This is a genomic window from Stenotrophomonas sp. CASM101, assembly GCF_049384845.1.
GTDB lineage: Bacteria > Pseudomonadota > Gammaproteobacteria > Xanthomonadales > Xanthomonadaceae > Stenotrophomonas > Stenotrophomonas hibiscicola.
Genome location: NZ_JBMRFR010000014.1, coordinates 1 through 57,405 on the forward strand (window position 1 = coordinate 1; position 57,405 = coordinate 57,405).

The 57,405-nt window shown below is 67.7% G+C and carries 51 protein-coding genes and 1 tRNA gene (1 of these 52 only partly in view); 28 read left to right on the plus strand and 24 right to left on the minus strand.

From position 1 onward, the window contains the following. The coding region (locus VG543_RS16540) for a DUF418 domain-containing protein (protein ID WP_423179030.1) at positions 1 to 1,021 on the minus strand (1,021 nt) is incomplete at its 3' end. Between the two features lie 99 nt (positions 1,022 to 1,120). Beyond that, positions 1,121 to 1,603: an FKBP-type peptidyl-prolyl cis-trans isomerase gene (locus VG543_RS16545; RefSeq protein ID WP_111098588.1), complete on the minus strand. Its 483-nt coding sequence runs from the start codon at positions 1,601 to 1,603 to the stop codon at positions 1,121 to 1,123. Positions 1,604 to 1,714: 111 nt separating this feature from the next. Here VG543_RS16545 and VG543_RS16550 point away from each other — a divergent pair, with 111 nt between their 5' ends. Together VG543_RS16550 and VG543_RS16555 are read left to right on the plus strand one after the other, a co-directional pair. Continuing rightward, positions 1,715 to 2,254, plus strand: a complete 540-nt coding sequence (locus VG543_RS16550) for a C40 family peptidase (protein ID WP_031270212.1) — start codon at positions 1,715 to 1,717, stop codon at positions 2,252 to 2,254. A gap of 131 nt (positions 2,255 to 2,385) precedes the next feature. After that, positions 2,386 to 3,159 carry a C40 family peptidase gene (locus tag VG543_RS16555; RefSeq protein ID WP_005414115.1) on the plus strand — a complete coding sequence of 258 codons (774 nt, stop codon included), beginning with the start codon at positions 2,386 to 2,388 and terminating at the stop codon, positions 3,157 to 3,159. 224 nt (positions 3,160 to 3,383) lie between these two features. Here VG543_RS16555 and VG543_RS16560 read toward each other — a convergent pair whose 3' ends face one another. Beyond that, complete coding sequence (locus VG543_RS16560; protein ID WP_019660634.1) at positions 3,384 to 4,718, minus strand: dicarboxylate/amino acid:cation symporter; 1,335 nt, start codon at positions 4,716 to 4,718, stop codon at positions 3,384 to 3,386. A gap of 153 nt (positions 4,719 to 4,871) precedes the next feature. Between VG543_RS16560 and VG543_RS16565 the strand changes: the two genes are divergently transcribed. The 5 genes from VG543_RS16565 (at position 4,872) to VG543_RS16585 (ending at position 10,285) form a co-directional block, all read left to right on the plus strand. Then, the gene (locus VG543_RS16565; protein ID WP_423179031.1) at positions 4,872 to 6,578 is read left to right on the plus strand and encodes an alkaline phosphatase; all 1,707 of its coding nucleotides are present in this window, start codon (positions 4,872 to 4,874) and stop codon (positions 6,576 to 6,578) included. Further along, the gene (locus VG543_RS16570) at positions 6,575 to 7,120 is read left to right on the plus strand and encodes a WG repeat-containing protein (RefSeq protein ID WP_423179032.1); all 546 of its coding nucleotides are present in this window, start codon (positions 6,575 to 6,577) and stop codon (positions 7,118 to 7,120) included. Before VG543_RS16565 ends, VG543_RS16570 begins: the two co-directional genes overlap by 4 nt. A gap of 713 nt (positions 7,121 to 7,833) precedes the next feature. After that, positions 7,834 to 9,120 carry a tRNA lysidine(34) synthetase TilS gene (gene tilS, locus VG543_RS16575; protein WP_233653889.1) on the plus strand — a complete coding sequence of 429 codons (1,287 nt, stop codon included), beginning with the start codon at positions 7,834 to 7,836 and terminating at the stop codon, positions 9,118 to 9,120. Between the two features lie 36 nt (positions 9,121 to 9,156). Next, the gene (locus VG543_RS16580) at positions 9,157 to 9,417 is read left to right on the plus strand and encodes an exodeoxyribonuclease VII small subunit (RefSeq protein WP_005410522.1); all 261 of its coding nucleotides are present in this window, start codon (positions 9,157 to 9,159) and stop codon (positions 9,415 to 9,417) included. Next, positions 9,407 to 10,285 carry a polyprenyl synthetase family protein gene (locus tag VG543_RS16585; RefSeq protein WP_155029916.1) on the plus strand — a complete coding sequence of 293 codons (879 nt, stop codon included), beginning with the start codon at positions 9,407 to 9,409 and terminating at the stop codon, positions 10,283 to 10,285. The genes VG543_RS16580 and VG543_RS16585 overlap by 11 nt, the downstream gene beginning before the upstream one ends. A gap of 111 nt (positions 10,286 to 10,396) precedes the next feature. Here the strand turns inward: VG543_RS16585 and VG543_RS16590 are convergent, their stop codons facing one another. Next, positions 10,397 to 10,768 (minus strand): DUF4870 domain-containing protein, encoded by a 372-nt coding sequence (locus VG543_RS16590; protein ID WP_019662100.1) that lies wholly within the window; start codon positions 10,766 to 10,768, stop codon positions 10,397 to 10,399. An 87-nt stretch (positions 10,769 to 10,855) separates the two neighbouring features. Beyond that, a complete protein-coding gene (gene pmbA / locus VG543_RS16595; protein ID WP_019662101.1) occupies positions 10,856 to 12,223 on the minus strand; it encodes a metalloprotease PmbA in 1,368 nt (455 codons plus the stop codon). Between the two features lie 68 nt (positions 12,224 to 12,291). On the opposite strand from pmbA, the gene yjgA reads away from it, so the two are divergent. Further along, a complete protein-coding gene (gene yjgA / locus VG543_RS16600; RefSeq protein ID WP_019662102.1) occupies positions 12,292 to 12,882 on the plus strand; it encodes a ribosome biogenesis factor YjgA in 591 nt (196 codons plus the stop codon). Positions 12,883 to 12,923: 41 nt separating this feature from the next. Here yjgA and tldD read toward each other — a convergent pair whose 3' ends face one another. From tldD to VG543_RS16620, 4 genes are read right to left on the minus strand one after another with little or no spacing between them, the layout of a single operon-like run. Then, entirely contained in the window at positions 12,924 to 14,369 is a 1,446-nt protein-coding gene (gene tldD, locus VG543_RS16605) for a metalloprotease TldD (RefSeq protein ID WP_019662103.1), read from the minus strand. 60 nt (positions 14,370 to 14,429) lie between these two features. Continuing rightward, complete coding sequence (locus tag VG543_RS16610) at positions 14,430 to 18,284, minus strand: YhdP family protein (protein ID WP_423179033.1); 3,855 nt, start codon at positions 18,282 to 18,284, stop codon at positions 14,430 to 14,432. Between the two features lie 30 nt (positions 18,285 to 18,314). Beyond that, positions 18,315 to 19,802 (minus strand): ribonuclease G, encoded by a 1,488-nt coding sequence (gene rng, locus VG543_RS16615; RefSeq protein WP_019662105.1) that lies wholly within the window; start codon positions 19,800 to 19,802, stop codon positions 18,315 to 18,317. Further along, positions 19,795 to 20,403, minus strand: a complete 609-nt coding sequence (locus tag VG543_RS16620; protein ID WP_423179034.1) for a Maf family nucleotide pyrophosphatase — start codon at positions 20,401 to 20,403, stop codon at positions 19,795 to 19,797. Before VG543_RS16620 ends, rng begins: the two co-directional genes overlap by 8 nt. Positions 20,404 to 20,533: 130 nt before the next feature. Here VG543_RS16620 and VG543_RS16625 point away from each other — a divergent pair, with 130 nt between their 5' ends. The 4 genes from VG543_RS16625 to VG543_RS16640 all read left to right on the plus strand — a co-directional run bounded on the left by VG543_RS16625 (position 20,534) and on the right by VG543_RS16640 (position 26,709). Next, positions 20,534 to 21,271, plus strand: coding sequence for an SIMPL domain-containing protein (locus tag VG543_RS16625; protein WP_021204307.1), 738 nt, complete (start codon positions 20,534 to 20,536; stop codon positions 21,269 to 21,271). 216 nt (positions 21,272 to 21,487) lie between these two features. After that, complete coding sequence (locus VG543_RS16630) at positions 21,488 to 22,138, plus strand: energy transducer TonB (protein ID WP_019662108.1); 651 nt, start codon at positions 21,488 to 21,490, stop codon at positions 22,136 to 22,138. 191 nt (positions 22,139 to 22,329) lie between these two features. Then, positions 22,330 to 25,158, plus strand: coding sequence for a TonB-dependent receptor (locus VG543_RS16635; protein ID WP_019662109.1), 2,829 nt, complete (start codon positions 22,330 to 22,332; stop codon positions 25,156 to 25,158). Positions 25,159 to 25,287: 129 nt separating this feature from the next. Next, entirely contained in the window at positions 25,288 to 26,709 is a 1,422-nt protein-coding gene (locus VG543_RS16640) for a basic amino acid/polyamine antiporter (RefSeq protein WP_423179035.1), read from the plus strand. Positions 26,710 to 26,808: 99 nt separating this feature from the next. Here VG543_RS16640 and VG543_RS16645 read toward each other — a convergent pair. The 8 genes from VG543_RS16645 to VG543_RS16680 form a co-directional block, all read right to left on the minus strand. Further along, positions 26,809 to 26,885 (minus strand) — tRNA-Asn (locus tag VG543_RS16645). A gap of 22 nt (positions 26,886 to 26,907) precedes the next feature. Then, a complete protein-coding gene (rlmH, locus tag VG543_RS16650; protein WP_019662111.1) occupies positions 26,908 to 27,378 on the minus strand; it encodes a 23S rRNA (pseudouridine(1915)-N(3))-methyltransferase RlmH in 471 nt (156 codons plus the stop codon). 64 nt (positions 27,379 to 27,442) lie between these two features. Next, positions 27,443 to 27,853, minus strand: a complete 411-nt coding sequence (rsfS, locus tag VG543_RS16655) for a ribosome silencing factor (RefSeq protein WP_005410536.1) — start codon at positions 27,851 to 27,853, stop codon at positions 27,443 to 27,445. A gap of 58 nt (positions 27,854 to 27,911) precedes the next feature. After that, positions 27,912 to 28,577 carry a nicotinate-nucleotide adenylyltransferase gene (nadD, locus tag VG543_RS16660; RefSeq protein WP_019662112.1) on the minus strand — a complete coding sequence of 222 codons (666 nt, stop codon included), beginning with the start codon at positions 28,575 to 28,577 and terminating at the stop codon, positions 27,912 to 27,914. Positions 28,578 to 28,580: 3 nt separating this feature from the next. Further along, positions 28,581 to 29,618 (minus strand): DNA polymerase III subunit delta, encoded by a 1,038-nt coding sequence (gene holA / locus VG543_RS16665; RefSeq protein ID WP_019662113.1) that lies wholly within the window; start codon positions 29,616 to 29,618, stop codon positions 28,581 to 28,583. Between the two features lie 9 nt (positions 29,619 to 29,627). Next, on the minus strand, positions 29,628 to 30,212 hold the full coding sequence (gene lptE / locus VG543_RS16670; RefSeq protein WP_019662114.1) for an LPS assembly lipoprotein LptE: 585 nt from the start codon (positions 30,210 to 30,212) through the stop codon (positions 29,628 to 29,630). A 134-nt stretch (positions 30,213 to 30,346) separates the two neighbouring features. Then, complete coding sequence (gene leuS / locus VG543_RS16675) at positions 30,347 to 32,989, minus strand: leucine--tRNA ligase (RefSeq protein WP_026347280.1); 2,643 nt, start codon at positions 32,987 to 32,989, stop codon at positions 30,347 to 30,349. Positions 32,990 to 33,094: 105 nt separating this feature from the next. After that, entirely contained in the window at positions 33,095 to 33,697 is a 603-nt protein-coding gene (locus VG543_RS16680) for a DUF998 domain-containing protein (RefSeq protein WP_019662116.1), read from the minus strand. A 124-nt stretch (positions 33,698 to 33,821) separates the two neighbouring features. On the opposite strand from VG543_RS16680, the gene trxA reads away from it, so the two are divergent. From trxA to VG543_RS16700, 4 genes are all read left to right on the plus strand, one after another. Then, positions 33,822 to 34,679 carry a thioredoxin gene (trxA, locus tag VG543_RS16685; protein WP_019662117.1) on the plus strand — a complete coding sequence of 286 codons (858 nt, stop codon included), beginning with the start codon at positions 33,822 to 33,824 and terminating at the stop codon, positions 34,677 to 34,679. 107 nt (positions 34,680 to 34,786) lie between these two features. Next, positions 34,787 to 36,487, plus strand: a complete 1,701-nt coding sequence (locus VG543_RS16690; protein WP_423179036.1) for a FecR domain-containing protein — start codon at positions 34,787 to 34,789, stop codon at positions 36,485 to 36,487. After that, positions 36,484 to 38,109, plus strand: coding sequence for a CHASE2 domain-containing protein (locus VG543_RS16695; protein WP_019662119.1), 1,626 nt, complete (start codon positions 36,484 to 36,486; stop codon positions 38,107 to 38,109). The genes VG543_RS16690 and VG543_RS16695 overlap by 4 nt, the downstream gene beginning before the upstream one ends. 83 nt (positions 38,110 to 38,192) lie before the next feature. Next, positions 38,193 to 38,645, plus strand: a complete 453-nt coding sequence (locus VG543_RS16700; RefSeq protein ID WP_423179037.1) for a DUF4442 domain-containing protein — start codon at positions 38,193 to 38,195, stop codon at positions 38,643 to 38,645. A 7-nt stretch (positions 38,646 to 38,652) separates the two neighbouring features. Here VG543_RS16700 and VG543_RS16705 read toward each other — a convergent pair whose 3' ends face one another. Continuing rightward, positions 38,653 to 39,969 (minus strand): hypothetical protein, encoded by a 1,317-nt coding sequence (locus VG543_RS16705; RefSeq protein WP_233653883.1) that lies wholly within the window; start codon positions 39,967 to 39,969, stop codon positions 38,653 to 38,655. A 76-nt stretch (positions 39,970 to 40,045) separates the two neighbouring features. On the opposite strand from VG543_RS16705, the gene VG543_RS16710 reads away from it, so the two are divergent. The 9 genes from VG543_RS16710 to rnfB all read left to right on the plus strand — a co-directional run bounded on the left by VG543_RS16710 (position 40,046) and on the right by rnfB (position 49,144). Beyond that, positions 40,046 to 40,741: a DUF502 domain-containing protein gene (locus VG543_RS16710; RefSeq protein ID WP_005414135.1), complete on the plus strand. Its 696-nt coding sequence runs from the start codon at positions 40,046 to 40,048 to the stop codon at positions 40,739 to 40,741. After that, a complete protein-coding gene (locus VG543_RS16715; RefSeq protein WP_111104278.1) occupies positions 40,738 to 41,523 on the plus strand; it encodes a queuosine precursor transporter in 786 nt (261 codons plus the stop codon). Before VG543_RS16710 ends, VG543_RS16715 begins: the two co-directional genes overlap by 4 nt. Before the next feature lie 94 nt (positions 41,524 to 41,617). Then, a complete protein-coding gene (locus tag VG543_RS16720; RefSeq protein WP_423179038.1) occupies positions 41,618 to 43,558 on the plus strand; it encodes a DUF885 domain-containing protein in 1,941 nt (646 codons plus the stop codon). A 16-nt stretch (positions 43,559 to 43,574) separates the two neighbouring features. After that, positions 43,575 to 44,645, plus strand: a complete 1,071-nt coding sequence (locus VG543_RS16725; protein WP_155029922.1) for a serine hydrolase domain-containing protein — start codon at positions 43,575 to 43,577, stop codon at positions 44,643 to 44,645. Then, the gene (locus tag VG543_RS16730; protein WP_111099026.1) at positions 44,642 to 45,046 is read left to right on the plus strand and encodes a VOC family protein; all 405 of its coding nucleotides are present in this window, start codon (positions 44,642 to 44,644) and stop codon (positions 45,044 to 45,046) included. Before VG543_RS16725 ends, VG543_RS16730 begins: the two co-directional genes overlap by 4 nt. A 369-nt stretch (positions 45,047 to 45,415) precedes the next feature. Next, a complete protein-coding gene (locus tag VG543_RS16735) occupies positions 45,416 to 45,859 on the plus strand; it encodes a DUF2147 domain-containing protein (protein ID WP_262212106.1) in 444 nt (147 codons plus the stop codon). Positions 45,860 to 45,961: 102 nt separating this feature from the next. Beyond that, positions 45,962 to 48,037 (plus strand): methionine--tRNA ligase, encoded by a 2,076-nt coding sequence (gene metG / locus VG543_RS16740; RefSeq protein WP_423179039.1) that lies wholly within the window; start codon positions 45,962 to 45,964, stop codon positions 48,035 to 48,037. Positions 48,038 to 48,115: 78 nt separating this feature from the next. Further along, a complete protein-coding gene (locus VG543_RS16745; protein ID WP_005418147.1) occupies positions 48,116 to 48,706 on the plus strand; it encodes an HAD family hydrolase in 591 nt (196 codons plus the stop codon). 24 nt (positions 48,707 to 48,730) lie between these two features. Next, entirely contained in the window at positions 48,731 to 49,144 is a 414-nt protein-coding gene (gene rnfB, locus VG543_RS16750) for an Rnf electron transport complex subunit RnfB (RefSeq protein ID WP_134732212.1), read from the plus strand. 152 nt (positions 49,145 to 49,296) lie between these two features. Here the strand turns inward: rnfB and VG543_RS16755 are convergent, their stop codons facing one another. Beyond that, the gene (locus VG543_RS16755) at positions 49,297 to 49,644 is read right to left on the minus strand and encodes a RidA family protein (RefSeq protein WP_005410556.1); all 348 of its coding nucleotides are present in this window, start codon (positions 49,642 to 49,644) and stop codon (positions 49,297 to 49,299) included. A gap of 192 nt (positions 49,645 to 49,836) precedes the next feature. On the opposite strand from VG543_RS16755, the gene mprF reads away from it, so the two are divergent. Continuing rightward, positions 49,837 to 52,401, plus strand: coding sequence for a bifunctional lysylphosphatidylglycerol flippase/synthetase MprF (gene mprF / locus VG543_RS16760; protein WP_423179040.1), 2,565 nt, complete (start codon positions 49,837 to 49,839; stop codon positions 52,399 to 52,401). Positions 52,402 to 52,556: 155 nt separating this feature from the next. On the opposite strand, the gene VG543_RS16765 is transcribed toward mprF, so the two are convergent. From VG543_RS16765 to VG543_RS16780, 4 genes are all read right to left on the minus strand, one after another. Then, complete coding sequence (locus VG543_RS16765; RefSeq protein WP_423179041.1) at positions 52,557 to 53,903, minus strand: virulence factor family protein; 1,347 nt, start codon at positions 53,901 to 53,903, stop codon at positions 52,557 to 52,559. Positions 53,904 to 53,981: 78 nt separating this feature from the next. After that, a complete protein-coding gene (locus tag VG543_RS16770) occupies positions 53,982 to 54,599 on the minus strand; it encodes a DUF998 domain-containing protein (protein WP_423179043.1) in 618 nt (205 codons plus the stop codon). Further along, positions 54,596 to 54,769, minus strand: coding sequence for an oxidoreductase-like domain-containing protein (locus tag VG543_RS16775; RefSeq protein ID WP_423179044.1), 174 nt, complete (start codon positions 54,767 to 54,769; stop codon positions 54,596 to 54,598). The genes VG543_RS16770 and VG543_RS16775 overlap by 4 nt, the downstream gene beginning before the upstream one ends. Before the next feature lie 49 nt (positions 54,770 to 54,818). Further along, complete coding sequence (locus VG543_RS16780; RefSeq protein WP_021204685.1) at positions 54,819 to 55,421, minus strand: hypothetical protein; 603 nt, start codon at positions 55,419 to 55,421, stop codon at positions 54,819 to 54,821. Positions 55,422 to 55,649: 228 nt separating this feature from the next. Between VG543_RS16780 and VG543_RS16785 the strand changes: the two genes are divergently transcribed. Then, entirely contained in the window at positions 55,650 to 56,804 is a 1,155-nt protein-coding gene (locus VG543_RS16785; RefSeq protein ID WP_423179045.1) for a tetratricopeptide repeat protein, read from the plus strand. A 6-nt stretch (positions 56,805 to 56,810) separates the two neighbouring features. Here VG543_RS16785 and VG543_RS16790 read toward each other — a convergent pair whose 3' ends face one another. Continuing rightward, positions 56,811 to 57,146: a zinc ribbon domain-containing protein YjdM gene (locus VG543_RS16790; RefSeq protein WP_021204683.1), complete on the minus strand. Its 336-nt coding sequence runs from the start codon at positions 57,144 to 57,146 to the stop codon at positions 56,811 to 56,813. Between the two features lie 181 nt (positions 57,147 to 57,327). On the opposite strand from VG543_RS16790, the gene VG543_RS16795 reads away from it, so the two are divergent. Beyond that, positions 57,328 to 57,405, plus strand: partial view of an Hsp70 family protein gene (locus VG543_RS16795; RefSeq protein WP_019662134.1) — the start only. It continues 1,284 nt past the right edge of the window; the window shows 78 of its 1,362 coding nt (coding positions 1-78); the start codon lies at positions 57,328 to 57,330; its stop codon lies off the right edge, out of view.

Here is a 57,405-nt window from a genome sequence, read left to right on the forward strand (position 1 = left end):
GGGCCAGGTAGTGGGTCAATGCCATGCGCCCCACCGGCGCCAGCCATCCCAGCCGCGCGCGCCAACGCACGATCCACGCCAGGTAACCCAGGCACATCGGCAGCCCGCCGATCGTCACCAGTGCCATCGCTGCGGTCACCGGCAGGTCGTAGGCGCCCGGTGCCAGATACGGCTTCCAGGCAACGCCGAGCAGCGTGACCGCCAGGCCCAGCGGCAGCGCCACCCAACGCAACAGCACGTACAGCCGTGGGAAGCGCTCGGGTGATACCAGTGCACCGCTGCTGGCGAACCAGCTGCCGATCAGGAACATGCCCAGCACTTCCGGACCGGTAATCAGCAGCGCGCCCATCGACGATCCGAACTCGTGCAGGCGCTGCGCGGTGGCCTGCATCCAGCTGCCGTGCCCGTACACCAGGCGCTGCTGCGCGATGGCCTGCTGTGCTTCGGCAAGCATCTTCTGCATGTCTTCGGCCGAAGCCATCGACACCATCGCACCCACCAGCAACATCATCGCTACACCGCCGAGGTAGACGATCACGCCCATCCACGGCAGCCAGCTGCGCGGCGCCTCGCGGCAGGCCAGCAACGGCAACGAGACCAGTGCATACATCACCAGGATGTCGCCGGACCAGACCAGCAGTGCATGGCACAGGCCGATCAGCAGCAGGCCGGCGCTGCGGCGCAGGTAGAACGGGGTGAAGTCGCGCCCGGCCACCTCGGCGCGTTGCGCCATCACCGCAAAGCCGGCACCGAACAGCAGCGAGAACAGGGTGAAGAACTTGCCCTGCACGAACACATAGACGAAGGCGTCGGCCCAGTGATCGATGCCCCGCCAGTGCACGTCAATGCCGGTGAAGGCCAGGTCCAGCGGACCGCTGAAGGCCTCGATGTTCATCAGCAGGATGCCCAGCAGCGCGGCACCACGCAGCACGTCCAGCACGGCGATGCGTTCGCCGGAAGCCACCGGCTGCAGGGAAGGAGAGACAGCGTTCACGGGGCGTCCGTCAGGCAGGTCCGCCATTATGCCGCCGGCCCGCGCGCCATGGATGGCCGCGCCATGTTCCAGAAACGCGACGGCCCGCCGAAGCGGGCCGTCGCATCCATCACGATCGCGCTGCGATCAGTGCTGGTGACCACCGTCGCCGTGGACGTGGCCGTGGTCGAGCTCTTCCTTGCCGGCTTCGCGCACATCGACGATTTCCACGTCGAAGTGCAGGTCCTTGCCGGCCATCGGGTGGTTCAGGTCGACGTCCACGACGCTCATGCCGACCTTCTGCACGGTCACCGCACGCGGGCCGAAGTTGGTCTGCAGCACCACCTGCTGGCCCGGGGCCAGCTTGGTGTTGCCGAAGTGCTTCTTCGGCACGCGCTGGGACAGGCCCTCGCGGCGCTCGCCGTAGGCATCGGCCGCCTTGACGTCGACGCTGAAGGTCGCGCCGGCTTCCTTGTCCATCATGGCGTTTTCCAGGCCCGGGATGATGTTGCCATGGCCGATCAGGATCGCCAGCGGCTCGCCGCGGTCCTTGGACGATTCAATCGGCTCCTGGCCGACTTCGGAAACGGTGTAGTGGAAGCGGACAACGCGGTCTTTTTCGATCTTCATGCGCAACTCTGTCTGGATCTGCCGGAGGCAGGCGGGTTGGGGCGGGTTGTCGCCCGACGGGGACGCCGCCATCATGACGGCCATTCCAAGGTGGCGCATTATCCGGAGATCATGCACATCACGCCAGTTTCGTCCGGCCCGCGCCGGTTTCTCGCCCCGGCCCTGCTGCTGGCCCTGCCCGTGTTGATGACCGCCTGTGGCGGCGGCAAGGCCACCCGCCCGGCGCCGCCCCCGCCGACGGCGAACTGGCCGAAGACCGTGCCGGACAACCCCGAGGCCGCCAACTCGGTGCTGATGCGGGCCATCAGCCTGGTCGGCACGCCCTACCGCTATGGCGGCAACACCCCGGACTCGGGCTTCGACTGCAGCGGGCTGGTCGCCTATGTCTATCGCGAGATGCTGGACCTGCGGCTGCCGCGCACCTCGCGCGACCTGGCGGCGGTACAGGGCCCCAGGATCGATCCGCAACGCCTGGCCACCGGCGACCTGGTGTTTTTCGGCAGCCGCGGCAGCGTCACCCACGTGGGCATCTATGTAGGTGAAGGGCGTTTTGTGCACGCGCCGAGTACCGGCGGTACGGTTCGCCTGGACTCGCTCAGTGGCCCCTACTGGAAAGACCACTACACGGGCGCGAAACGTGTCCTTCGCTAAGCTGAACAGGCGGTATGTCTAAAACTGTGACATGCGTCACTATATAAATAACGATTTTATAACGGAATTTTTAACTTATCCGCGCTTTTACAGGGCATGATGCCCCATCGTTTTTTTCCTGTGACCGACGCGTGACGACTGACGACCTGAAAAGCGAAGGCCAGACTTCCGTATCTTCACGTAGTGCCCGCCCGCTGTTGCTTGGCCTGGCACTGTGCCTGACCAGCCTTCCGGCCTGGTCGCAGACTGCTCCAAACCGTTCCGATGTGACCCCGGCCCCGGTGGCCGAGAGCACCGCCCGACCGGCCGCCAAGGCCGAGGCTGCCGCTCCGCAGCGCAGCCGAGTCGATGCCGCCGCCAGTGCCACGCTGGCCGCCCTGCTGCCGCACCTGGCCGCCAACGACACCATTCCGCTGATGGATCGCTCGGCCGTGGTGGCCGGTGACCTCAGCCGCCTGCTCGCCAACTACGACACCAGCAGCGCCGCCAATGGCAGCGTCGTCGGCACCGCCGCCGACAACGGCAAGGTGCAGTCGCTGCTGCGCCGCGCGATGACCCTGCTGGGCACCCCGTACCGTTGGGGTGGCAGCAACCCGGACAGCGGTTTCGACTGCAGCGGCCTGGTCGGCTATGTGTTCCGTTCGGCGCTGGGCATCGAGTTGCCGCGCGTCTCGCGCGAGATGGCGCACGATGACAACGCCGAACTGATCAACGACCGCACCGCGCTGGCGGCGGGCGACCTGGTCTTCTTCGGCCGCAAGGGCCGCGTCGACCACGTCGGCATCTATGTCGGCGACGGCCGCTTCCTGCACGCCCCCAGCTCGGGCAAGGATGTGCGCGTGGACACCCTGCTCAGTGGCTACTGGGGCAACAAGTTCATGCAGGCCCGCCGGGTGGATCTCTGACCCCTGGCGCTACAGCGCCGCCTGATGCAAGAAGCCGCTGCCCTGCAGCGGCTTTTTTGTTGGGCCCGTACGTAATGGTGGGTGGCTGCCGACCTTGGTCGCCACCGGCTCCATCCATGCATGGTGTGGATCAAGCGGAGGCCGCCTTGGCCGACACCGCCTCGGCCATCCCCCAAACAAAAGGCCCGCCGGTCAGGGCGGGCCTTTCAATTCAGCACACCACCTCAGGCGCGTGGTGGTGTCGGGTCGGGATCATCCACGCCCACGTTGCTGGACGGGTTGTCGTACACCGCCTGGTCAAGCAGCCCGGTCTCCTTGGCCACGATCACCGGTACCAGCATCTGGCCCGTCACGTTCGTCATCGTGCGCATCATGTCCAGGATGCGATCAATGGCATACAGGTAGCCGATGGTCTCCAGCGGCAGGTTGGCCGCACTCAGCACCACCGTGGCCATGATCACCGCAGTACCCGGCACGCCGGCGGTACCGAAGCTGCCCAGCACCGAGGCGATCAGCACCACTACGTACTGCTCCGGAGTCAGCGGCACACCGCTGTACTGTGCGATGAACACCGCGCACAGCGCCGGGTAGATCGCGCCGCAGCCGTCCATCTTGATGCTGGCGCCCAGCGGCACCGCAAACGAACCGTAATCCTTGTTCACGCCCAGGTTGTGGGTGATCGAACGCAGTGCCACCGGCATCGCCGCGAAGCTGGAAGAGCTGACGAACGCAACCTGCATGCCCGGCGCCGCACCACGGAAGAACTTCAGCGGGTTCAGTCCGTGCGCCAGCAGCAGTGCGCTGTAGACCACCACGATGTGCAGGGCGCAGGCCACGTACAGCGCCAGCACGAAATGCCCCAGCGGCAGCAGCTTCTCGAACCCGTAGCTGCCGACCAGACCGGCGATCAGGCCAAAGGTGCCGATCGGGGTGACTTCCAGCACGAAGCGGGTCACCTGGATCATGATGTCGCTCATCTGGCCGACCAGCTTGCGCGCCTCGGTCACCTTCTCGCCGAGCTTGACGATGGCGAAGCCGACCAGGCCAGCGAAGAAGATGACCGGCAGGATCGAGCCACGGCCGGCGGCCAGCACGGTTTCGCCGGCCGCGTTGACCTTGGTGCCGATACCGGACAGCGCATAGAAGACATTGGCCGGTACCACGTCCAGCAGCACCTGCACCACGCTGGGCACTTCGCGCGGCACGTAATTGCTGGCCATCGTCAGCTGCAGGCCACCGGCGCCGGGCTGCAGCACGGTGCCCACGCCCAGGCCGACGCACACCGCCAAAGCAGCAGTGATCACGAACCACAGGAAGGTGCGGCCACTGAGCGCGGCAACCGACTTCTGGCCGTGCAGCGACGAGATCGCATTGATCACCGCGAAGAACACCAGCGGCACGGCGATCATCTTGATCAGGGTGACGTACAGCTCGCCAAGCGGGCCGAACCACGTTTCCGCGGCAGGGCCGAGCGCCCAGCCGGCCAGCGCGCCGAGCACGAAGCCACCGACCACGCGCTGCCAGAATGGAATCCGCAGCCAGGCAGAGACCAGCTTCATAGGCAATCCAGAGGGAAGGAAGGGATGCTGGCACGATAGCCCATCAACGGCTGGGGAACGACCGCCCGACCGGCAAATCAGTGTGTCATCGGCGTGCCTTGCGAGGGCGGGCATAATGAACGTCCCGTTACAGTTTGTGAGATCCCAGCGTCCATGCGCCGTTCCGTCTCCCTGTTGGCCGCCTGCGCCACCACCCTGCTGCTGGGCGCCTGCGCCAGCACCCCCCCCGCCTCTGCCCCGGCCGGCCTGAAGGTCGCCGTCGATCCCGTCGCCCACCCGGCCGGCGAAACCCCGCAGTGGTGGTACCGCAGCGGCGCTGCCCAGGCCGCCGCCAACGGCGCGATGTCCGGCAAGGCCAAGAACGTCATCCTGTTCCTCGGCGACGGCATGAGCCTGACCACCGTGGCCGCCTCGCGCATCTACGAGGGCCAGCGCAAGGGGGGCTCCGGTGAAGAGAACCTGCTGTCCTGGGAACGCTTCCCGGCCACGGCGTTCAGCAAGACCTACAACACCGATTCGCAGACCCCGGATTCGGCCGGCACCATGACCGCCATCACCACCGGTGTGAAGACCCACATGGGTGCGATCGGCGTCAGCGCCGGCAGCCGCACCGACTGTGCCGACAGCCTGTCGAAGGGCCTGCTGACCTGGCTTCAGCTGGCCGACAGCGCCGGCCTGGCCACCGGCGTGGTGTCCACCGCGCGCCTGACCCATGCCACCCCGGCCGCGACCTACGCGCACTCGCCCGAGCGCAACTGGGAAAACGATACCGACCTGACTGAAGCGGCGAAGGCGGCCGGCTGCAAGGACATCGCCCAGCAGCTGCTGTCGACTTCGCGCTACGGCCGCGGCCCGCTGGTCGCCCTCGGCGGCGGGCGCGGGGAATTCACCACCGTGGAAGAGCGCGACCCGGAGTACGACGACAAGGTCGGCCAGCGATTGGATGGGCGCAGCCTGGTGCAGGAATGGCAGCAGGCCCATCCGCACGGCGCCTACGTGTGGAACAGCAAGCAGCTGGCCGCCGCCGCCAACGCACCGGCGATCCTCGGCCTGTTTGAACCGGACCACATGCGCTACGAGTACGAGCGCCCGCAGGATCCGGGCGGTGAGCCGAGCCTGGCCGAACTGACCGCAGCGGCGATCAAGAATCTGTCGAGGCACCCGGAAGGCTACGTGCTGATGATCGAAGGCGCACGCATCGATCACGCCAACCACAGCGGCAACGCCTACCGTGCGCTGACCGAAACCGTGGCGCTGTCCGATGCGGTGCGCGTGGCCAGCGAGCTGACCTCGGCCGACGACACCCTGATCATCGTTACCGCCGACCACTCGCACACGCTGAACTTCGTCGGCTACCCGGCGCGCGGCAACCCGATCCTGGGCAAGGTGAAGGACAAGGGCGGCGAAGATGGCGCCGGCAAGCTGGACTACGCACTGGACGGCACCGGCCAGCCGTACACCACGCTGAGCTACGCCAATGGCCCGGGCCACACCGGCAGCAGCAACCAGCAGCCGGCCGGCCCGAAGCGCTATCCGCACAACCCGAGCAGCTTCGAACCGGCCAACGGCCGCCCGAACCTGCGCGAGGTCGACACCGAGCATCCGGACTACATGCAGGAAGCGCTGGTGCCGATGAAGTCCGAATCGCACGGTGGCGAGGACGTCGGCATCTGGGCACGCGGCCCGGGCAGCAAGGCGATCCGCGGCACGCTGGAACAGAACGCGATCTATCACATGATCGTGCAGGCCACCCCGGCCCTGCGCGAGCGCCTGTGCCAGGCCGGCACCTGCGATGACAAGGGCGTGCCGGTGCAGCTGCCGGCACCGACCGCGTTCGAGCGCAAGGCCGAGGCCAAGTGATCACACGGCAGGCCCGCCCTGATTCTGCCAGCGGCCGCTTCGCGCGGTCGCTGGCCCTGCTTGGCATGCTGGTCAGCGCCACTGCAGCGGCACAGGCACCGGCATGCAAGCTGCTGACCGACGAACACGGGTTGTGGCCGCTGCCCAACTGCGAGGTGATCGATCACCGGCCGAAGATCAGTGCCGACACGCTGAAGGCCCTGAATTACGACGACCACGGCCTGGCAGTGGTGTACGCCGACCAGGGTTTCCACTACGTCGACCGCAAGGGCCGCAGCCTGCCGGTGCTGACCTGGGACAACGGCCCGGAAACGCCGCAGGAAGGCCTGCTGCGCGCCCGCGTAGGCAACCGCGTGGGTTACTTCGACCTGACGTTCCGCCAGGTGGTACCCGGCACGTTCGATTTCGCATGGCCGTTCCAGGATGGCGTGGCCGAGGTCTGCAATGGTTGCCGTCGTGGTACGCCGGATGCCGATGGCCACACGCCGATGGAAGGCGGAGAGCGGTTCCGCATCGACCGCTCGGGTCGTCGGGTGAAGTAGGTTTTCGGCAGGGCTGCGCCCTGCACCTGCAGACGCAACGGCAACGGCAACGGCCGGAAGCAACAGCAACAGCGTGCATTCCGTGGGATGGCGGGGCACTGTGGGTGTGCGGGGACGGCGCGAGTACGTCCATGTAGCCTTGGTCGCCGCATCCATGCGGCTCACACCCCGCAAACCCACAGTGCCCAACCTTCGACAGTTTTCCGGCGGCTGTTGGTAGGTGTCGACCTTGGTCGACACATCTGTCAGATATCGAATGAGTCATCCACGCATGGCGTGGATCTACTGTGTCCACCAAGGTCGACACCTACCAAAGCGGTGCAAGACGCCGTTCCGACAGATCGCGGCAATCTGTCGAAGGCGGGGTGGGTCCGGTTGCGGGGGCGTGAGCCGCATGGGCCCGAGGCATGCCTCGGGCGGGTTGGGCAGGACGCCCAACCCCGGTCTTGCCGTGTGCGCAGGACTGCGCACACGTGCAAGCGGCGACCGAGCTTACATGGGTGAGGGCGCTTTGCTTGCGAAGCACTGCTTCGCAAGCGCCCGAACGCCCAGCCGCCAGCGGCTGGGCCGGGCCCCGGAGGGGGACTTGCAGCGGCCCCCGCAACCGGACCTACCCCGCCTCCCCTCAGGAAACCAGCTTCTGCTGTTGCTGTTGCTCTGGATCGTAGCGGGTGCAGGGCGCAGCCCTGCCGAGCAACCCTATACTTGCCGCCGTGACCGCCTTCCCTGCCCTCGTTCCGCTGGATGCGCCGCTGCTGGTGGGTTACAGCGGCGGTGTCGACTCGACCGTGCTGCTGCACTGGCTGTGGCGCTGCGCACAGGCCTCCGGCACGGCGCTGCGTGCGGTGCACGTACACCATGGCCTGCAGGCCGATGCGGACGCCTGGGTGCTGCATTGCCAGCAGCAATGCGCGGCACTGGGCATTGAACTGGCCGTGCATCACGTGCAGGTCGACAAGCGCGCGGGCCTCGGCCTTGAAGGCGCGGCGCGGCAGGCACGACGTGCAGCGTTCGCCGCCGAACTGCGCGACGGCGAAACACTGGCACTGGCGCAGCACCAGGACGATCAGGCCGAGACCTTCCTGCTGCGGGCCCTGCGCGGATCCGGCGTCGATGGCCTTGCCGCGATGTCCGCACACAGCCGCCTTGGCGAACAGCCTCTATGGCGGCCGCTGCTGGCGGTGCCACGCAGCGCACTGCTCGACTACGCGCGGCAGCACGCGCTGCGCTGGATCGAAGACCCCAGCAATGGCCACGACCACGCCGATCGCAACTTCCTGCGCCTGCAGGTGCTGCCGTTGCTGCGCCAGCGCTGGCCGCACGCGGCGTCGGCATTGGCCGGCAGCGCGACGCATTGCCGGCAGACCCGCGAACTGCTGGACGAGGAAGACGCCGAGCTGATCGCGCATCTGGAAGTGGCACCGCGCGTGCTGTCATTGGAACTTCTGCGCCAAGTGTCGCCGGGCCGCGCCGCACGCGTGCTGCGCGCCTGGGTGCTGGGCCATGCTGCAGCACCGTTGCCGGCCACGGTGCTGAAACAGGCGCTGGACGAACTGCTGCCGGCCGGCAACGATCGCCAGGCCCGTGTGCGCTGGCACGATCACGCGATCCAGCAATGGCGCGACCACGCCTACCTGCTGCCAGCCCGGCTACCTGCGCTCCCCCCCGCGTGGCAGGCCGAATGGGACGGACGCGCGCCATTGGCGCTGCCCGATGGCGGACAACTGCGCCTGCAGGGCGCCCCGGCCTTCGAACGCCCATTGCAGGTACGTGCGCGCGCGGGCGGTGAGCGCATCCTGCTACCCGGTCGCCAGCATTCGCACGCGCTGAAGGACTGCCTGCAACGTGAGCGTCTTGCCCCGTGGCGCCGCGCGCAGCTGCCGTTGATCTTCGATGGCCCGCAGTTGCTCGCCGCCGCCGACGTGGTCATCGCCGCGCCCCTGCAGGCCTGGTTGCAGGCGAACGGGGCACAGCTGCGTTGGCGTCCCGGCGGCTGGTGAATTGACCCCCGCGCGCAGCCCGTCCACACTTGCCGCATGGCCAAGAAGTCCCCCGAAAACGCCTCCCCGGTCGCCCAGTTCGAGCAGTCGCTTGAATCGCTGGAACAGCTGGTGGAGCAGATGGAAACCGGCGAGCTGAGCCTGGAAGCCTCGCTCAGTGCTTACGAACGTGGCGTCGGTCTGTATCGCCAGTGCCAGCAGGCGCTGGAACAGGCCGAACTGCGCGTGCGCCTGCTCAGCGATCCGGCGCAGCCGGAAGCATCCGAGCCGTTCGATCCGCCCAGCCATGACGGCTGAGGTTCTGTTCGCGCGCTGGCGCGACCGCATCGAGAGCCAGCTCGACGCCGCCCTGCCCTCGCCCGCCGAGGCCCCGCAACGCCTGCACCAGGCCATGCGCTACTCGGTGCTGGGTGGCGGCAAGCGCATGCGGCCGCTGCTGGTGTACGCCAGTGGCCACCTGTTCGGCGCGCAGCCGGAACAGCTGGACGCGGCGGCGATGTCCGTCGAGCTCATCCACGCCTATTCGCTGGTGCATGACGACCTGCCGGCGATGGACGACGATGCCCTGCGCCGCGGCAAGCCGACCACCCACATCGCCTTCGACGAAGCTACCGCCATCCTCGCCGGTGACGCCCTGCAGACCCGTGCCTTTGGCCTGCTGGCCGATGCGCCGCTGACGGCCACGCTGCGCGTGGCCTGCCTGCAGACCCTGGCCCACGCGTCCGGTGCCTCCGGCATGTGCGGCGGCCAGGCGCTGGACATCGATGCCACCGGCCAGCAACAGACCCTGGCGGCACTGACCCGCATGCATGCACTGAAGACCGGCGCACTGATCCGCGCGGCGGTGCGCATGGGTGCGCTGTGCGGCCAGGCCCACGAACCGCAGCTGGCCCAGCTCGACAGTTTCGCCGATGCACTCGGCCTGGCCTTCCAGGTCCGCGATGACATCCTGGATGTGGAAGCCAGTTCTGAACAATTGGGCAAGACCGCCGGCAAGGACCAGGCACAGGAAAAGAGCACCTTCCCGGCGCTGCTGGGCATGGACGGCGCCAAAGCACAGCTGCGCGAACTGGCAGCGCGCATGCAGGCAACCCTGGCCGGCCATGGCGAGGAAGCCGATCCGCTGCGCGCGCTGGCAACGCTGGCGGTGGAGCGCAATCACTGATTGCTGGCGGCGACGCTGCCGCACTGCGCTCACCGCGCTTGGCCCGGCACGAGCGCCAAACAACAACGCCCGGCAATGCCGGGCGTTGCATGTATCCGCGTGCGGACGAACTTACTTGATCAGGCGCAGCGCGAACGGGTAGCGGTACGCCTCGCCGTTGTTGGCCTTGACGGCGGCAATGATGCAGAACACCAGGCTGACCAGACCAACGATCGGCATCAGGATCGCGCCGATGACGACGATGGTCAGGATCATGCAGATGACCATGGCGATGGCCACGGTGATCTGGAAGTTCAGCGCTTCCTTGGCCTGGTCGGTCACAAAGGCCTTGCCCGCATCATCCTTGTTGATCAACCAGATGATCAGCGCGCCGATGAAGCCGGTGAAGATGCCCAGCAGGTGCGCAGCCAGCGCCATCGTGCGCTGGTCGGCCGGGGCCTCGGTGGTCGCCGGCGGCGGCGGGACGTTATCGAATTCGCTCACGACAAAACTCCTTTTCATTGGGTGGTCTTGACCCACCAGCACCAAGCTGGCTGCGTCAGGCGGGCATAGCTTACGCCATCGACGCCATCAATCATTACCGGCAATGGTCATCCGCCCCACCAGGATCGAGCCGGTGCGGATGTGCGAGCGCGGGTCAACATCACTGCCCACCGCTTCGATGCTGCTGAACATCTCGCGCAGGTTGCCGGCGATGGTGATGCCATCCACCGGATACTGGATCTCGCCATTCTCGACCCGGAAGCCACCGGCGCCCCGCGAATAGTCGCCGGTCACCCCGTTGACGCCCTGCCCCATCAGCTCGGTCACCAGCAGGCCATTGCCCATCTGCCGGGCGATGTCCTGCAGCGCGCCAGCATTGGCGGCCAACTGCAGGTTGTGCACGCCACCGGCATTGGCGGTGGTCTGCAGGCCCAGCTTGCGGGCCGAGTAGCTGCCCAGCACGTAGCGCTGCAGGACGCCGTCACGGACCAGCGCCGAAGCTCGGGTGGCCACGCCATCGCCATCGAAGGCGGCCGAACGCAGGCCACGGCGCAGGTGAGGCAGTTCCTCGATCTGCATCCAGCCGGGGAACAACTGCAGGCCGACGCTGTCCAGCAGGAAGCTGGCCTGGCGGTACAGGGCACCGCCGGACACCGCCGACAACAGGTGGCCGACCAGGCTGCGCGCCACTTCCGGGGCGAACAACACCGGCATGCTGCCGGTGGCCATCGAGCGAGGCTGCAGGCGGGCGACGGTGCGCTCGGCAGCACGACGACCGACCAGGCCCACCTCCTCCAGATCCTCGCGGGCCAGCGCACTGGTGTACCAGCCATCGCGCTGCATGCCATCGCCCTGGCCGGCAATCAGCGCACAGCCCACCGAATGATGGGTGCCGCGCTCACGGCCGATGAAACCATGCGAATTGGCATAGACCGACAGGCTCTGCATGCTTGACACCGAAGCGCCGTCGGAATTGCGGATCTGCGCATCGGCCTCGCGGCCTGCGTTCTCACAGGCCAGGGCCAGGTCCACCGCCTCGTCGGCCTGCAGCGCCCACGGGTGCCAGGCATCCAGATCCGGGAAGTCGGTGGCCATCAACGCGGCCTCGGCCAAGCCGGCAGCCGGGTCATCTTCGGTATGCCGGGCGATCGCACAGGCCTGTTCGACCGTGGCGGCAAGGCTGGCCTCGTTCAGGTCGCCAGTGCTGGCACTGCCCTTGCGTTGCCCGAAATAGACGGTGACGGCGATACCGCGGTCACGGGTGGACTGCACGGTCTCAACCTCGCCAAGGCGGACATTGACCTCCAGGCCACGATCCTCGCTGCAGCTGACCTCGGCCTGGCTGGCGCCCAGCGCGCGGGCACGGTCGAGCAGCTGCTGGGAGAGGTCGGCCAGCCGTTCCAGCCGGGCCGCGCTGTCGTCGCCGACGGCCACTTCAGGGGCGATCACGTTCAATGCTTTATCCTGTACGGGTTGGGCCCGGCATCACGCCGGGCGACTTTTTTTGAAATCAGGTATGGACGATGCGCGGACGCGACGAAGAAACCGGTGAATTCCACGACAAGAGCCGCAGCCAGAACCGGCGCGACGCGCTCGACGTCCTGGCCCTGGGCGAGAAGCTGGTGTCGTTGACCCCGGCCCAGCTGGCGCGCCTGCCGATCCCGGAAGACCTGCTGCCGCATATCGCCGAGTGCAAGCGCATCACCGCCCACATCGCCCACAAGCGCCAGCTGGCGTTCCTGGCCAAGCACATGCGGCGCGAAGAAGAGGCCACGCTGGATGCGATCCGCGACGCGCTGGACGCCAACAGCGAGACCGGCCGCCGCGAAGTGGCAATGATGCATCGCGTTGAGGACTGGCGCGACCGCCTGCTGGCCGAGGGTGACAAGGCACTGGCGGCCCTTCTCGACGATTATCCGCAGGCCGATCGCCAGCAGCTGCGCACGCTGGTGCGCAACGCGCAGGCCGAAAAGGCCAGGAACAAACCGCCGCGCGCCTACCGTGAGATTTTCCAGGTGCTGCGCGGCCTGATGCTGCCGGCCGCGCTGGGCCTGAAGACGGCGGGCGACGAAGACGCCGGCCACGTCGAGACCGACGAAGCCGACGAGGACTGAGTCCGCGCCGGTCGGGGCGGTGGCGCTGGCCATCGCCCGGCTCAGGCCTGGGTACCGCCGACGGTGATGCCCTCGATCAGCAGCGAGGGCTGGCCGACACCCACGGGCACGCTCTGCCCGTCCTTGCCGCAGACGCCCACGCCCTCGTCCAAGGCCAGGTCATTGCCGACCATGCGCACCTTCTGCATGGTTTCCGGACCGTTCCCGATCAGGGTCGCGCCCTTCACCGGCGTGGTGACGCGGCCATCCTCGATCAGGTAGGCCTCGGTCGCCGAGAACACGTACTTGCCGCTGGTGATGTCGACCTGGCCGCCGCCGAAGTTGACCGCGTACAGGCCCTTCTTCACCGAACGGATCATCTCCTGCGGGTCGTGCTGGCCGGCACGCATGTAGGTGTTGGTCATGCGCGGCATGGTCATGTGCGCGAATGATTCGCGGCGGCCATTGCCGGTAGGCGCCACGCCCATCAGGCGCGCATTGAGGCTGTCCTGCATGTAGCCGACCAGGATGCCGTCCTCGATCAGCGTGGTGCACTGGCTGGGATGGCCCTCGTCGTCGATGTTCAACGAACCGCGACGTCCGTCCAGCGTGCCGTCATCGACGATGGTCACGCCCGGGGCGGCAACGCGCTCACCGATGCGGCCCGCGTAGACGCTGGTGCCCTTGCGGTTGAAGTCGCCTTCCAACCCGTGGCCAACCGCTTCATGCAGCAGCACGCCCGGCCAGCCCGGACCGAGCACCACCGGCATCACCCCGGCCGGAGCCGGAACGGCGTCCAGGTTCACCAGCGCCTGGCGCAGCGCCTCGCGGGCGAAGGCCTCGGGGCGCCCGTCCGCAAACAGTTCTTCATACCCGTAGCGGCCACCGCCGCCTGCATAGCCGGACTCGCGGCGACCGTGGTGCTCGACGATCACCTGTACGTTCAGGCGCACCAGCGGCCGCACATCAGCACCCAGCACACCGTCGCTGCGTGCGATCAGCACCGTGTCGACGCCGCCGGACAGGCTCACCATCACCTGCTTCACGCGCGGGTCGGCGGCACGCAGGTAGCCATCCAGGCGCTTGAGCACCTCGACCTTGGCCTCGTTGCCGATACCATCGATCGGGTCCAGCGCCGGGTACAGCGCGCGCGCGTTGCCACGCAGTAGCGATCGCCCGGATTGGGCACCGCCTTCGCGTGAGATCGCACGTGCCGACTGCGCCGCCGCCAGCAGCGCGTCGGCGTGGATGTCATCGGAATAGGCGAAGCCGGTCTTTTCGCCGGAAATTGCCCGCACGCCCACGCCCTGTTCGATGGAATGGGCGCCATCCTTGACGATGCCGTCTTCCACGCTCCAGCTCTCGCGGCGGGCATGCTGGAAGTAAAGATCACCGAAGTCCACACCGGGGCCAAGCAACTGGCCGAAGGTGCGCTCCAGGCCAGCGGTATCCAGGCCGCCGGGGCGCAGCAGGCGGTCTTGGGCAAGCGTCAGGGCGATGTCAGTCATGGTTCTCGATCTGGGGATGCGGGGGCGCTCAGGCAAGCCCCGTGAACAGGAAGGCCGCGCTCACCGCGGGCGCGGCAGGCCGGTGACGGTCGGTGGAATGGCCGGCGCCGGTGCCGGCGCGGGTGGTGGAGCCTTGTCGCGGCTGCGTTCGATCACTTCCACCTTGGGCTCCTTCCATGGACCGGTCACCTTGTAGGTACGGGCGCCAATCTCGCCCAACGGCTTGGACAATACCGCATTGGTGGCCGCGCCCAACGCCGCTCCCACCGGGCCACCGGCCACTGCCCCCACCACGGTCAGCAGATTGCCGGCACGCGGGTTGACGTCGATGGTCTGGTCGAACTGCTGGTTGCGCAGGTCGGCCTGGCCGCGGATGGTGATGTTGGCTGCAGGGCCTTCGATCAGCACCTTGTCGGTGCGCGCCATGCCCTGGCCGAACTGCATGCTGCCGTCGATCTGGTTGAACGCGAAGCCCTTGGAGAAGAAGTCGCGGAAGTCGAACATCAGGCGCCGCGGCAGCTGGGTCACGCTGAGCAGGCCCAGCACGCGGCCAGCACCCGGCTCCAGCTCCAGCAGCTGGCCGTTGCGTGCGTGCAGGTCCAGGCGGCCCTGCAGGTTGCCCAGCTGGAAGTCCGACGGCCCCCCGCTCCAGGTGGCCTGCAGCTGGGCCTGGCCGGAGCCACCACGCAGCTGGCCGCCGTAGTCCAGGTTCTGCATCAGTCCGCCCAGATCCTCGCTGCGCACCTGGGCGGTCAGCTCGGTGCGGGCTCCGCCGGCACGGCCCAGCCAGCGACCGCTGATGTCGATCTCCTGGTCCGGCGCGCGGAAGCGCAGCTCGTCCACGTTCAGGCCATTGGCCAACGGTCGTGTGCGCAGCACCGCCTGGCCCAGCACCACCTTGCCGAACTTGAGGTCGGCGATGTCCAGCGCGAACGGCGGCAGCTTGGCCGGGTCCATATCGTTGGCGCCGGCCTGGACCCGGGCCGGTGCGGCCGGTGCATCCGGAGCTGCCGGTAGCGATTGCCAGTGCACACGGTCGAGCTGGCCGCTGATGGTGCCGCCGTCAGCATTGGGGACAGTCAGGCGCCCGGCCAGCGACGGGCCCGCCAGGCGCACGTCCAGCGCCTGCGCGCCGGGATGCAGCTGCAACCGGGTCTGCTCGAAAACGCCACCGATCAGCTTCAATTGACCGACCTGCACGTCCACCGCACGCAGCGGCATCGTGTTGTCATCGCTGCCGCCCCGCGCCAGGCCGATCCACTCCAATGCGTCCAAGGTCGGGCTGCGGCCGTTGACGGTCAATCCGCTGGGAGGCGGCTCGCGATCGACATGGTCGCTGCCCAGCGTCACCTGCACGCCGGTCTGGTTGTTGTGGCTGCGCGCGGCCAGCGCCAGGCGCTGGCCGAACGCCACATCGATGCGGCCGGCACCCATCGGCAGCTGTGCGGCCACGGTGGTCGCCAGCGGCTCGGCAGCCGGTTTGTCCAGCGGCGCCGGCAGATCCAGCCGGGTGCCGACCAGATCGGAGCTCAAGCGCAGCTCGCTGGGCGGCGCAGGAGCACCTGGCGCCACCTTGGGCAGGTTGACCGCGATGGTCCACGGCGAGGTCCCGGTGATGTAGGGCTTGAGCCAGGCCATCTCCGGTGCGCGGTCGATCAGCACGCCGGCGTCAAGCGTGGCCGACAGCTTCGATTCGAAGGCCAGTCTGCTGTCGTGCACGTAGCCACCAGCACGCAGGCTCAGGCGGCCGTCCTGGCCGAGGTGGCGCACCGACAGTTCCTCGGCATCGAAACCGCCATTGCTGTAGCGCGCCTGCCCGTGCATGTTGTCGAAGGCGAGCTGGAAACGCTTGTCGACCAGCTTCACGCCGGCCAAGTCAACCGTCCCCTGCAGATGGCCACCGCCTTCATCGTGGTGCAGCGGTTGCAGCAGATCGAAGGTCACATGCGCCGGGCCCGCTGCGGTGAGGTTGTCCAGGGTATCGCCATAGTCCTTGTGCAGCGGGCTCTGCCGCAGCATGGCCAGCAGTCTGCCGGCCTCGCTCTGTGCATCGGCGCGCACGTACAGCGGCTGCTGCCCGAAATCCTGGATGCCCGCCTCGAACTTCTGCACCGCCACGCCGGCCAGGTCGCCGCGCCCATGCATGTCGAAGCCGGGGCCGATGAAGGCGATATCGGCATCGACCTGGCTCATCAGCGGCCAATCATGCTGGAAGCGGATGTCGCCATTGGTGATGTGGCCGGTGGCCTCGAAGCGGCCATCGTTGTTGTCGAACGGCCAGTCGTCCAGGTCACCGGTGACCAGGCCGACGCCGCCACGTACCTGGCCGCCGGCCAGTGCCATGTCCAGCCAGTCGGTGGCGCCCTTGCTCATCTTGGAGTGGATCCAGAAGCGCTTGGCCGCCGTCATCGGCACGTCGTCCAGCTTGGCGGCCAGCTGCAGCCACGGCCGCGTACCGTCGCCCTGGAACCACACACCGCCGCGCACGTCGGCCGCATAGTCGGTACCTTCCACACGCATCGCCGGCGTCCCGATCCGCCAACCACCGCCCTCGTCGCGCCAGCCCACGATCTGCCCGGCCAGCTGCAGGTCGTGGCGCACGCCGAAGCCGGTGGGCCAATCGAACTGCAGCTGCCGTTGCGGCTGCAGCTGCAGGCTGAAGCCGTTGGCATCGCCTTCGAAACGCCCGCCAAGGCCGCGCAGCCCCGGTGAATTGCCGACGCTTGCAAAGCCCAGCGACTGCAGTTCACCCTGCGCCCACAATGGGCCATCGCGTTCGCCGGCCAGCTGCAACGCGCGCACGTCCAGCTGCGGCCTGGACAGGAACAGCCAGCGACGCAGGCCCGGCTCAAGGCGATCGCTCAGAGCCAGCGCACGCAGCACGATGCCGGCCTGCACTTCACCGGAACGCACCCGCAGCTGTTTGCCGACCTGCAGCTGCAGGCCATCGAGGCGCTGCTCGCCGTCTTCATTCTTCAGCCGCAGCCGCGGTACCTGCAGCGCCCAGCCCTCGGCCTGGCGCTGCCAGCGCAGGCGGGCCTGCAGTCGCTGCAGCTGCAGCTGCGGCGCCGCCATGCCGGGTATCGGTGCGCCATCGATGCGCACGTCGCGCAGGTCCGAATCCGTGGTCACCGCCACCGGCACGAAATCGCGCAGGGTCAACCACAGGTTGAGTTCGCCCTTGCCCTCGCGCAGGCGCACACCGCCGGCCGCCAACAGCGGAGACCAGGCATGGAAATCGACCGGATCGGCGCCCAGCCAGGCCTCGCCGTTGCCACGCGTGCGGTCCACATCCAGCACCGCAGTCAATGGCAGCGCTTCGGCCTGGGCCCAGGCGCGCACGCCCACGCGCAGGCGATCGCCATTGACCCGCAGGCGCAGGTCGATGCGCGGCAGCGTGGTGTCGATGCCCAACGTCGGCGAGTGCACGCCCAGGCGCCCCCCGATCACCTGCAGCTCGCCCAGCCGGCGCAACGCATCCAGCGGATCTCCACCGTCGGCGGACTGTGGCAGCCCACGCACCGACCAGCGACCGCTTGCATCCTGCTGCAGATCCAGCGCCAGCCCACGCAGGCGCAACTCGGTCAGCGAACGGCCAGGCAACAGGCCGCTGTACATCGATACCAGCACCTCGGCCTCGCCAATGGCCAGGCCGCGGCCCGCGCCGATATGCAGGCCTTTGAGCTGCAGCAACGGGCCACGACGGGTCCAGGCCGTCTGCAGCTGGTCGAAACGCACCGGCTGGCCGGCACGTTCGCTCAGCCAGGCCGCAATCCTGTCGGGGTGGCGCTCGGCCAGCGGCAGCAGCTGGCTGAGGGTGCCCACCAGCAGTGCCAGCCCGACCAGGCCCACCGCGCAGGCGGCAATGAGATGACGGCGGATCCTTCGCAGTCGCAGGCGCGGCGGCGCGCTCATCGGCCACCGCCGGCCTGCAGCCGGCGAGGATCAGAGCAGAACGACATCGAACTGCTCCTGCAGGTATTGCTCGTCCGCCTGGAAGCGGATGCTCTTGCCGAGGAATTCCTCCAGCTCGGCCACCGCCGCCGATTCCTCGTCGGTGATGCGCGCGACCACCTTGGTCGAGGCGATCACCAGCAGGCGCGCGGCGTCGAACTGGCGCACCGCGCGGGTGATCTCGCGGAAGATCTCGTAGGTCACCGTCTCGGTGGTCTTGATGCTGCCGCGGCCGCTGCACTGCGGGCAGGTTTCCGACAGCTGGCGCTCCAGGCTTTCCACCGTGCGCTTGCGGGTCATCTCCACCAGGCCCAGCGGCGAGAAGTCATAGACTGTTGTCTTGGCATGGTCGCGCGCAAGCGCCTTTTCCAGCGTGCGCAGCACCTGGCGGCGGTGCTCGGCATCATCCATGTCGATGAAGTCGATGATGATGATGCCGCCCAGGTTGCGCAGCCGCAGCTGCCGCGCCACCGCCTGCGCAGCCTCCAGGTTGGTGCGGAACACCGTTTCTTCCAGGTTGCGCTGGCCGAGGAACGAACCGGTATTGACGTCGATGGTGGTCATCGCCTCGGTCTGGTCGATCACCAGGTAGCCACCGGATTTCAACGGCACCTGCTTGTCCAGCGCGCGGCCGATCTCGTCCTCCACCCCGAACATGTCGAAGATCGGGCGATCGCCGGAATACAGCTCCAGCTTCTCGGCCAGCACCGGCATGTACTTGGCGACGAAGGCCTGCAGCTGGCCGAAGGTCTCCTTCGAGTCCACCTTCACCTTGTCCACATCCTTGCGGATCAGGTCGCGCACCGAACGCAGCGGCAGGCTCAGGTCTTCATAGATGATGCTGCACGAGGGCGCTTCGCGGCCACGGCGCTCGACCACGTTCCACACGCGCGACAGGTAGGCGATGTCCTCGGCGATGGCCTCGGCCGGCTGGCCTTCGGCGTTGGTGCGCACGATGTAGCCGTAGCCGCCGTGCTGCGCCGACAGCTCGGTCACCAGCGCCTTCAGGCGGGCGCGCTCGGCTTCGTCCTCGATGCGCGCCGACACGCCCACCACCTTGGACTGCGGCAGCAGCACCATGTAGCGCGAGGGAATGCTGATCTGCGTGGTCAGGCGCGCGCCCTTGGTGCCGATCGGGTCCTTCACCACCTGCACGACGATGTCCTGGCCGTCACGCAGCAGCTCGACAATCGGCACGCTGGCCGGCGGCGGCAGGGTGGTGTTCTCGGTATCGGCACTGGCCACCGGCGCCGGCCGCACCACGTCATTGGCGTGCAGGAACGCGGCGCGCTCCAGCCCGACTTCGACGAAGGCGGCCTGCATGCCGGGCATGACCCGCTGCACCTTGCCCTTGTAGATGTTGCCGACCACACCCCGGCGCCAGCCACGCTCGATGTGCAGTTCCTGCAGCATGCCATTTTCGATCACCGCGACCCGGGTCTCGCGCGGGGTCACGTTGACCAGGATTTCCTCAGACATCTGCAGCCTCCCTGGCGGCATCGGCGGTGGGGGCCGGCACGCCGCAGCGCGCCAGCAAACGATCGGTGTGCAGCAACGGCAGCCCCATGACGCCGGAGTAGCTGCCGGACAGGTGCTCGATCCAGCGCTCGGCCCCGCCCTGGATGGCGTAGGCACCGGCTTTGTCCAGCGGTTCGCCGGTGGCGACATAGGCGGCGATGTCGGCAGCGTCGATCAGGGCGAAGGTCACTTCGGAAATGACCAGTTCGCTGTCCAGCCCGTCCGCGCCGACCACCACTACGGCCGTCATCACCTGGTGGGTACGCCCGGCAAGACGCGCCAGCATCCCCCGGGCATCGGCAGCGTCGGCGGGCTTTCCAAACACCTCGCCATGCAGCACCACCTCGGTGTCCGAACCAAGCACCCGCGCCTGCGGGTCATTGGCCAGCACCCGGGCCAGGCCGGCGCGCGCCTTGTCGGCGGCGACCCGGCAGACGTACTGTTCGGCGCTTTCAGCGGGCGCACGCTGCTCGACGACCTCCAGATCCAATGCCTGGAAGGGGCGTCCGAGTCGGGCCAGCAGCTGGTTGCGTCGGGGGGAGCGGGAAGCTAGGTAGAGCATCGGCACAGCATAACCTGAGGCCGCCACCTGAATCGTCGGCAACCCGTTCCGGAACGCGTTCAACCCCGAACGGACTCACAACGCGTTCATCGCTACGACACCACCCTCAACGGCACAACAAGGAGATCCCATGCGCCTGACTGCCACCCCGCTGCTGCTCGCCCTGTCCCTCGCCCTTGGAACCTCGATGACCGCCCATGCCGCTCCGTCCTCGCCATCGATCGCCGCACCGGCCGAGGGCACGCTGCTGAACATCTCGGCCAATGCCGAGGCCACCCGCGTGCCTGACGTGGCCACGCTGTCGGCCGGCGTGGTGAGCCAGGCTGCCGATGGCAACAGCGCCATGCGCCAGAACGCCCAGCAGATGGACAAGGTGCTGGCCGCGATCAAGGCCGCCGGCATCGCCGAGCGCGACGTGCAGACCAGCGGCGTCAGCCTCAACCCGCAGTACCGCTACGCCGACAACGAAGCGCCGAAGATCACCGGTTACCAGGCCAGCAACACGGTCAGCCTCAAGGTGCGCGACATCGCCAAGCTCGGCAAGGTGCTGGACGCGCTGGCCGCGCAGGGCGCCAACCAGATCAACGGCCCGAGCTTCGAGATCGACCAGCCGGAACCAGTGTATGACGAAGCCCGCCTGGCTGCGCTGAAGAAGGCCCAGGCCCGCGCCCAGACCTATGCCAAGTCACTGGGCCTGCAGGTGCGCCGCATCGTCAGCATCTCCGAGAACAGCAATGGCGGTTTCCGCCCGATGCCGATGATGCGCACCATGGCGGCCGGTGCGGCGATGGACAAGGCCACCCCGGTCGCGCCGGGTGAATCCACCGTCTCGGTCAACCTGGACGTGGTGTTCGAACTGGGTCGCTGAGCCGTTGGTCATTGCCGACAGAGGCGGGTTCCCCAGGGGACCCGCCTTTTTTCGTGCATTCCGACGGCAGTGGCTGAAGGCCAGCCCAACACGGGTGCCCCTGCCTCTATGCAGTGGCCGCCCGGGCGCGCTACTGATGCACTGCCAGCCGCGTGCGGCAACCCCGCCACGGGCCCTGGTGCGTTGAGGACTTCGTCACTGGCATGGAGGTGGACCATGGTTCGTACGTATCCCGTTGCATCCCTGCACTTCGACCCCGCCCGCGTTGCCGCCTGGAGCGCGGCGATCGCCCTGCACCTGCTGGCCTTCCTGTTGTTGCTCATCCCTGCGACCTACCAGGCCGTGCAGGCCCCGCGTGAAAAGACCACGGTCAGGCTGATCGAGAAGATCCCGCCAACGCCGCCGCCCCCGGTGCTGGAACAGCCCAGGGAGGTCGCCCGGGTCGTACCGAAGCCACAGACGCAGCCGGCCGCGCCGCCGCTTCCAGCTCCTACCGCAACCGTGGAAGAAGCCCAGGGCATCGCGCTGCCGGCCGCCGAACCGGCCCCGCCCCAGCTTGCACCGAGCATCGATACCTCCGCACCACTGGCCGGTGCCCAGCTGCAGTACCGCAGCGCCCCGCCGCCGGCCTATCCGCTGGCGGCATTGCGCAACCGCGAACAGGGCACTGTGCTGTTGCGGGTAGAGGTGGACACCCGCGGGCAGCCGACGGGGGTCAGCATCGAGCGCAGCAGCGGTTCGCGCAGCCTGGACCAGGCCGCGCGCCTGCAGGTGCTCCGGCACTGGCGCTTCGAGCCGGCCCAGCGTGATGGCGTGGCGGTACCGGCCATCGGCATGGTGCCGGTGCAGTTCTCGCTGCCGGAGTGAAGTGATCGCCGGCCCGGCCACCTGCCGGGCCGGCGCTTCCCTGCACGTGCCAACGGACGGAACCGGATCAACCGTTACCGATTAAGCAAAAATTCACGACTTCGTCACCTACCGGAAACCTAGATTGATCCGTCCCGGAATCTTCCGGAGACAGCCCTCAACGCTACGGTTTTCCAGTTAGGAGAGAAGCTGTGAAACACCTGATCCAACGGCCCGCCAGCCGCCGCCGCAGCACTCTGGCATCGTCCATCACCCATATCCTTACCGGCAGCACCCTGTTGCTGGTTGGCGCCGCGGCTTCCACCTCGGCCTTCGCGCAGGACAAGGCCACCAACCTGGACCGCATCACGGTCACCGGTTCGAACATTCCGCGCACCAACACTGAAACGCCGTCGCCGGTGCAGGTAGTAACCCGCCAGGAAATCGACCGCACCGGCAAGACCACGGTTGCCGAATACCTGCAGACCCTGACCGCTGATGGCTCCGGCTCCATCCCCAAGACCTTCGGCAACGGCTTTGCCGGTGGTGGCGCCGGCATTTCGCTGCGCGGCCTGGGCGCGGGCTCGACCCTGGTCCTGTTGAACGGCCGCCGCATGGCCACCTACGGCCTGGCCGACGACGGCCAGAAGGTCTTCACCGACCTGAGCACCATTCCGCTCGATGCCGTCGAGCGCGTGGAAGTGCTCAAGGACGGCGCCTCGGCAATCTATGGCTCCGATGCCATCGCCGGCGTGGTAAACATCATCCTGCGCAGCGACTTCCAGGGCGCCATCCTGCGTGGCTCCTATGGCCTGTCCGGTGACAGCGATGGCGACGCGAAGAAGGCGACCCTGACCGCCGGCACCGGCGACCTGGCCACTGACGGCTGGAATGCCTTCTTCAGCCTGGACGTCGGCAAGACCGACGCGATCAAGATCAGCGATCGCAAGAACCGCAAGTGGATCGGCACCGGCGACATCCGTCCTTGGGGCTATGGCAACAATGCCCAGTTCCTCGGCGGCGCCTACCTCAATGGCCGCACCAGCGGAGGCGTCGGTCCGAATGGCTCGGTGTATGACGACCGCAATGTCACAGCGACCAATCCGGCAAGGCTCGTGCCACTGCCCGGCTGCCAAGGCCTGACCACCATCCCGGGCCAGACCGACGCGTCAGTGGCGGCCCAGGGCTGCCTGTGGGATCCGGCGCAGCAGTTCCGTGATCTCACGCCTGAAGAGAAGTACGTCAACGTGTTCGGCCGCGCCAGCTTCGCCTTCGGCGAAGGCGGCGAGGTCTACACCGAGATCGGCTACTCGAAGAAGGAAACGATCTTCAGCAACACACCGTCCGGCGTCTCCGGCAGCTGGGGCTATCCCCTTGGCCCGCGCAATGCCAGCAGCGGCCCGGGCGCCGTGGTGCTGTCGCCGACCCATCCCGACAATCCGATCCAGGGCCAGGCCTCGCGCCTGCGCTACTCGGCCTGGGATGTCGGCCCGCGCGTGACCAACAACACCAATGAGTTCAACCGCTTCCTGGTCGGCGTCAAGGGCAACTGGGGTGACTGGAGCTACGACACCGCCTACCTGCACTCCGGTACCGATCTGGTGAACAAGCGCACCGGGTTCCTGCGCTACAGCGCTGTACAGTGCGCGCTGGGCAACCCGAACTGTGCCGGAGGCGTGTGGCGTATTGGCGACAATGCCAACCTCAACTCGCAGGCGCTGTACGACTACATCTCGCCGACCATCAGCGCACGCGCCAAGTCCAGCCTGGACATGTTCGACTTCACCGTGTCGCGCAGCCTGATGGACCTGAAAGGTGGTCCGCTGGGCCTGGCAATCGGTACCGAGTGGCGCAAGACCAGCAACAGCCTGACCCCGCAGACTTACACCGACCAGGGTGACATCATCGGCCTGGGCTATTCGGCCTATGACGGTACGCAGAATGTCTACGCCGGCTACGTCGAACTGTCGGCACCGGTGCTGGAGCAACTGGAACTTTCCGGCGCGCTGCGTTACGACAAGTACGAGAGCGGCGAAGGCAAGGCCACGCCGAAGCTGGGCATCAAGTGGACCCCAGCCGACTGGATCGCTCTGCGTGCCAGCTACGCCGAAGGCTTCCGCGCCCCCAACCCGGCCGAGAACGGCGATGGTGGCCTGGCCGCCTTCTCCAACGCCCGCGATCCGGTGCGCTGCGCCGTCAGCCCGCCGGCCGATGTCGGCACCAACTGCAGCTCGCGCCCGGTCGCGATCATCACCCGCCCCAACAAGGACCTGAAGCCGGAAGAGTCCAAGAGCTACTCGGTGGGCATCGTGCTGCAGCCGACCTCCACCACTTCGATGACCGTGGATGCCTGGCAGATCAAGCGCACCAACGAAATCGCCCAAGGCTCCACGGCCGATGCCATCGCCGCCGGCAACGTGCTGCGTGACATCGACCTCATCAACGGCATCGCTGGCACCGGCAGCATCCTGGCGGTCAACACCGCGTACATCAATGCGGCATCCACGCGCGTGCGCGGTATCGATACCGATATCCGCCAGACCTTCGATATCGGCCCGGGCCAGCTGGAAATGGACCTGCAGTGGAGCCATGTGCTGAAGTACGAGCGCACCGACTCCGACGAGACCTTCGACTATGCAGGCACCCACGGCAACTGCGACGTGACCAACTGCATCGGTACGCCAAAGGATCGGATCAACTTCGGTACCACCTGGCGTCAGGGGCCGTGGAGCGTGAGCGGCGTCGCCAACTACATCTCCAAGATGGACAACAAGGATTTCCGTGGTCCGGAGGGTTCGTACCAGTTCTCCTACGCCGACGGTACCGACGTCACCAAGATCTCCTCGTTCACCACCTTCGATCTGTCCGGCCGCTGGAACATCACCGAAGCCTTCGAACTGAACGCCTCGGTGCAGAACGTGTTCGATCGCATTGCGCCGCTCGATCCGACCACCTACGGTGGCGTGAACTACAACCCGCTGCACTTCAGCGGCGCCATCGGTCGCTACTTCACCGTCGGCGCCAAGTACACCTTCAAGTAATACCGTTCAACGCATCAACTTCGGAGGCCCGGGCAGCAGCCCGGGCCTTCGTCGTTGCACGCCTTGCATGCACGTTCACAGGCACGTGGCTACCGTGTGCAAGCGGCACTACCGCCGCAGGGGATCACCATGGCCACGACATCGCAACGCCTGGGCCTGCCCGCGTTGACTGCACTGGTAGTTGGCTCGATGGTAGGCGCCGGCATCTTCTCATTGCCGCAGAACGTGGCGCGCAGCGCCGGGCCGGCCGCCGCGCTGATCGGCTGGGCGGTCAGTGGCGCCGGCATGCTGATGCTGGCCTTCGTGTTCCAGGCCCTGGCCAACCGCCGGCCGGATCTTGATACCGGCATCTACGCATACGCGCGTGAGGGCTTCGGCAACTACATCGGGTTCTCTGCGGCCTGGGGCTACTGGGTCGCCTCGGTGCTTGGCAATGCCAGCTTCTTCGTGCTGATCTTCAGCGGCCTCGGCCATTTCCTGCCAGTGTTCGGCGAAGGCAACACGCCTGCCGCCGTGGCGGCGTCGTCAGTGCTGCTGTGGACCGTGCACCTGCTGGTGCTGCGTGGCCTGCGTACGGCGGCCATTGTCAATGGCCTGGTGACGGTGGCCAAGCTGCTGCCGATCACGCTGTTCCTGATCCTGGCAGCAGGTGCGTTCCGCATGGAGGTGTTCCGTGCCGATTTCCTTGGCACGCCCGCGCTCGGCGATCTCGGCCAGCAGCTGCGCGGCATGATGCTGGTGACCGTGTGGGTATTCATCGGCATCGAGGGCGCCAGCATCTATTCACGGCGTGCGGCGCGCCGCGCCGACGTTGGCCGCGCCACGGTGATCGGTTTCCTGGGGGTCTGGCTGCTGCTGGTGCTGGTCAGCCTGCTGTCGATGGGCGTGCTGTCGCAGGCCGAACTGGCCGGGCTGCCCAATCCGTCGATGGCCTATGTCCTGCGCGCCATCGTCGGCGAATGGGGCGCGACGGTAATCATCATCGGTTCGATCATCTCCGTCCTCGGTGCATTGCTGGCCTGGGTGCTGCTGTGCGCCGAAGTGCTCTATGCCGCCGCGGGCGACGGCACCATGCCCGCCTTCCTCGGCCGCGAGAACGCGCGTGGTGTGCCGGCCAATGCACTGTGGTTGAGCAATGGCCTGATCCAGTTGTTCCTGCTGCTGGTGCTGGTAAGTTCGGGCAGCTACACCGGGCTGGTGCTGCTCGCTGCGTCAATGAGCCTGGTGCCCTACTTCCTGTCCACGGCATTCGGCGTGCAGCTGGCCTGGCGCGGGCAGGCCTACGCCGATGAGCCCAGTGTGCGCTGGCGTGATTTCGCGGTTGCGCTGCTGGCCAGTGCGTACGCGCTGTGGCTGGTGTATGCCGGCGGCCTCGACAACCTGCTGTTGTCGGTGTTGCTGTACGTGCCCGGCGTGGTGCTGTTCGCACTGGCCCGGCGCCAGCGCGGCGAGCTGGTATTCACGCGTTGGGAATGGGTGCTGTTCGGCGCGATCCTGGCGGTGGTGATCGCCACGCTGGTCGCGTTCTGGAAGGGCCTGATTACGCTGTAGCGCCGAGCCCATGCCCGGCTTCGAGGATGCAGCCGAGCATGGCCTCGGTTCTACAACACGAAAAAAAAACCTGCATCTTGCGATGCAGGTTTCTCAAGGTGGCGCCCGAAGTTGGACTCGAACCAACGACCCCCTGATTAACAGTCAAGTGCTCTAACCGGCTGAGCTATTCGGGCAGACGACTAGTATAACCATTCTTCACGCGCGATGGTAGGGGTGATTGGCGATCATTGCGGCAGCCCGATACAGCTGCTCGGCCACCACCAGCCGCACCAGCATGTGCGGCAGCGTCAATGGTCCAATCGACCACTTCTCATCGGCCAACGCGGATACTTCCGGCGAATGCCCTTCCGGGCCACCGATCAGGAACGCCAGGTCCCTGCCCTGCCCGCGCCAATGCTCCAGGCGTTGTGCCAGCTGTTCGGAGCTGAGCTGGCGGCCCGGCACATCCAGCGCCACCACATAAGCGTTCTTCGGCAGCGCAGCGATTACCCGCCTGCCTTCATCCTCCGTGGCGCGGCGCGGATCGCGGCCCTTGCCGCGCAGGCCAGGCTCGATTTCGACCAGCTCGAACGGCAGCCAGTGCGACAGCCGCTTCTGGTACTCGGCGAAGCCCTGCGCGACCCAGCTGGGGGCGCGTTCACCGGTGGCGATCAGGCGGGCTTTCATCAGCGGTCCTCCAAAACGTCGACGGCGCCATCGGCGCCGTCGAAGGGATGCATCATCGTGTGGCTCAGGCCACTTCGTCGTCGCTGGACGGCGGCTGGTCGCCGACGGTCCACAGGCGCTCGAGGGCGTAGAACTCACGCACGCGCGGCAGCATCACGTGGACGATCACGTCGCCCAGGTCGACCAGCACCCACTCGGCCTCGCGCTCGCCTTCCACGCCCAGTGGCATCACGTCCAGGTTCTTGGCGAAGCGCACGACTTCATCGGCAATCGACTTGACGTGGCGGGTCGAGGTGCCCGAAACGACGATCATGTAATCGGCAACGCTGGACCGGCCGCGCACGTCGATCTCGACCAGGTCCTTGGCCTTCAGGTCTTCGGTGGCTTGGCGGACGCTGGCCAGCAGTTCCGGCACGGACGGCGGCGGGCTGGGAAGATCGACCTTGATGGTCTGGGGCTGGGTCTGGTTGCTCAAAGTGGATCGACTCGATAAACGTGGGGGCAATTATACGGGGATGGCGCGGCCGCGCCATTCACGCCGTGGCCGGGCGGTACAGCCCGTGTGCAGCGACATAGTCGGCCACGGCCGGTGGCAGCAGTGCGCGCCAGGGGCCGCCAGCGGCAATCTGCGAGCGCACGGCGCTGGCTGATTCCTCGCGCAGCGGGTGGTGCAGGCGCAGGACGCGCCCGGCCGGGCTGGCGAACAGGGCCTGCTCATTGTCGGCCCAGCGCCCTTGCAGGGCACGCCCCAGCTCGCCATCGATCGACGCCTGCAACGGACTGCCCGGCCGTTCGGCCACCACGAAGTGGGCCAGGTCGAACAGGGCCTCCCATTCGTGCCAGCCGGACAGGCCCAGCAGGCTGTCGGCGCCCACCAGCCAGGCCAGCGGCCGGCTCGGGCCCAGCTCGCCACGCAGCTCGCGCAGGGTGTCGACGGTGTACGACGGACGACCGGGGCAGCGGGCGGCACGATCCAGTTCGCGGCGGTCCAACAACAGCCCCGGCTCGTCGCCGATGGCCAGCGACAACATCGTGCAGCGCTGCTCAGCGGTGGCACCGGGCACCGCGCGGTGCGGCGGATCGGCGGCCGGCAGCAGGCGCACGGCGACCTGCAGTTCATCACGGGCCGCACGCGCGATCGCCAGGTGCCCCAGGTGCACCGGATCGAAGGTGCCCCCGTAATAGATCCGCAGGCTCATTGCTCAGGCCCGCGCCAACAGGCGCACGGCACGCGGTTCGGCCACCACCACCAGCAGGCGCTCCAGCGCCAGCCAGGCATCACCCTCGGCGCGGCCCTTGGCGATGCGGTCAACCAGCCCGGCTTCGGCCACGAAGCGTTCCCAACGCTTGCTTTCCGGATGCCGCTGCAGCGCGCGCTTGTACGGGGCCTGCCGCGATTCCCAGATACCGCGCGATTTCATTTCAGCCGCCAGGTTGCCGCCACGGGCCTGCACCCGGGCCAGGCCAGCGCCCGCCAGCAGCTCGCGGATCACCATCGGCATCAGCGCAGCCACCGCCTCGCCCTCGCCGCGCAGTCCGGCCAGCATGCGCAGCACCGCCGGCGGTTGGCCGGAAAAGGCCGCTTCCACCAGCCGGAACACGTCATAGCGGGCGGCATCGGCCACCAGCGACTCCATGCGCTCCACGTCCAGCGGCTGGCCATCGGCCAGCAACGCCAGCTTGTCGATTTCCTGGGCAGCAGCCAGCAGATTGCCTTCCACCCGCTCGGCCAGGCGCTGCACGGCGGCAGGATCGGCACGCAGTCCCTTGCCACGCAGGCGGCGCTCGATCCAGTCCGGCAATTCATGCGGCTTGACCGCCCAGGCCACCGACAGCACGCCGATGCGGTTGATCGCTTCGGCCCACTTGCCCTGGTGGGCCTTGCTCCATTCACTTGCGGTGATCATCAGCACCACGTCCGGCGCCGGGTTGGCACAGAACTGGCTGATCACTTCGGCCCCGTCCTTGCCAGGCTTGCCGCTGGGCAGGCGCACCTCAACCAGGCGGCGGGCACTGAACAGGCTGGGCGCGTTGAAGCTGGCGTCGAGCTGGTTCCAGTCGAAATCACGGCCATCGGCGTCGAACACTTCACGTTCGCCGATGCCGGCAGCGCGTGCGCGTGCGCGGATGGCGTCAGCTGCCTCCAGCACACGCAGGGTTTCCGGGCCGGCAATCAGGTAGACCGGCGCCAGCGCGGTATCAGCGCCCTGGCTGGCCAGCTGCTCCGGACGCAGTTCCATGGCCGCGGCTCAGTGCTTGGCTGCGGGGACCGGCTCGGCCGGTACCGCGCCTTCAATCGGCTTGGCTTTCGGCGCCGACAGGCTGCCGCCCTTCTCGAGCTCGGCACGCACCACGCTGTCGATGCGGCGGATGATCGAGGCGGACATTTCCCGGCGCAGCTCGTTGGCCAGGATCTCGCGTTCGGTGGTGGTACCGGTGGCGTCGGTCGGTGGCGACACGTAGTCACGCGAGAGCTCGATCACCTGCTGCGGCACCAGTTCGCTGCCATCCTCGCGACGGAAGATGAAGATCACCGCATAGCGCAGGCTGTACTCTTGGGCGCGGCCCTGCGAGTCGATGGCGATCGGCAGGTCGCCCCAGCGCTCGGACAGCACCTGCAACTGGGTACTGGGTTCGTTGCTGTCCTCATCAGCCAGCCTGGCACCGGAAGCCAGCAGGCTGCGGTTGAGCAGCTTGACCAGTTCACTGTACGGGGCGGTGGATACCACCTTCACCGGGGCGGTGTCGGTGGGCAGCATCAGCTTGTTGCGCAGATGGAAGCCGCAGCCGGCAAGGCCGAGGACAAGAACGAGGGCAAGCAGGATTCGGGTCATGGAGACAGTCTGGCGGAGCCGGGCGATCACGGCAACACACAGCCTGCCCGAAGCCGCGTGAATGCAGGGCCATCAGACGCCTGGCCCTGCACCGGAATGGCACCGGCCACCTCGCGGGCGCCGGTGCGGATACATCAGGCGGCGACGATGTTCACGATCTTGCCCGGCACGATGATGATCTTGCGCACCGTCAGGCCTTCCAGGAACTTGGCCGCGTTGGGCTCGGCCAGCGCCAGTGCCTCCACCTGCTCGCGCGCGGCGTCGGCCGCCACGTCGATGGTGCCACGCAGCTTGCCGTTGACCTGCACCGCCAGGGTCAGCGCGTCGCGCACCAGCGCACTGGCATCGGCCTGCGGGAACGGTTGGTCTTCCAGCAGCGTCTCCGCGTGACCCAGCACCTGCCACAGGGCGTGGCTGGCATGCGGGGTGATCGGGTTCAGCAGCAGCACGATGGCCTGCAGCGCTTCCTGGCGCACCGCACGGCCCTGCTCACTGCCGTCCTCGAACTTGGCCAGTGCGTTCATCAACTCCATCACCGCAGCGATCGCGGTGTTGAAGCTGTGGCGGCGGCCGTAGTCGTCACCGACCTTGCCGATGGTTTCGTGGGTCTTGCGGCGCAGCGCCTTCTGGTTGGCGTCCAGTGCTGCAACATCCAGCGCCGGGGCGGCGCCGTCGGCGGCATGCTTCTGCACCTGGGCCCAGAGGCGGCGCAGGAAGCGGGCCATCCCGTCCACGCCGGCCTCGTTCCACTCCAGCGACTGCTCCGGCGGCGCGGCGAACATCGAGAACAGGCGCACGGTGTCGGCGCCGTACTTGCCGACCATCGCCTGCGGGTCCACGCCGTTGTTCTTCGACTTGGACATCTTCTCGGTTCCACCGACCACCACCGGCTGGCCGTCGGCGATCAGGGTGGCGCCGGTGATGCGGCCGCGCTCGTCGCGCTGCACTTCCACATCGGCCGGGTTGATCCAGTCCTTCGAGCCGTCCGGGTTCGGGCGGTAGTAGGTCTCAGCAATCACCATGCCCTGGCACAGCAGGTTGCGCGCCGGTTCGTTGCTGTCCACCATCCGCGCGTCGCGCAGCAGCTTGTGGTAGAAGCGGAAATACATCAGGTGCAGGATCGCGTGCTCGATGCCACCGATGTACTGGTCCACCGGCAGCCAGTAGTTGCCGCGCTTGTCGACGGCGTCACGGGCACCCGGCGAGGTGTAACGGGCGTAGTACCAGCTCGACTCCATGAAGGTGTCGAAGGTATCGGTCTCGCGCTCGGCCGCACCGCCGCAGTCCGGGCAGGTGGTCTTGCGCCATTCCGGGTCGGTCTTGATCGGCGAACCGGTACCCGAGAACGCCACGTCCTCCGGCAGCACCACCGGCAGTTGTTCTTCCGGCACCGGCACCGCGCCGCACTTGGCGCAGTAGATCACCGGAATCGGGCAGCCCCAGTAGCGCTGGCGGCTCACGCCCCAGTCGCGCAGGCGGTAGTTGACGCGGCGCTGGCCCTGGGCCTTGCGCTCGAAGCGTTCGGCCAGCGCTTCGAACGCGCCCTGGAAGTCCAGGCCGTCGAATTCGGCCGAGTTGACCAGCTCGAAGGCACGGCTCTTGTCGCTGTACCAGTCCTGCCAACGGCTGCCGTCCCAGGTGCGCTCTTCGTCGGTGCGCGGATCCTTCAGCGCGATGACCTGCTTGATCGGCAGCCCGTACTTGTTGGCCACTTCATTGTCGCGCTGGTCATGGCCCGGCACCGCCATCACCGCGCCGGTGCCGTAGCCCATCAGCACGAAGTTGGCGACCCACACCGGGACCGGCTCGCCGGTCACCGGGTGCAGCGCGCGCAGGCCGGTATCCATGCCGCGCTTTTCCTGGGTTTCCAGCTCGGCTTCGGACACCCCCCCCTGCTTCAGGTCGACCAGCAGCGCGGCCAGTTCCGGATTGTTCTTCGCCGCGTGCAGCGCCAGCGGGTGTTCGGCGGCAATCGACACGAAGGTCACGCCCATCACCGTGTCCGGGCGGGTGGTGAACACACGCAGCGGGTCCAGCGCGCTGCCGTCGACATCGCGCACGTCGAACTGGATTTCCAGGCCTTCGGAACGGCCGATCCAGTTACGCTGCATGGTCTTGACCGATTCCGGCCAGCCGTCCAGCTCGTCCAGGCCATCCAGCAGCTCCTGGGCATAGTCGGTGATGCGCAGGAACCACTGCGGGATCTCGCGCTTCTCGACCAGGGCACCGGAGCGCCAGCCGCGGCCGTCGATGACCTGCTCGTTGGCCAGCACGGTCTGGTCGACCGGGTCCCAGTTCACCACCGCATTGCGGCGATAGGCCAGGCCCTTGCGCATCAGGCGGGTGAACATGCGCTGCTCGTGGACGTAATAGTCCGGGCGGCAGGTGGCGAACTCGCGCGACCAGTCGATGGCGTAGCCCAGCGACTTCAGCTGGCTGCGCATGTGGTCGATGTTCTTGTAGGTCCACGCCGCCGGCGCGGTCTTGTTCTTGATCGCGGCGTTTTCCGCCGGCAGGCCGAACGCGTCCCAGCCCATCGGCTGCAGCACGTTGTGGCCGGTCATGCGCTTGTAGCGGCTGATCACGTCGCCAATCGTGTAATTGCGCACGTGGCCCATGTGCAGCGCACCGGACGGGTACGGAAGCATCGACAGGCAGTAGTACTTCGGCTTGTCCGAAGTCTCGTCGACCTCGAAGGCACGGGTAGCGTCCCAGTATTGCTGGGCGGCGGATTCAACCTGCTGCGGGTCGTAGGCGTTGGTTTCAGCGCTGGTCATGGAACACGCGGATGCGGCGGCAAAGCGGTACAGCGTACCGCAGTGCGGCAAACGTCTCCAATCCTGCCCGCCGGAGGCAGGCGCCGCGACGCCCCGGGAGGCGTCTCAGCGTGGGCGCGACAGCGGCAGGGCCGCCCCCAGCCAGACTGCCCAGCACGCAAACGCCAGCCGTTGTGCCAGCGGCGCCGGCAGTACGCCCTGCAGGGCAAACGCGGCCAGCGCGGCCAGCATGCCGCAGCCCAGCGCCAGTACGCCCAGCGCGCGGCCATGCACCTGGCGCAGACCGGATACGGCCAGCAGCAGGGTTCCGGCGACAAAACCCAGCACCCAGATCATCCAGGCGCTGGCATGCAGTTGGCTGGCCGGCCCGTGCAGGTCATCCACATCCAGCGGCAGCAACCCCATCGCGGCGAAGGCCAACCCGGCCAGCAGCAGCATCTGGCTGCCCACCCGTGGCGCCCAGCCGGCGGTTGCCGGCAGCCCGCGGCGCAGGCACTCGGCCACGATCGCCGCCAGCAGGCCCGGCAGCACGAAGCCCAGCAGATTGAAGGCCAGCGCATGCGGCACCCCCTGCGCGCCCAGCAGTGCCACCGGATGACGGGCTTGTGCGTAGCCGTCCAGGCCGGCGCCGAAACCGATCACCGCCAGTACAAACAGCAGCGCGGCGACCAGGCCAGGCAGGCGCAGCAACGGTGACAGGGACGACATGCAGACTCCGGAAAGTACGGCGAGAGGAAGACTGCATTGTCAGGCATTTACCACAACCCGGGTTGAGACCGGCATCGATCGTCACCATAGAATCGGACTCCAGACGCCAAACGATGCCTCCCCCATGACCGAGACGACCTACGTATTCGACGCCACCACTGCGACCTTCGAGGCCGAAGTCCTGCAGAAGTCGCTGCAGACGCCGGTGCTGGTCGACTTCTGGGCCACCTGGTGCGGGCCGTGCAAGACCCTGGGCCCAATGCTGGAAAAACTGGCCGCCGAGTACAACGGCGCCTTCGAACTGGCCAAGGTCGATGTCGACAAGGAACAGCAGATCGCAGCGGCCTTCCAGATCCGCTCGGTGCCGACCGTGTTCCTGGTCAAGGGCGGCCAGCTGGTGGATGGCTTCCCGGGCGCGATTCCGGAAGGCCAGCTGCGTGAGTTCCTGGCCCAGCACGGCATCGTGCCGGCCGATGTCGGCGACGCCGCGCCCGAAGATGACGCCCCGCTGGACCCGCAGGCGCAGGTCGATGTGCTGCGTGCCCAGATCGCCGCCGAGCCGGACAAGGACGAACTGAAGCTCGACCTGGCCCTGGCCCTGCTGCAGATCGGTGGCGTGGACGAAGCCGGCACCCTGATCGACGGCCTGCCCGCCAATCTGGCCACCGACGACCGCGCCGTGCGTGCCCGCGCCCGCCTGGCCTTCGCCGCCGCGCTGAAGGATGCCCCGGCCGCTGAAGTGCTGGACGCCCGCATCGCCGCCGATGGCAAGGACCTCAAGGCCCGCCATCTGCGCGGCGTGCAACTGTTGCTCGGGGGCCATGACGAAGCTGCGTTGGCCCAGTTCCTGGAAATGCTGCGGATCGACCGCACGTTCGAGGAAGGGCTGCCGCGCAAGGCCCTGATCGACGCCTTCAATGTGATCTCCGACGAGGACCTGGTCGGCCAGTACCGTCGCCGGATGGCCTCGCTGCTGTTCTGAACGGGAGCCGTCCTCGTTCAGAATCCCTGCACTGAACGCGGGCAATAATGCACTGGATGGCGGCCGTGCGGCCGCCACGATCCGTTCGGGGGGATGAGGTCGGGGCCATGGGGTCTTGCAGCTGCGCCCCCGCATTGCCGGGATTGCAAACTGTGACCTTCGTCCGCTCGCTGTCGTTCGCCATGCGCTTCCAGGGCGCGCTGCTCTGCGCTCTTCTCTTCCTGCCGGCCATTGCCGCGGCCCAGGACTGGAACTACCGGGTCCGTCCCGGCGATACCCTGTGGGACCTGGGTTGCCTGTATCTCAAGCCCTCGGTACGCTGGCAGCAGCTGCAACAGCACAACCGCATCGACAACCCCTACCAGCTGCCGCCGGGGCAGCTGCTGCGCTTCCCGATCAGCTGGCTGCGCATCGAACCAGCCCCCGCCCGCGTGCTGTCGGTAAGGGGCAAGGTCGAACTGTCCGGCGCCGATGGCAGCGCCACGCGCGCGCTACTGGCCGGGGAACAGCTTCGCATCGGTGACACGGTTCAGACCGAGGGCGACTCCAGCGTCACGCTTGAATTCGCCGACGCTTCCCGCCTGCAGCTGCGCGAGCATTCCCGGCTGCGCCTGGACCAGCTCAGCCGTTACGGCCACACCGGCATGGTCGATACCCGCGTGCGCCTCCAGCAGGGCCGCGCCAGCAACCGGGTGACGCCTGCCCGTGGCCCCGCCTCGCGCTACATCATTGATGCACCTACGGCGACCAGCAGCGTACGCGGTACCGTATTCCGGGTCAGCGCCGGTGACGCCGGCCACGTGGCTGCCACCGAAGTGCTGCAGGGCAAGGTGCAGGTCGGCAACATCCACGGCAAGCGCCTGGTCCAGCCTGGACAGGCCAGCCTCAGCAGCAGCGCCGATACGGCGCCGGATGCTGTCTCCGCCCTTCTTCCAGCACCGCAGCTGCGCAGCGACGGCATGCGCCTGGCGCCCTTGCCGGCCCTCCTCGCCTGGGACCCCGTCGACGGCGCCGCCCGCTACCGCGTTGAAGTGGTGCTGTCGGCAACGCCGGAAATCCTGCTGTTTGCCGCCACCACCACCGATACCCGGCTGGCGATCGGCGACCTGCCCCCCGGCCAGTTGCGCATCCTGTTGCGCGCCGTGGATGCGCAGGGTGTGGAAGGCCTCGACGCCAGCGCCGATTTCGAACTCGGCGACCAGCCCCCGCCGCCACTGACGGTGGCCCCGCTGCACGGGCAGACCATCAACAGCGACCGACCGCGCTTCCGTTGGAGCCAGGCGCCCGGTGCGCGCAGCAGCGTGCTGCAGATTGCCGCCGAGCCGAACTTCGAGCAACCGCTGCAGGAACAAAGCACCCCGGGCACCGACCTGCGCCTGGCGCAGCCGCTGCCGCCCGGCCAGTACTTCTGGCGGGTGGCCTCGCGCGATGGCAACGGCCACCAGGGCCGCTATGGCCAGGCCCTGCCCTTGCAACTGAGCAATGAACCGGTCGACCCGGCCCTGCAGCCGCCTGAGGCCACGCGTGGCGAACTGACCCTCCGCTGGCAGGCCGGCAGCGAAGGCCAGCGGTACCGGGTGCAGGTGGACCGTCGAGGCGACTTCCGGGCCCCCCTGGTCGACCGGACCGTAAGCGAGCCGCAGGTCAGCTTCAAGCAGCCGTGGAGCGGCACCCTGCATGTGCGCGTGCAGTACATCGACGACGACGGGCATGCGGGCGAGTACTCGCCGGCCCAGCAGATCAAGCTGCCTTGCCGTCTGTGCTACGGCGCTGGTGGCGGCGCCCTGCTGCTGTTGCTGTTGTTATGAGGCGCTCGCCGCTGCCGTGGTCGAAGCGGATTCTGCTGGCACTGCTGGCCGGCGTGCTGACGGTGATCGCCAGCCACGGCCAGTGGCTGTGGCGCCAGGACGAAGCCGCCTATGACGCCATGGTTGGGAATTGGGAGTACCGCCCCGACCCCAGCGTGCTGATCGTGGCCATCGACGAGGGCAGCCTGCAGCGCATCGGCCAATGGCCCTGGCCCCGTTCGGTCCATGCGCGCCTGCTGGACCGGCTGACCGACGCCGGCGCCGAGCGCATCGCACTGGACCTGATGCTGTCTGAGCCGGATCGACGCGACAGCCAGCAGGACGATGAACTGGCCACAGCGATCCGCCGCAGTGGCCGGGTGGTGCTGCCAGTGCTGGCGGCGCCGGCCGCCGGCGACCGCATGGCCGAGGAAATGCTGCCGATTCCGCAGATCGCGAGCAGTGCTGCGGCAATCGGCCATACCGATGTGGAAGTGGACGGCGATGGCGTCGCGCGCGGTGTGTATCTGCATGCGGGCATCGGCAAGGCCCATTGGCCGGCATTGGGCCTGGCGCTGGCCGACCTGCCGCCGGGCACGGTGCACGGCCTGCCCGATCCCGATCCGCAGATCGGTTCGCCCTATCAGTGGCGACGCGACGACTACGTGCGCGTGCGCTATGCGGGGCCGCCCGAGCGCCTGCCGCAGGTGTCCTATGCCGACGTACTTGATGGTCACGTGGACACGGCGATGCTGCATGGCCGCCGCATCGTGGTGGGCATGACGGCCAGCGGCATCGCACCGCGGCTGTTGACCCCGACCACCCGCGAGTACTGGATGAGCGGCAGCGAATACCAGGCCAACATCGCGTCGATGCTGCTGCAGCACAAGCAGATCGATCTGCTGCCACGCCTCTGGCAGCACGCCATCAGCGGCGTGCTGGCCGCGTTGTGCGTGCTCCTGCTCGGCCTGCGCCTGCCATGGCTTGCCGCACTGTGCTCGCTGCCGCTTCCACCGCTGCTGAGCTGGTTGCTGTTGCGTGCCGGTGACCTGTGGTGGGCACCGGCAAGCGCAATGCTGGGCATCCTGCTGGTGTTGCTGTCCTGGGCGATCTGGCGGATCTCGGCCTGGCACCGCCAGGCCAACCGTGATGCGCTGACCGGCCTCGGCAATCGCCTGCGTTTCGAGCAGTCACTGCAGCAGGAATGCGATGCCGCGCGCCGCAGTGGCAGGTCCTTGAGCCTGGCACTGATCGACGTCGACCATTTCAAGCGCCACAACGACCGCCACGGGCATCAGGTCGGCGACCGCGTGCTGCGCGATGTTGCACGGCTGATCGGTGCGCATGCACGGCGCCCACGCGACATGGCCGCGCGCTACGGTGGCGATGAGTTCGCACTGGTGCTTCCGGATACCCCGGCCGAAGGCGCACGCCAGGTCGTCGAGGACCTGATCGCCTGCGTGCGTGTACTGCCGGCCCCCGGTGATGGCAGCGACGGTGCCGTCACCCTCACCATCGGCGTGTTCACCCGCGTGCCTGACGGCACGCTGCAACCGCATCATTTCGTCGAAGGCGCCGACGCCGCGTTGTACCAGGCTAAGGCCAACGGCCGCGACGGGTATGTGATCGACGACAAGGCGTGACCCTCGCCGCCGCCGGGGTGCAACATACGCATGCGAATGGCTAGACTGGGCGCCTCGCCCTGCGTCCCCGCACCCGCACCCGCATGAACGCCCACCTGTTCCGCTTCGGTATCAATCTCTGGCCACCGTTCCTGTTCACCGGCATCCATGTCACCCGCATCACGCCGGACTACCGGCAGATAGATGTCGAGCTGCGCCTGCGGCCATGGAACCGCAACTACGTCGGCACGCACTTTGGCGGCAGCCTGTTCGCGATGACCGATCCATTCTGGATGCTGGGCCTGCTGCACATCCTCGGGCGCGACTACTACGTGTGGGACCGAGCAGGCGCCATCGACTTCCTCAAGCCCGGCCGCGGCACCGTACGCACGTCATTCTGCATCGACGACGCGCTGCTGGATGAACTGCGCACGGAAGCAGCCAGTGGTGAGAAGGTGCTGCGCTGGTTCAGCAACGACGTGGTCGATGAGAGCGGCGAAGTGGTCGCCCAGGTGCGCAAGCAGGTCTACCTGCGGTTGAAGCCACACGCACGCTGAGCGCGCCTCAATCGCGCGCCAACGCAGCCGAAGCTGGCTCCGCCTGCAGCGGTACCGTCAGCCACGGGTTCTCATCAGCGCTGCGCGCTGGAGAACGACGCGGCACCAGCAGATGGCGGCCATCGACGGACAGCCGCGGCGACCGCACCGGCGACCGGAACTCCGCAGGCAACCGCTGCAGCGCCTCAGCCGGGTCTTGCGCCTGCTGCCGCAACCAGCGCTGGGCGCCAAGCAGGCGCAGCATCGCCGCCGCGTCCTGGGACCGTGACGAATACGCAGGATAGACGGGCGCGGCAATCTCGGTCAGCACGCACCCCATCACATTGGACAGGCAACCGAAATCCCGCTGCGGCGGCGCTTGTAACGGCAGCGGCCGATCGGCCTCCAGCGCGGCCGTGGCGGCTGCGCCACAGGCCCAGCCAAGATTGCCGGCCACGCGCGCCAACGTGCTGCGCCGGTCAAGCACCAGGACGCCACCAAATTCCCGGGCCGAGGACTCGATCGCCGCCCGGCTCATCGCGTACTCGCCCTGCATAGCACGGCACAGGCTCTGTTCCTCGGCCCGCAACGGCTGCATGGCCTGTTCGCACTCGGCCGGCAGGGGGTGGTCGGCAGGCAGTTCAACCAGCATGTCGGCCAGCAGCTGGGCATTGGCCTGCACCAGGCTGGCACCGATGATGCTCTCGACCAGATAACTGCTGCCGGGCACCAGCCGCCGGCCCAGCTGCAGGCCACGGCAGGCACCACGCAGGGCACCGTCAATGTCACCCTGCACATAGGCCAGCGCGCGTGCACTGGTGGCGTCCATCACTACGCCATAGGCCGGCAACGGGACCAGAATGCCCTCGCCCTTCGGCGGGAACGGCGACGCGAAGTAGTCGGCGTCGGCCAGTTGATCCAGCCGCGCATGCAACTGCTGGTGCCCGGCGTGGGCCTCCACGAAGCGTTGCGGGTCCGCGCGGACCTGGGCGAGACAGCCGCTGGCGGCCGGCCCGCAACTGGCCCCGGGCCGCGAGTGCAGCTCGGCATGGTTGGCTACCAGGTGTGTCCGGCCGCTGCTTCCGCCATGTGCATCGGCTTCCCAGCGCCGTACATCCTCGGCCAGCGCCTGCTCGCGCTGCTGGGCATCCAGATCGTCGAACGGCAGCGTCCACAACAGTGCATATCCATTGCGGCCGCTCACCGGCAGGCGTGCTTCCAGTCGCTGCTGCGCCTGCAGGCGCGATTCGGGCACCGGCCACATGCGCGAGGCGCACCACACCACGATGGCCAGCACCAGCAGGCCTGCCAGGGTCCAGCCCAGTCCGCGCAGAATCTTCAACACAGCTTCCCTTCCATGTGCCGTTGCCGCAGTCGATTCCCCAGCGTAATCGACCGGCCGTGACCGCTACAATGCGCGCATGTCGCTCGAAGCCCCCGCCCTGGTCCCCCGCCCCTCCCTGCAGCGCCTGTTCCTGACCGGCCTGCTGACCCTGCTGCCGATCTGGCTGACCTGGGTCGTGGTCAAGTTCGTGTTCGTGCTGCTGTCGGGTATTTCCAGCCCGCTGGTGGTGCCGCTGTCCGAACAGATCGCAACCAGCTTCCCGCACTATCTGGGCTGGGTCCGCGCCGAGTGGATCCAGGACACCATCGCCCTGCTGGCCACCCTGCTGGTGATCCTAGCGGTGGGCGTGGCCAGCCGCCGCGTGCTCGGCCAGCGCCTGCTGCGCTGGGTCGGCGCGGTCATCAAGCGTATTCCGTTGGCCAGCATCATCTACGACAGCGCCAAGAAGCTGCTGGACATGCTGCAGACCGAACCGGGCAGCACCCAGCGCGTGGTGCTGATCGACTTCCCGCATCGCGACATGAAATCGGTCGGCCTGGTAACCCGCGTGATCAAGGAACACGGCACCGACCGTGAGCTGGCCGCGGTGTATGTACCGACCACGCCGAACCCGACCTCGGGCTATCTGGAAATCGTGCCGGTGGAACTGCTGACCCCGACCGACTGGACCGTCGATCAGGCAATGAGCTTCATCATCTCCGGCGGTGCCGTGGCACCGTCCAGCGTGCCGTTCACCCGCGCCGGCGAACGCACTGGCGAACGCACCGAATGACACCGGCGCCGATCGAGCGCCCGCTGCAGGACCGCGCGGTCCTGCTGTTCATCGTGCTGGCCGCGTTCTTCTGCGGCAACGCGGTGCTGGCCGAGCTGATCGGGGTGAAGATCTTCGCGCTGGAAGACACCCTGGGCATCGATCCGCTGAACTGGAACCTGTTTGGCCAGACCGGCTCGCTCAGCTTCACCGCCGGTACCCTGCTGTGGCCGGTGGTGTTCATCATGACCGACACGATCAACGAGTTTTTCGGCAAGCGCGGCGTGCGCTTCATCTCGTGGTTGGCCGTGGTGCTGATCGCCTATGGCTTCCTGTTCGCCTTCGCAGCGATCTCGCTGGCTCCGGCCAGCTGGTGGGTCACCTCGATGGCCGGCCACGGCGTGCCGGACTACCAGGCGGCATTCGCCGCGGTGTTCGGCCAGGGCATGTGGACCATCGCCGGTTCGCTGGTGGCCTTCCTGCTCGGCCAGCTGATCGACGTGGCCGTGTTCCATCGCATCCGCCAGGCCACCGGCGAGCGCCACGTGTGGCTGCGTGCGACCGGATCCACCGCGATCTCCCAGGTGGTGGACAGCTTCGTGGTGATCTGGATCGCCTTCGTGCTCGGTCCGCAGCACTGGCCGACGTCGCTGTTCCTGGCCGTCAGCAGCGTCAACTACATCTACAAGATGGGCTTTGCGATCGCATTGATCCCGTTGCTGTACCTGATGCGGCGCGCGATCACCCGCTACCTGGGCGCCGACAGGGCCGCCGCCCTGCGCGCCGCGGCTGCGGCTGACTGAAGCCCCAGCGGCAAAAAGCTGACTGCGCCTTCACGCTGGCCGTACGCGGCCGGATCGTGCAAGCTCCACGGTCTGTGTTCCACGGAAGCTCCTGATGCCGCATCCCACCCGCGCCCTGGCCGCCGCCATTGCCGCGTTGTTCCTGTTCAGTGCCGTGCCGTCGGCTGAAGCAGCGAAGAAAAAGGCCAGCCGCCCTGCCGCTGCGCAGACCCGCCAGGCTGCCAAGCCCAAGGCCAGGCCCGCCCGCGCCACCGCGCCGGCGCGTGGCAGCTCGGCGCGCCGCGCCGCGCCCCGCCCGGTCGCCCCGGCCCGTGCCGTGCCCAAGCAGGTGCAGCTGGAACGGCTGTACGACGAGTACTGGGATGCCTCGATGCGGTTGAACCCGCTGCAGGCCACGTTCCAGGGCGAACCGCGCTACAACGACCAGCTGCCCAACATCCTGTCCGCCGCCTGGCGCCAGCAGTCGCACGACTTCACCACGCAATGGCTGGGCAAGGTCGAGAAGCTCGGCAGTGACGGCCTGCAGGGCCAGGACCTGCTCAGCTACGAGATCTTCGTGCGCGACGCGCGCGCATCGCTGGCCGCCGAGCGTTACCCGAGCTGGATGATGCCGATCAGCCAGTACTACAACATCGGCAGCATCATGGCGATCCTCGGCTCCGGTGCGGGCGCGCAGCCATTCAACACCGTGCAGGACTACGACACCTGGTCACGCCGTTCGCTGGGCATTCCCGAGCTGTTCGACCAGGCCATCGACAACATGCGCCAGGGCATGAAGGCCGGCGTGGTGCAACCACGCGACCTGATGGAAAAAGTGCTGCCGCAGCTGGATGCGGTGATCAAGCCGACCGCCGAGGAGAGCATCTTCTGGTCGCCGATCCGCACCATGCCGAACACCATCCCGGCTGAGGACAAGGCGCGCATCAGCGCCGAATACAAGCGCATGATCGAGCTGCGCATCATGCCGGCCTACCGCGCCCTGCGCGGCTTCATCGCCACCGAATACCTGCCGGCCACACGCACCAGCAGCGGCCTGGGCGCATTGCCCGATGGCCAGGCCTGGTACGCCAACCTGATCGTGCAGACCACCGCCAGCGACCAGACCGCCGCACAACTGCATGCGCTGGGCGAACAGCGCGTGCAGGAACTGCAGGCGCAGATCGCCACCGTGATGAAGGATGCCAAGCTGCGCGGCTCTCCCACCAAGCTGCTGCGCAGCATGCGCAACGACCGCCAGTTCCAGTACGGCGACGCCAACACGCTGATCAACCGCTACCGCCAGGTGCAGCAGCAGGTCAGCGCACGCCTGCCGCAGGTGCTGGATACCTTGCCGAAGGCACCGCTGGAGGTCCGTGCGGTGGAGCCGGAGCGCGCGCTCACCGCCGCGGCAGCGGCCTATCAGCCGTCCGCAGCCGGACAACCGGCCGTGTTGTACGTGAACACCCGCGACCTGCCCAGCCGCAAGCGCTGGAACGTGCCGGTGCAGTACCTGCATGAAGCGATTCCCGGCCACCACGTGCAGCTGGGCCTGCAGCAGGAACTGGCCAAGCTGCCACGCTTCCGCCGCCTCGGTGGCGATCTCGCCTTCGTCGAAGGCTGGGGCCTGTATGCCGAAACGCTGGGTGAGAACCTGGGCATCTACACCGATCCCTACGACCGCATCGGCTACCTGTATTCGCGCCTGCTGCGCGCCGCCCGCGTAGTGGCCGACACCGGCGTGAACGCACAGGGCTGGAGCAAGCAGCAGGCCGTCACCTACCTGCAGAAGACCGTGGACATGAGCAGCGACGACGCCAACGCCGAAGTCGAGCGGATCATGGCCCAGCCCGGCCAGGCGCTGTCCAACGTGGCCGGCCTGACCACCATCGTCGCCCTGCGCGACAAGGCCAAGAGCCGCCAGGGCGCCGCCTTCGACCTGCGCCGCTTCCACGCCGAACTGCTGAAGGACGGATCGATGCCGCTGGACGTGCTGGACCGCAAGATGGAACGCTGGATGGCGCAGCCCGCCAGCGCCACACCTGCCCCTTCACCCTGACCCCTCCGGAGCCGCCATGCGCCCTGCCGTCGCCCTGTTCGCCGTCGTGCTGGGCCTGCTGCCAGTGGCGGGCTCCGCCGCGCCGGTGCTGACCCCACCGGATGCGGGCATCGACGGCCTGATGCAGGCCTACGATGGCCGGGTGCCCGGCGCCGCCGTGCTGGTGCTGCATGACGGGCAGCCGGTGTTCCGCCGTGGCTACGGCCTGGCAGTGGTGGAGGACGGTACTGCGGTCACTGCCGCCAGCAACTTCCGGCTGGCCTCGGTCAGCAAGCAGTTCACCGCTGCGGCGGTGCTGCTGCTGGTGGAGGATGGACGGCTGGGGTTGAATCAGCCTGCACGACAGTGGCTGCCCGAACTGCCGCCGGCTGCAGCGGCCATCACGATCCGCCAACTGCTCTCGCACACCAGCGGCCTGCTCGATTACGAAGACCTGATGGACCCGGCTGACACGCGGCAGGTGCATGACGCCGACGTGCTGACCCTGCTGTCGCGCGAGGACCGCCTGAATTTCGCACCCGGCACGCAGTACCGCTACAGCAACAGCGGCTACGCGCTGCTGGCCCTGATCGTCGGCCGCGCGTCGGGCCAGGATTTCGCCGCCTTCCTGCAGCAGCGCATCTTCCGCCCACTGGGCATGGCGCATACCGTGGCCCACCAGGACGGCGTGGACACGGTCGCCGCGCGCGCCTATGGCTACAGCCGGATCGACGGCCGCTGGCAGCGCACCGACCAGAGCACCACCAGCGCCGTGCTCGGCGATGGCGGCATCTATTCCTCGCTGGACGATCTCGCCCGCTGGGACGCCGCGCTGTATGACGACCGGCTGCTGTCGAAGGCTTCTCGCCGCGCGATGTTCAGCCCGGCCACGGCCACATCGGAACCGGACGTGCCGCATTACGGTTTCGGCTGGCGCCTGAACGGCCCGGTGCAATGGCACAGCGGCGAGAGCATCGGCTTCCGCAACGTGATCGTGCGCCACCCGGAAAAGCACCTGACCGTGATCGTGCTGACCAACCGCAACGATCCCGAACCGTACCCGCTGGCGCAGAAGATCGCCCAGCGCTGGCTGGACACTCTGCAATGAACACCGGTTCCGACGCCCTGCTGGGCATCCACCACGCCGCACTGATCTGCAGCGACTACGCACGCTCGAAGGACTTCTACGTGCGCATCCTCGGCCTGCGCGTGCTGGCCGAGAACCACCGCGCTGCGCGCGATTCCTGGAAACTGGACCTGGCCCTGCCCGACGGCGGCCAGCTGGAGCTGTTCTCCTTCCCCTCACCACCACCGCGCCCCAGCCGCCCCGAAGCCCAGGGCCTGCGCCACCTCGCGTTCCGGGTGGCTGCACTGGAACCCTTCATCCAGCGCCTGGCCGCGCATGGCGTCGCCTGCGAACCGATCCGCGTGGACGAATACACCGGCCGCCGCTTCACCTTCTTCGCCGATCCGGATGGCCTGCCGCTGGAGCTGTACGAAGTCGGTTGAGCGTTTTTCAATCGTGATTCATCCATGCATGGCATGGATCTACGTGTCGACCAAGGTCGACACCCACCAAGAGCAGGCCGTTCCATTCCGGCAGATCGCAGGACTCTGTCGAAGGCGGGGTGGGTCCGGTTGCGGGGGCGTGAGCCGCATGGATGCGGCGACCGAGCTTACAGGGACGTACTTGCAGCGCCCCCCGCAACCGGACCCACCCCGCCATCCACGGAATGGCCGCTTTTGCCGTTGCCGTTGCTGTTGCCTCTGCGGGTGCAGGGCGCAGCCCTGCAAAGCCCCCCTTCCCCATACCCCGCCGAATGGGTATACAGTCGACCCATGCCGGCACCGTGCCGGAATGAACCCTGGGAGGGGACCATGCGCAACACCTTCAAGACCCTGCTGCTGGCATTGCCGCTGTGCCTGGCCGCGCTCTCGGCGCAGGCCGCCGATGGCGCCGCCGGCCGCTGGAAGACCATCGACGACAAGACCGGCAAGGTGAAGTCGATCGTCGAGATCACCCAGGCCCCCAACGGCACGCTGACCGGCAAGGTGGTCGACATCCTGCACTCGGACAAGGGCCCGAACCCGGTCTGTGACGGCTGTGAAGGCGCCAACAGGAACAAGCCGGTGAAGGGCATGACCATCCTCTGGAACCTGAAGGCCGACGGCGCCAACAAGTGGTCCGGCGGCACCATCCTCGATCCGGCCAATGGCAAGACCTACAAGTCGAAGATGGAATTGCAGCCCGGCGGCACCCGGCTGGACGTGTCCGGCTGCATCGCCTTCATCTGCCGCGCGCAGACCTGGCAGCGCGAATAAGCGCCTTGGCCCCCGCTTAAGCCCCGTGACCCGGCCCCGGCCGGGTCACCTCGTTGCGGGCATGCGATACTCTGCGGTTCCCCTCGGCTTCACCCCGCGACCATGACCCGTACCGCGCTCGTCACCACCGCCCTGCCCTACGCCAACGGCCCGCTGCACCTGGGCCACCTGGTCGGCTACATCCAGGCCGACATCTGGGTGCGTGCGCGGCGAATGAGCGGCGGCAGGGCCTGGTTCGTGTGCGCCGACGACACCCACGGCACGCCGATCATGCTGGCCGCGGAAAAGGCCGGGGTCACCCCGGAAACCTTCATTGCCAACATCCAGGCCAGTCACGAACGTGACTTCGCCGCCTTCGGCGTGGCCTTCGACCACTACGACTCCACCAACTCGGCGGCCAACAAGGCGCTGACCGAGCAGTTCTACCTGAAGCTGGAGGCAGCCGGCCACATCAGCCGCCGTTCGGTGGCGCAGTTCTACGACCCGGCCAAGGGCATGTTCCTGCCCGATCGCTACGTCAAGGGCATCTGCCCGAACTGCGGCAGCCCCGACCAGTACGGCGACAACTGCGAAGTGTGCGGCGCCACCTATGCGCCGACCGACCTGAAGGAGCCGCGTTCGGTCATCTCCGGTGCCACGCCGGAAATGCGCGATTCGGAACACTTCTTCTTCGAGGTAAGCCACTTCGATGCGTTCCTGCGCGAATGGCTGGCCGGCGACGTCGCCCTGCCGGGGGTGAAGGCCAAGCTGGGCGAGTGGCTCAATGCCGAGGGTGGCCTGCGCGCGTGGGACATCTCGCGCGATGCGCCGTACTTCGGCTTCCAGATTCCCGGCCAGCCGGGCAAGTACTTCTACGTCTGGCTGGACGCGCCGATCGGCTACCTGTCCAGCTTCCAGACCCTGTGCGGCAGGATCGGCGAGGACTTCGACGCGCACCTGCGCGCCGGCACCGCCACCGAGCTGCACCATTTCATCGGTAAGGACATCGTCAATTTCCACGGCCTGTTCTGGCCGGCCGTGCTGCATGGCACCGGCCATCGTGCGCCGACGCGCCTGCACGTGAACGGCTACCTGACCGTGGACGGCGCCAAGATGAGCAAGTCGCGCGGCACCTTCGTGATGGCCCGTACCTTCCTCGACGCGGGCCTGGAACCGGAGGCACTGCGCTACTACTACGCCGCCAAGTCCAGCGGTGGCGTCGACGATCTCGACCTGAACCTGGGTGACTTCATCGCCCGCGTCAACGCCGACCTGGTGGGCAAGTTCGTCAACCTGGCCAGCCGCTGCGCCGGCTTCATCAGCAAGCGCTTCGACGGCCAGCTGGCCGCGCAGCTGCCTGATGCCGCGCAGTACCAGCGCTTCGTCGACGGCCTGGCGCCGATCCGTGAAGCCTACGAGCGCAACGACCCGGCTGCGGCGATCCGCCTGACCATGGCCCTGGCCGACGAAGCCAACCGCTACATCGACGACGTCAAGCCATGGGTCATCGCCAAGCAGGAAGGCGCCGACGCGCAGCTGCAGGCCGTGTGCAGCCAGGGCCTGAACCTGTTCCACGTGCTCGTCACCGCACTGAAGCCGGTGCTGCCGGCCACCGCCGCGCAGGCCGAGGCCTTCCTGGCCGCGCCGGTGAACGACTGGACCGAGCTGGCGCAGCCGCTGCTGGATCACCGCATCGCCGACTACACCCCGCTGTTCACCCGTATCGACCCGAAGAAGATTGACGCCATGATCGACGCCTCCAAGGACACCCTGCAGCCGGCCGCTGCCGCCGCCCCCGCCGCCAGGACCGAAGCGGTCAAGCCGGCCGCCCCGGCCAAGGACGAAGCAAAGAGCGCCGATGCTCCGGCCTACATCGGCATCGACGATTTCGCCAAGCTCGACCTGCGCATCGGCAAGGTGCTGGTGTGCGAGTTCGTGGAAGGCTCGGACAAGCTGCTGCGCTTCGAACTGGACGCAGGTGAACTGGGCAAGCGCCAGATCTTCTCCGGCATTCGTGGCAGCTACGGCGAGCCGGAGCAGCTGGTGGGCCGCAACGTGGTGTTCATCGCCAACCTGGCCCCGCGCAAGATGCGCTTCGGCCTGAGCGAAGGCATGATCCTGTCGGCCGGTTTCGACGGTGGCGCGCTGGCGCTGCTGGACGCCGACAGCGGCGCGCAGCCGGGCATGCCGGTGCGCTGATGCCTGCAGCGGGCGCGGCCACCGCCACGCCCGCCGGCAGCTCCGGCCCCGGGAGGCAACGCGATGGGAAGCAACGCAATGGAACTGGCGCTGTTCGACTTCGACCACACCGTGACCACCTGCGATACCTATGGCCGCTTCCTGCGCCGCGTGGCCACCGCCGAACAGCTGGCACAGGCATGGTGGAAAGTCGGCCCGTGGCTGGCCGCGTACAGGCTGAAACTGATCTCGGCCGAACGCATCCGCGCGCGCGTCACCCGTTTGACCTTCAGCGACCGCCACAGCGATGACATCGCCACGCTGGCCGCAGGCTTCTCGCGCGAGTTCCTGCCCGACGTGGTGCGCCCGGAAATGCTGGAGCAGATCCGTTGGCACAAGGAACAGCAGCACACCGTCGTGATCGTGTCCGGCTCGCTGGACCTGTACCTGCGGCCGTGGTGCGAGCAGCTGGGCCTGCAGCTGATCTGCAACCGCCTGGAAAGCCAGGATGGCCGCCTGACCGGCCGTTACGCTGGTGGCGACTGCGGCCCGCGCAAGGTCGAGCACATCCGCCGCCAGTTCGATCTGTCGCGCTACGTGCGCATCCATGCCTACGGTGACAGTTCCGAAGACAAGCCGATGCTGGCGCTGGCCCACGAGCGCTGGTTCCGCGGCAAGCCCCTGAAATAACCCAACGCGCAGCCTTCGCCACGCATGAGCCTGATCCCGCCCCTGACCGAACGCCTCGACCGCCTGCTGCCGCAGACCCAATGCGGGCAATGCGGCTACGACGGTTGCCGCCCGTATGCGCAGGCGATGGCGCGCGGCGAGGCAGGCGTGGACCGCTGCCCGCCGGGCGGAGATACCGGCGCGCGCGCACTGGCGCAGGTGCTCGGAGTACCTGCCATTCCCTTCGATCGATCGCGCGGCGAGCACAAGGCGCCGCAGGTGGCGCTGATCGTGGAAGCCGACTGCATCGGCTGCACCAAGTGCATCCAGGCCTGCCCGGTGGACGCCATCGTCGGCGGCGCCAAGTACATGCACACGGTCATCGCCGACCTGTGCACCGGCTGCGAGCTGTGCATCCCGCCATGCCCGGTGGACTGCATCGAGCTGGTGCCAGCGTAGCCAACGGACCAACCGGCAGTGAAGCGGCGGGGTAGAGTCGACTGTTAGTCGACTGCTCTTCGTTCCGGCGGCGCAAAACCGCGCGCTGCGCGCGATAGTCGGCCAACAGTCGACTCTACCCCCTCCCTGGTGGGAGGTGACCTTGCCTGCCGTTACGGTACTGCCGCCGTCACCACGATCTCGACCTTCCAGTCGGCGTGGGCCAGCTTGGCCTCGACCGTGGCACGTGCCGGGGTCGCGCCTTCAACCACCCACTCGTCCCACGCCTTGTTCATGCCGTCGAAGTCGGCCATGTCGGCCAGGAACACTTCGGCGCGCAGCACGTGCTGGCGGTCACTGGCGACCAGCGCCAGCAGCTTGTCGATCTCCGCCAGCACCTGCCGGGTCTGGCCGGTGATGTCCTGGCTGGTGTCTTCCGGAATCTGGCCGGAGAGGTAGGCGACCTTGTTGTATACGGTCATTTCGGACATGCGCGGTCCGACGTCGTAACGCTCCATCATGGGCGTGGCTCCTGCGGTTGATCAGGCCTGCATTGTCCTCCAAACCGGTCGACGGTGGGTGCACGGGTACCCTCCGCGACACGTCACTACCGGGCTCCGACGGTCCCACTGGTCAAATGACGATGACAGGCGCACGATGCGCCACGCCCGCGTTGACACCGCCCTCGCCCCTCCTGCCGCACCCTTGCGCCGATGACCGCCCCCGTCGATTCCGCCACTGTCCCTTCCACGCCAACCTGGAAGCGGGTTGCCACCATCGTCATCCCGCTGCTGATCCTCGCCCTGGCCCTGCACGGCCTGGCCAATGAGTTCGACGAGCACGGCTATCGTGCGATCCGCCAGGCGTTCCGGCAGCTCAGCGGCACGCAGATCGCGCTCACCGTGGTACTCGGCCTGGCCAGTTACGCCTGCCTGATCGGCTTCGATGCCATCGGCCTGCGTCGCAGCCGCATCCGCGTGCACCCCGCGCGCGTCGGCATCACCGCGTTCCTTGCGCACACGCTGGGCCAGACCGTGGGCTTTGCCGCGTTGACCGGTGGCGCGGTGCGCCTGCGCGGCTACCGCAGCGCCGGCCTGGATCTGGCGCAGATCGGCCAGGTGGTGCTGATGAGCACGCTCGGTTTCGTATTCGGTGCATGGCTGTTGATCAGCGTGGCCCTATGCATGGAACCCGCCGCGGCAGCGTTGGCATTGCCATTGAATCCCGATGCCGTGCGCATCGTCGGCATCATTGCCCTGCTCGCCTATCTCGGCACCGTGCTGCTGGTCGGCCGCGACGGACGGCAGTTCAGTGTGCTCGGTCACGCCTTGTGGCTGCCCGATCGCCGCACCATGATCGGTGTCACCGTACTCAGCGTCATCGAGCTGGTGCTGGCCAGTGCCGCGTTCTACGTGCTGCTGCCGGACTCCACGCCAACCGGCCTGCCGGGCTTCGTCGGCCTCTACCTGGTGGCAGTGCTGGCCGGCCTGGTCTCCACCGTGCCCGCAGGCCTGGGTGTGTTCGAGTGGAGCCTGCTGAAGCTGTTGCCGCAGGTGGCACCGGCAGCGGTGCTGGCGGCAGCACTGATCTACCGCGTCACCTACTACGTGCTGCCGCTGGTGCTGGCCACCCTGCTCGCCCTTGCGCCGGCCCTGCGTCAGCCGCTGCAGGCCAGCGCAGGGGCAACCCGTGCCGGCTGGAACGCGCTGCGCCCGTGGCTGCCGCAGATCATCGCGCTGGCGGTGTTCAGCATCGGCGCCGCGCTGGTCATCGACGGCACGCTGCCGACGCCACGCCGTCACCTGGTGAACGCCTCGCTGCCGATCCTGGAAACCTCACACCTGATCGGCAGCCTCAGTGGCGTCGCGCTGCTGCTGATCGGCCAGGGCCTGGCCCGGCGCAGCCACGCCGCGTGGATGCTGGCGATGGCGGTGTGCGTTGTCACCCCGTTGCCGCTGTGGCTGCGCGGCGGGCAACCATTGATCGCCGTCTCAGCGGTGCTGGTGGCGATGGCCTTGTGGGCTGCACGCCGCGAGTTCTACCGCCAGGGCGCGCTGCTGGATGAAGCCTGGTCGTGGCCGTGGCTGCGCAATCTGGGTCTGGTGCTGGTCGCGGTCACCTGGCTGCTGTTCTTCACCTACAGCCATGTCGAATACCAGAACGAGCTGTGGTGGCAGTTCGCGTTGTCCGGCAACGCACCGCGCGCGCTGCGTGCGTTGCTGGTGGTGGCGATCGCGCTGGTGATGTTCGGCCTGGCCCGCCTGCTGCACAGTACGCGCAGCCCGCTGCCGGCCGCTGACGAGGCCACGTTGCAGTCGCTGGCACCGGTGCTGGCCGGGGCCACCGATACCCAGGCCTGCCTGGTACTGACCGCCGACAAGGCGGTGCTGCACGATGATGCGAAACAGGGCTTCGTGATGATGCAGCGCTATGGCGGTTCGCTGATCGCGATGGGTGATCCGGTCGGCCCGCCGGACGTGGCCCGTGCACTCATCTGGCGCTTCCGCGAAGAAGCCGACCGGCTCGGCCTGCGCCCGGTGTTCTACCAGGTGGGCGAGACCTACTGGCAGACCTATCTCGACCTCGGCCTGGGCCTGGTCAAGCTGGGCGAGGAAGCGATCGTGCCGCTGCACGATTTTGGGCTGGAAGGCCGCGAACGCGCCGATCTGCGCCAGGCCTGGAACCGCGGCAGGCGCGGCGGCCTGTCGTTCCGCGTGGCACCGGAGGAGGAGGTTCCCGGCCTGCTGCCACGTCTGCATGCGATCTCCAACGCATGGCTGGAGGACAAGGCCGGCGATGAGAAGGGCTTTTCGCTGGGCAGCTACGACCCGGATTACCTGGTGCGCTTCCCGGTGGCACTGGTCGAAGCCGAGGGCCAGATCGTGGCATTCGCCAACCTGTGGCAGGCACCGGCCGGTGCCGAGCTGTCGGTGGACCTGATGCGCCACGTCAACGAAGCGCCGAAGGGGACGATGGACTTTCTCTTCATCGAATTGTTCCTGTGGGGCCGCGCGCAGGGCTATGCGCGGTTCTCGCTGGGCATGGCGCCGTTGTCCGGGCTGGCCCAGCATCGGCTGGCCGGTCGCTGGAACCGCCTGGCCGGCCTGCTGGCGCGGCATGGCGAACGCTTCTATGGCTTCAGTGGCCTGCGCCGCTTCAAGTCGAAGTTCGATCCGCAGTGGCGGCCACGCTATCTCGCGGCGCCCGGCGGCATGCATCTGCCGGCCGCGCTGCTGGATGCCACGCGCCTGATCTCGCTGGATCCGCGGCGGAACTGAAGCCGCGATGCGTCGGGCATGGCTCGACGCTACCCGCTGCTCGGTAGGTGTCGACCTTGGTCGACACGCCAGCGCCAACACGCTGACGGGCGTGGCCCGGCGTTACCGCGGCTCATCCTGGTGGGTGCGAACCGTTGGTTCGCACGCTCTCCGCTTCACGCCCCGCCCTTGAGGATCACCTCGGCCAGCCGATCATAGTCACCGCCGAAATGGTGGTCGCCCGGCAGCTTCACCCGCTTCACCCCGTCATTGGCCGGCAGGTCCGGGCACAATGCGTCCTCATCCTTGTCGCCGAACACGCACAGCGTTTTTTCTGCCGGCAGCCTGGCCACTTCCGGGGCGATCGGCAAGCCATCGCCGCCACCGCCCAGCCAGTTGCTGACATGGAATTCGAAGTCGGCCTTCCTGCCCACCGATAGCAGCACGATGCGCTCCAGCCCCTCACGGGTACCGGCATCGAGCTGGTTGATGGTGGCAGGCAACACATCGGCACCCTGCGAGAAACCAATCAGCATCACCTTGTCTCGGTGCCACTGCTGGCGGTAGTGGTCGATGATCTTCTGCAGGTCGCCGGCAAAGCCCTTCGGTGTGCGCTGGCTCCAGAAGTAGCGCAGCGAGTCGATGCCCACCACCGCCACGCCATGCGCGTTGAGTGACGACGCCACGTTCTTGTCCAGGCCCGCCCAGCCACCGTCACCGGAGACGAACACCGCCAGCGTATCGCCGCTGGTGGCCGCTGGCATTTCCACCACCGGCAGGCCCTTCAGTGCAGCAGGCGGCGGTGCCAGGCTGACGCCAGCCTGCGCGCCAATCACCCGCGCCGCCGCCACCAGGCCCGGTGATGCATCACCGCGCGCAGTGCGCTTGAACTCACGCGCCATGGCCACCTGCTGTACGAACCGGCTGGCCTGGCCCGCCCTGCAGCCGTTGTCACCTGCCGCACTCAACCACGGAAAATTCAGTTCGGCCGGCTGCAGCCTGTCGCGCTTCACGCCATCGCCGCAGACCATGCGCTGGTGGCTGTGGTCCGGGCAGAAGCCGGTGGTCAGCACACCGGCGAAAACCTGGGTGTCGGCCTGCGCTGCCAGCGCGTAGGCCATTTCGGCACCTTCGCCATCACCGCCGACCAGCGGCAGGTGGTAGCCGGGCAGATGCAGCGAGGCCTGCAGCCAGCGCGAGAAATTCTCGACGTCACCGGAACCGAACGAACAGGTCGGGTCACCCTCGCGCTTGAGCACACCGCGCAGATGCGCAATGTCCACTGCCGCCACCAGCGCGCCGTCGGCACGCAGGGCCTCGATCGGCAGGCGGCTGGTGTCACCGCCGGCAGTGGGTTCGTGGAACCAGATCACCACCCGTTGCGGCGTGCCGGCCGGCATGTGCACCGGAATCTGCTCGAACCGCCCATGGCTGAACTGCTGCGGGGTCACCGCCGCCGTTGCCGGCAGCGTGGCCAGCGCCAATACCACACCCATTGCCCTGCCCAGCCCTGCACGCTTCATGTCGCATCCCCGATGGAATGCGCACACGATACGCCGCCGCCGCGTGCACGGCACGTACCGGCGCAGGCCGTTGGGGATTCAGTCGGCCGCGGCCTGGCGGCTGCGACGATACAGGGCCGTCGCCAGGTACAGAAGCCAGCCGACGATCACTGCGATCACCACTTTCTGTCCGAGCCCGCGCGGTGGCCCAGCGCGCCACAGCACGTGCAGCCACAGCAGCACGAAGGCCAGCCATGCCCAGCCCCAGAGCAGGTCAGCGGCGGGCTGCCAACCCGGTTCCCGGCGCAGGTACCACGCCTGCAGCAGCATGCCGACGCAGGCACACAGGAACGCCGTGTTGGCTGCAAGCCCGTGGATGAACGGCGCCAGCAACGGGGTCGCTTCAGGCAGCCAACTGTCGCCGATCGCCACCGTCGCCAGGCCCAGGGCGGAAACCGTGAACAACAGCGGTGCGGCCGCACTGCGCCGTGGGCCGATGCTGCCGCGATACAGCGCAACGCCGAGTGCCGCAATGGCCAGCGCCAGCACGCAGTAGGCAGCGCGCAACGCCAGCCCCCACGGCCCGTGCAGATACAGGCTCAACGTCGCCCGCGCCCAGTCCAGATCACTGCGCGCAACCTGGGTCCACAGCGCGGTTGCCACGAACAGCAGCAGCGCCACCAGTGCCAGCACCGCCACCGGACGCGCACGGCTCATGCTGCGTCCTCAGGATGCCGCGTCTTCCATTCGGCCAACGCCTTGCGGTAACGCTGCAGCTCCTCGGAGTACAGGTCCAGCACGCACAGCGGGCAGCCGCTGCCGCAGCATTCGTTGGGACCGGGTTCTTCCGGTGGTAGCGGGCGTGGATCGGGATCAGAGACGGACACGGTCGGAAGCGACGATCAGTGGAAGCAGGCCCCAGTGTACCGGGCTGGCTCAGCGGGCCAGCTGTCGGCGCAGGTTCTCCCGAGCGGCCGCATCCAGCCGTTGGTGGAAGAAGTCACTGAGGAAAATCCGCGGCGCCCGCAGCAGGCCCTGCAGGAACCGACGGCGGCCGGCGCGGTACAGGAAGCCCGGCACCACGCCCTTGTATTCGTCGGCCACGCCACGGTCATAGGCGGCAAACACCGGCTCCGGCGCGGCCAGGATCGCCATGTCGCAGTCCAGGAACAGCGCCGCCTCGGCATCCACATCCTGCGGACCCAGCTCACCATGGCGGGCGGTCAGCAGGATCAACTGCCCGACGCGTGCGGCATCCACTGCGGCCAGCTCCGGTGCCTGTGCGATCGCCTGCAGGGCCAGCTGCGCCGAACGGGCCTCGTTGTCCTTGCGCCCCGCGTGGTAGATCGCATCGTGGTAGAGCACGGCCAGATAGATCTCGGCCGGCTGGGTCCAGCCAGGGCCGTCGGCCACCTCCTGGCAGTGCTGCAGCACGGCGCGTACATGGCCGAAGTGGTGGTAGGCCCGTGGCGGCGTTGCATAGCTGTCCTGCAGCGCCTGCCACTGCGCCGGGGCAAGCGTCAGCGGTGAGAAGTCCATGCCCGGATCATCCCGCCTGTGCCGGCGCCGGGCAAGCTGGCGGTTTTTTCACCACGCACTCACAACGCTTGCCGGGCGGGGCCCGGAGCCAGTTGTCCACAGCTTTGTCGAGCGCTGGTCCACATCGGTTGTGGATGACCGCGGCGCCGACCAACGGTCGCTGCAGCCTGACATCCATGGGAATACACTCGCCACAGGCGGGAGCGCCCGCCGCTGCCGGGAACCGTCATGTACCGTTCTGCCGCCCATTGCCTCACCCTTTCGCTGCTGGCCTTCTGTGCTCCTGCCTTCGGCGCAGGCCAGGCACCGCCCGCCGATGTGGTGACGACCCCGACCATCACCGTGTCAGCCGCACGCGTGCCGACCCCGGAAGAAGTGTTCGCCATTCCCGCAGACCTGCGTGCGATGCTCCAGAAGCAGGTGATCCAGCGCAGCTACTCCCGCGACCAGCGGTTGCAGGCGCTCGTCGAGATGATCTTCGGCCAGCACGGGCTGGACCTGCAGTACGACGCCAATGCGACCTACACCGTCAGCGATATCTGGCAGCACCGCCGCGCCAACTGCCTGGCCTTCACCCTGCTGTTCGTGACGCTTGCGCGGGAGGCGGGCATCCAGGCGCGCGTGCAGGAAGTGGGGCAGGTAGTGTCCTGGTACCAGGACCAGGACGCGGGCGTGGTCTACAGCGTCGGCCACGTCAACGCCGGTGTCGACGTCGGCGGGCGTTTCGGTACCGTCGATCTGGATCGCAACGTGCTCTATGACCGCCGTGGGCCGGTTCCGGTCAGCCGTGCGCGGGCATTGGCGCATTTCTACAACAACCGGGGTGCGGAGCGCCTCGCCGACGGCGACTTCGGCGGCGCGCGTGCGTTCTTCGACGCTTCCCTGGGCCAGGACAGCGGGTTCGCTCCGGTGTGGAACAACCTCGGCGTACTCGCCCACCGCGAAGGCAACACCGAGGCGGCGCGGCAGGCGCTGGACCGATCGCTGCAGCTGGACGGCCGCCAGGATGCCGCACTGACCAATGCCTCTGCGCTGTTCCGCAGCCTGGGCTTGACCGCACAGGCGCAGTCACTTGAGCGCCGGCTGAAGTCGGTGCAGCGCGAAGACCCGTTCGCGCAGTACATGTTCGGCGCCAAGGCCGAACGCGCCGGCCAACTGGACGAGGCGATCCGCCATTACCGGCAGGCCGTGCGCCTGTACGACACCGCGCATCAGTTCCACTTCGGGCTGGCACGCGCCTATTTCCTGGCTGGCCAGCTCAAGCGCGCCGATCGTGAACTGCTGCGTGCACGGGAACTGGGGGGCGCGCCGGAGCAGGCGCGCTACCAGGCCAAGCTGGACAGCCTGGCCCGCTGGCGCGCGCAGCAGCAGGCCAGGCGCTGAAGGCGATCAGGCCTTCTTGAGGAAGCAGGTCTTCAGGACCAGGCCCTTGATCTTGTCCGAGTTGCCTTCGATGTGCTCGGCATCATCTTCGACCAGGCGGATGTTGCGGATCACGGTGCCCTGCTTGAGCGGGATCGAGGAGCCCTTCACTTTCAGGTCCTTGATTACGGTGACGGTGTCGCCGGCCTGCAGGGTATTGCCGTTGCTGTCACGCACGACCAGGGTGGAGCCCGCGCTTTCTTCGGGGGTCCATTCGAAGCCGCAGTCGGCGCAGATCCAGAGCGCACCATCGGCGTAGGTGTTTTCCAGGGTGCACTGCGGGCAGGCGGGGGCAGAAGACATCAGCAAGTACCTCAAAGTGAATCAACAGCCGCCATTGTAACCGCCTGGCTTCCCTGCCCCTTTTCCAGGCAGGCCCCGGGCTGCGCACCTGGCCCGACACACAACGGCACGCCCCCGGAACTTGCAGTCGGCGGCGAACTGCAGCAGAGTGCGCGGCCCCTGATCGACCCCGGAACTTCCCATGCGCCTCGGCATCGACTTCGGTACCAGCAACTCCGCCGCCGCCATCGTGCATGAGGGAAAGCTGCTGCCGATCCGC

Excerpts from the sequence above, each read along its gene's own strand:
- VG543_RS16545 (WP_111098588.1), bottom strand. The coding sequence starts at position 1,603 with ATGAAGATCGAAAAAGACCGCGTTGTCCGCTTCCACTACACCGTTTCC.
- VG543_RS16550 (WP_031270212.1), top strand. The coding sequence starts at position 1,715 with ATGCACATCACGCCAGTTTCGTCCGGCCCGCGCCGGTTTCTCGCCCCG.
- VG543_RS16560 (WP_019660634.1), bottom strand. The coding sequence starts at position 4,718 with ATGAAGCTGGTCTCTGCCTGGCTGCGGATTCCATTCTGGCAGCGCGTG.
- VG543_RS16565 (WP_423179031.1), top strand. The coding sequence starts at position 4,872 with ATGCGCCGTTCCGTCTCCCTGTTGGCCGCCTGCGCCACCACCCTGCTG.
- VG543_RS16580 (WP_005410522.1), top strand. The coding sequence starts at position 9,157 with ATGGCCAAGAAGTCCCCCGAAAACGCCTCCCCGGTCGCCCAGTTCGAG.
- VG543_RS16585 (WP_155029916.1), top strand. The coding sequence starts at position 9,407 with ATGACGGCTGAGGTTCTGTTCGCGCGCTGGCGCGACCGCATCGAGAGC.
- yjgA (WP_019662102.1), top strand. The coding sequence starts at position 12,292 with ATGCGCGGACGCGACGAAGAAACCGGTGAATTCCACGACAAGAGCCGC.
- tldD (WP_019662103.1), bottom strand. The coding sequence starts at position 14,369 with ATGACTGACATCGCCCTGACGCTTGCCCAAGACCGCCTGCTGCGCCCC.
- VG543_RS16610 (WP_423179033.1), bottom strand. The coding sequence starts at position 18,284 with ATGAGCGCGCCGCCGCGCCTGCGACTGCGAAGGATCCGCCGTCATCTC.
- rng (WP_019662105.1), bottom strand. The coding sequence starts at position 19,802 with ATGTCTGAGGAAATCCTGGTCAACGTGACCCCGCGCGAGACCCGGGTC.
- VG543_RS16620 (WP_423179034.1), bottom strand. The coding sequence starts at position 20,403 with ATGCTCTACCTAGCTTCCCGCTCCCCCCGACGCAACCAGCTGCTGGCC.
- VG543_RS16625 (WP_021204307.1), top strand. The coding sequence starts at position 20,534 with ATGCGCCTGACTGCCACCCCGCTGCTGCTCGCCCTGTCCCTCGCCCTT.
- VG543_RS16630 (WP_019662108.1), top strand. The coding sequence starts at position 21,488 with ATGGTTCGTACGTATCCCGTTGCATCCCTGCACTTCGACCCCGCCCGC.
- VG543_RS16640 (WP_423179035.1), top strand. The coding sequence starts at position 25,288 with ATGGCCACGACATCGCAACGCCTGGGCCTGCCCGCGTTGACTGCACTG.
- rlmH (WP_019662111.1), bottom strand. The coding sequence starts at position 27,378 with ATGAAAGCCCGCCTGATCGCCACCGGTGAACGCGCCCCCAGCTGGGTC.
- nadD (WP_019662112.1), bottom strand. The coding sequence starts at position 28,577 with ATGAGCCTGCGGATCTATTACGGGGGCACCTTCGATCCGGTGCACCTG.
- holA (WP_019662113.1), bottom strand. The coding sequence starts at position 29,618 with ATGGAACTGCGTCCGGAGCAGCTGGCCAGCCAGGGCGCTGATACCGCG.
- lptE (WP_019662114.1), bottom strand. The coding sequence starts at position 30,212 with ATGACCCGAATCCTGCTTGCCCTCGTTCTTGTCCTCGGCCTTGCCGGC.
- leuS (WP_026347280.1), bottom strand. The coding sequence starts at position 32,989 with ATGACCAGCGCTGAAACCAACGCCTACGACCCGCAGCAGGTTGAATCC.
- VG543_RS16680 (WP_019662116.1), bottom strand. The coding sequence starts at position 33,697 with ATGTCGTCCCTGTCACCGTTGCTGCGCCTGCCTGGCCTGGTCGCCGCG.
- trxA (WP_019662117.1), top strand. The coding sequence starts at position 33,822 with ATGACCGAGACGACCTACGTATTCGACGCCACCACTGCGACCTTCGAG.
- VG543_RS16690 (WP_423179036.1), top strand. The coding sequence starts at position 34,787 with ATGGGGTCTTGCAGCTGCGCCCCCGCATTGCCGGGATTGCAAACTGTG.
- VG543_RS16695 (WP_019662119.1), top strand. The coding sequence starts at position 36,484 with ATGAGGCGCTCGCCGCTGCCGTGGTCGAAGCGGATTCTGCTGGCACTG.
- VG543_RS16700 (WP_423179037.1), top strand. The coding sequence starts at position 38,193 with ATGAACGCCCACCTGTTCCGCTTCGGTATCAATCTCTGGCCACCGTTC.
- VG543_RS16710 (WP_005414135.1), top strand. The coding sequence starts at position 40,046 with ATGTCGCTCGAAGCCCCCGCCCTGGTCCCCCGCCCCTCCCTGCAGCGC.
- VG543_RS16715 (WP_111104278.1), top strand. The coding sequence starts at position 40,738 with ATGACACCGGCGCCGATCGAGCGCCCGCTGCAGGACCGCGCGGTCCTG.
- VG543_RS16720 (WP_423179038.1), top strand. The coding sequence starts at position 41,618 with ATGCCGCATCCCACCCGCGCCCTGGCCGCCGCCATTGCCGCGTTGTTC.
- VG543_RS16725 (WP_155029922.1), top strand. The coding sequence starts at position 43,575 with ATGCGCCCTGCCGTCGCCCTGTTCGCCGTCGTGCTGGGCCTGCTGCCA.
- VG543_RS16730 (WP_111099026.1), top strand. The coding sequence starts at position 44,642 with ATGAACACCGGTTCCGACGCCCTGCTGGGCATCCACCACGCCGCACTG.
- VG543_RS16735 (WP_262212106.1), top strand. The coding sequence starts at position 45,416 with ATGCGCAACACCTTCAAGACCCTGCTGCTGGCATTGCCGCTGTGCCTG.
- metG (WP_423179039.1), top strand. The coding sequence starts at position 45,962 with ATGACCCGTACCGCGCTCGTCACCACCGCCCTGCCCTACGCCAACGGC.
- VG543_RS16745 (WP_005418147.1), top strand. The coding sequence starts at position 48,116 with ATGGAACTGGCGCTGTTCGACTTCGACCACACCGTGACCACCTGCGAT.
- rnfB (WP_134732212.1), top strand. The coding sequence starts at position 48,731 with ATGAGCCTGATCCCGCCCCTGACCGAACGCCTCGACCGCCTGCTGCCG.
- VG543_RS16755 (WP_005410556.1), bottom strand. The coding sequence starts at position 49,644 with ATGATGGAGCGTTACGACGTCGGACCGCGCATGTCCGAAATGACCGTA.
- mprF (WP_423179040.1), top strand. The coding sequence starts at position 49,837 with ATGACCGCCCCCGTCGATTCCGCCACTGTCCCTTCCACGCCAACCTGG.
- VG543_RS16765 (WP_423179041.1), bottom strand. The coding sequence starts at position 53,903 with ATGAAGCGTGCAGGGCTGGGCAGGGCAATGGGTGTGGTATTGGCGCTG.
- VG543_RS16770 (WP_423179043.1), bottom strand. The coding sequence starts at position 54,599 with ATGAGCCGTGCGCGTCCGGTGGCGGTGCTGGCACTGGTGGCGCTGCTG.
- VG543_RS16780 (WP_021204685.1), bottom strand. The coding sequence starts at position 55,421 with ATGGACTTCTCACCGCTGACGCTTGCCCCGGCGCAGTGGCAGGCGCTG.
- VG543_RS16785 (WP_423179045.1), top strand. The coding sequence starts at position 55,650 with ATGTACCGTTCTGCCGCCCATTGCCTCACCCTTTCGCTGCTGGCCTTC.
- VG543_RS16790 (WP_021204683.1), bottom strand. The coding sequence starts at position 57,146 with ATGTCTTCTGCCCCCGCCTGCCCGCAGTGCACCCTGGAAAACACCTAC.